The sequence below is a fragment of the Streptomyces sp. NPDC036815 genome (genome assembly GCF_055609205.1).
The window spans coordinates 339,119-395,244 of the sequence record NZ_JBVJPW010000002.1; the positions used below are offsets into that span (position 1 = coordinate 339,119).

The 56,126-nt window shown below is 72.6% G+C and carries 52 protein-coding genes and 1 riboswitch (2 of these 53 running past the window's edge); of the genes, 28 read left to right on the plus strand and 24 right to left on the minus strand.

What is annotated here, in order from left to right:
* Window positions 1-2,573: the 5' portion of a sacsin N-terminal ATP-binding-like domain-containing protein gene (locus tag ACZ69I_RS07750; RefSeq protein WP_470830932.1), read on the minus strand. 712 nt of this gene lie to the left of the window's left edge; 2,573 of the gene's 3,285 nt are visible here — the first part of the coding sequence; its start codon is at window positions 2,571-2,573; the stop codon falls past the left edge of the window.
* A 294-nt stretch (window positions 2,574-2,867) separates the two neighbouring features.
* Window positions 2,868-3,806, minus strand: coding sequence for a DUF3027 domain-containing protein (locus ACZ69I_RS07755; RefSeq protein ID WP_467672701.1), 939 nt, complete (start codon window positions 3,804-3,806; stop codon window positions 2,868-2,870).
* 678 nt (window positions 3,807-4,484) lie between these two features.
* On the opposite strand from ACZ69I_RS07755, the gene ACZ69I_RS07760 reads away from it, so the two are divergent.
* The 4 genes from ACZ69I_RS07760 (at window position 4,485) to ACZ69I_RS07775 (ending at window position 8,183) form a co-directional block, all read left to right on the plus strand.
* Window positions 4,485-5,936 carry an MFS transporter gene (locus ACZ69I_RS07760; RefSeq protein ID WP_470831067.1) on the plus strand — a complete coding sequence of 484 codons (1,452 nt, stop codon included), beginning with the start codon at window positions 4,485-4,487 and terminating at the stop codon, window positions 5,934-5,936.
* A 135-nt stretch (window positions 5,937-6,071) separates the two neighbouring features.
* On the plus strand, window positions 6,072-6,581 hold the full coding sequence (locus ACZ69I_RS07765) for a DUF2771 domain-containing protein (RefSeq protein WP_470830933.1): 510 nt from the start codon (window positions 6,072-6,074) through the stop codon (window positions 6,579-6,581).
* Window positions 6,551-7,270 carry a futalosine hydrolase gene (locus ACZ69I_RS07770; protein ID WP_470830934.1) on the plus strand — a complete coding sequence of 240 codons (720 nt, stop codon included), beginning with the start codon at window positions 6,551-6,553 and terminating at the stop codon, window positions 7,268-7,270. Before ACZ69I_RS07765 ends, ACZ69I_RS07770 begins: the two co-directional genes overlap by 31 nt.
* Entirely contained in the window at window positions 7,251-8,183 is a 933-nt protein-coding gene (locus ACZ69I_RS07775) for a 1,4-dihydroxy-6-naphthoate synthase (protein ID WP_470830935.1), read from the plus strand. The genes ACZ69I_RS07770 and ACZ69I_RS07775 overlap by 20 nt, the downstream gene beginning before the upstream one ends.
* 76 nt (window positions 8,184-8,259) lie before the next feature.
* Here the strand turns inward: ACZ69I_RS07775 and ACZ69I_RS07780 are convergent, their stop codons facing one another.
* The gene (locus ACZ69I_RS07780; RefSeq protein WP_076685560.1) at window positions 8,260-8,643 is read right to left on the minus strand and encodes a cold-shock protein; all 384 of its coding nucleotides are present in this window, start codon (window positions 8,641-8,643) and stop codon (window positions 8,260-8,262) included.
* Between the two features lie 183 nt (window positions 8,644-8,826).
* On the opposite strand from ACZ69I_RS07780, the gene ACZ69I_RS07785 reads away from it, so the two are divergent.
* Window positions 8,827-9,078 carry a hypothetical protein gene (locus tag ACZ69I_RS07785; RefSeq protein WP_389714219.1) on the plus strand — a complete coding sequence of 84 codons (252 nt, stop codon included), beginning with the start codon at window positions 8,827-8,829 and terminating at the stop codon, window positions 9,076-9,078.
* On the opposite strand, the gene ACZ69I_RS07790 is transcribed toward ACZ69I_RS07785, so the two are convergent.
* Entirely contained in the window at window positions 9,071-9,700 is a 630-nt protein-coding gene (locus ACZ69I_RS07790) for an HAD family hydrolase (protein WP_467672710.1), read from the minus strand. The two genes, ACZ69I_RS07785 and ACZ69I_RS07790, sit on opposite strands and share 8 nt — an antisense overlap.
* A 131-nt stretch (window positions 9,701-9,831) precedes the next feature.
* Between ACZ69I_RS07790 and ACZ69I_RS07795 the strand changes: the two genes are divergently transcribed.
* The 4 genes from ACZ69I_RS07795 to ACZ69I_RS07810 are packed head-to-tail and all read left to right on the plus strand — an operon-like array spanning window position 9,832 to window position 13,727.
* Entirely contained in the window at window positions 9,832-10,830 is a 999-nt protein-coding gene (locus ACZ69I_RS07795; RefSeq protein WP_470830936.1) for a FecCD family ABC transporter permease, read from the plus strand.
* Window positions 10,827-11,894, plus strand: coding sequence for a FecCD family ABC transporter permease (locus ACZ69I_RS07800; protein WP_470830937.1), 1,068 nt, complete (start codon window positions 10,827-10,829; stop codon window positions 11,892-11,894). Before ACZ69I_RS07795 ends, ACZ69I_RS07800 begins: the two co-directional genes overlap by 4 nt.
* Window positions 11,891-12,724: an ABC transporter ATP-binding protein gene (locus ACZ69I_RS07805; protein ID WP_470830938.1), complete on the plus strand. Its 834-nt coding sequence runs from the start codon at window positions 11,891-11,893 to the stop codon at window positions 12,722-12,724. The genes ACZ69I_RS07800 and ACZ69I_RS07805 overlap by 4 nt, the downstream gene beginning before the upstream one ends.
* A gap of 22 nt (window positions 12,725-12,746) precedes the next feature.
* Window positions 12,747-13,727, plus strand: coding sequence for an ABC transporter substrate-binding protein (locus ACZ69I_RS07810; RefSeq protein WP_470830939.1), 981 nt, complete (start codon window positions 12,747-12,749; stop codon window positions 13,725-13,727).
* A gap of 50 nt (window positions 13,728-13,777) precedes the next feature.
* Here ACZ69I_RS07810 and ACZ69I_RS07815 read toward each other — a convergent pair whose 3' ends face one another.
* A complete protein-coding gene (locus tag ACZ69I_RS07815) occupies window positions 13,778-14,965 on the minus strand; it encodes a hypothetical protein (protein ID WP_470830940.1) in 1,188 nt (395 codons plus the stop codon).
* A gap of 269 nt (window positions 14,966-15,234) precedes the next feature.
* Here ACZ69I_RS07815 and ACZ69I_RS07820 point away from each other — a divergent pair, with 269 nt between their 5' ends.
* From ACZ69I_RS07820 to ACZ69I_RS07830, 3 genes are all read left to right on the plus strand, one after another.
* Window positions 15,235-15,423 carry a hypothetical protein gene (locus ACZ69I_RS07820; protein WP_470830941.1) on the plus strand — a complete coding sequence of 63 codons (189 nt, stop codon included), beginning with the start codon at window positions 15,235-15,237 and terminating at the stop codon, window positions 15,421-15,423.
* A gap of 112 nt (window positions 15,424-15,535) precedes the next feature.
* Window positions 15,536-16,762 (plus strand): glycosyltransferase 87 family protein, encoded by a 1,227-nt coding sequence (locus ACZ69I_RS07825; RefSeq protein WP_470831068.1) that lies wholly within the window; start codon window positions 15,536-15,538, stop codon window positions 16,760-16,762.
* Entirely contained in the window at window positions 16,650-17,075 is a 426-nt protein-coding gene (locus ACZ69I_RS07830) for a hypothetical protein (RefSeq protein WP_470830942.1), read from the plus strand. Before ACZ69I_RS07825 ends, ACZ69I_RS07830 begins: the two co-directional genes overlap by 113 nt.
* Window positions 17,076-17,091: 16 nt before the next feature.
* On the opposite strand, the gene ACZ69I_RS07835 is transcribed toward ACZ69I_RS07830, so the two are convergent.
* The 3 genes from ACZ69I_RS07835 to ACZ69I_RS07845 are packed head-to-tail and all read right to left on the minus strand — an operon-like array spanning window position 17,092 to window position 23,000.
* A complete protein-coding gene (locus ACZ69I_RS07835; protein ID WP_467672728.1) occupies window positions 17,092-18,732 on the minus strand; it encodes a DNA repair helicase XPB in 1,641 nt (546 codons plus the stop codon).
* Window positions 18,733-18,784: 52 nt separating this feature from the next.
* The gene (locus ACZ69I_RS07840) at window positions 18,785-21,181 is read right to left on the minus strand and encodes a tetratricopeptide repeat protein (protein ID WP_470830943.1); all 2,397 of its coding nucleotides are present in this window, start codon (window positions 21,179-21,181) and stop codon (window positions 18,785-18,787) included.
* 1 nt (window position 21,182) lies between these two features.
* A complete protein-coding gene (locus tag ACZ69I_RS07845) occupies window positions 21,183-23,000 on the minus strand; it encodes a hypothetical protein (protein ID WP_470830944.1) in 1,818 nt (605 codons plus the stop codon).
* 73 nt (window positions 23,001-23,073) lie between these two features.
* Between ACZ69I_RS07845 and ACZ69I_RS07850 the strand changes: the two genes are divergently transcribed.
* Entirely contained in the window at window positions 23,074-25,632 is a 2,559-nt protein-coding gene (locus tag ACZ69I_RS07850) for a helicase-associated domain-containing protein (protein ID WP_470830945.1), read from the plus strand.
* A gap of 261 nt (window positions 25,633-25,893) precedes the next feature.
* Window positions 25,894-27,912, plus strand: a complete 2,019-nt coding sequence (locus ACZ69I_RS07855) for a HelD family protein (RefSeq protein WP_470831069.1) — start codon at window positions 25,894-25,896, stop codon at window positions 27,910-27,912.
* Here ACZ69I_RS07855 and ACZ69I_RS07860 read toward each other — a convergent pair.
* From ACZ69I_RS07860 to ACZ69I_RS07870, 3 genes are all read right to left on the minus strand, one after another.
* On the minus strand, window positions 27,909-28,508 hold the full coding sequence (locus ACZ69I_RS07860; protein ID WP_467672738.1) for a DUF2165 domain-containing protein: 600 nt from the start codon (window positions 28,506-28,508) through the stop codon (window positions 27,909-27,911). The genes ACZ69I_RS07855 and ACZ69I_RS07860 overlap by 4 nt on opposite strands.
* Before the next feature lie 50 nt (window positions 28,509-28,558).
* Window positions 28,559-29,248: a copper homeostasis protein CutC gene (locus ACZ69I_RS07865; protein WP_467672740.1), complete on the minus strand. Its 690-nt coding sequence runs from the start codon at window positions 29,246-29,248 to the stop codon at window positions 28,559-28,561.
* A 149-nt stretch (window positions 29,249-29,397) separates the two neighbouring features.
* On the minus strand, window positions 29,398-31,701 hold the full coding sequence (locus ACZ69I_RS07870; protein WP_470830946.1) for a heavy metal translocating P-type ATPase: 2,304 nt from the start codon (window positions 31,699-31,701) through the stop codon (window positions 29,398-29,400).
* 192 nt (window positions 31,702-31,893) lie between these two features.
* Here ACZ69I_RS07870 and ACZ69I_RS07875 point away from each other — a divergent pair, with 192 nt between their 5' ends.
* Window positions 31,894-32,829, plus strand: coding sequence for a hypothetical protein (locus ACZ69I_RS07875; protein WP_470830947.1), 936 nt, complete (start codon window positions 31,894-31,896; stop codon window positions 32,827-32,829).
* Window positions 32,830-32,832: 3 nt separating this feature from the next.
* Here the strand turns inward: ACZ69I_RS07875 and ACZ69I_RS07880 are convergent, their stop codons facing one another.
* Both ACZ69I_RS07880 and ACZ69I_RS07885 read right to left on the minus strand, forming a co-directional pair.
* Window positions 32,833-33,522: a CatB-related O-acetyltransferase gene (locus ACZ69I_RS07880; RefSeq protein ID WP_470830948.1), complete on the minus strand. Its 690-nt coding sequence runs from the start codon at window positions 33,520-33,522 to the stop codon at window positions 32,833-32,835.
* Window positions 33,523-33,538: 16 nt separating this feature from the next.
* Entirely contained in the window at window positions 33,539-34,213 is a 675-nt protein-coding gene (locus tag ACZ69I_RS07885; protein WP_470830949.1) for a maleylpyruvate isomerase family mycothiol-dependent enzyme, read from the minus strand.
* 117 nt (window positions 34,214-34,330) lie between these two features.
* Between ACZ69I_RS07885 and ACZ69I_RS07890 the strand changes: the two genes are divergently transcribed.
* From ACZ69I_RS07890 to ACZ69I_RS07900, 3 genes are all read left to right on the plus strand, one after another.
* Entirely contained in the window at window positions 34,331-35,020 is a 690-nt protein-coding gene (locus tag ACZ69I_RS07890) for an HD domain-containing protein (RefSeq protein WP_470830950.1), read from the plus strand.
* A 64-nt stretch (window positions 35,021-35,084) separates the two neighbouring features.
* Entirely contained in the window at window positions 35,085-36,161 is a 1,077-nt protein-coding gene (locus ACZ69I_RS07895) for a GNAT family N-acetyltransferase (protein ID WP_470830951.1), read from the plus strand.
* Window positions 36,162-36,376: 215 nt separating this feature from the next.
* A complete protein-coding gene (locus ACZ69I_RS07900; RefSeq protein ID WP_470831070.1) occupies window positions 36,377-37,612 on the plus strand; it encodes a Cmx/CmrA family chloramphenicol efflux MFS transporter in 1,236 nt (411 codons plus the stop codon).
* Here ACZ69I_RS07900 and ACZ69I_RS07905 read toward each other — a convergent pair.
* Both ACZ69I_RS07905 and ACZ69I_RS07910 read right to left on the minus strand, forming a co-directional pair.
* Entirely contained in the window at window positions 37,609-37,881 is a 273-nt protein-coding gene (locus ACZ69I_RS07905; protein WP_467672754.1) for a DUF4031 domain-containing protein, read from the minus strand. The genes ACZ69I_RS07900 and ACZ69I_RS07905 overlap by 4 nt on opposite strands.
* Entirely contained in the window at window positions 37,878-38,237 is a 360-nt protein-coding gene (locus ACZ69I_RS07910) for a hypothetical protein (protein WP_467672756.1), read from the minus strand. Before ACZ69I_RS07910 ends, ACZ69I_RS07905 begins: the two co-directional genes overlap by 4 nt.
* 114 nt (window positions 38,238-38,351) lie before the next feature.
* On the opposite strand from ACZ69I_RS07910, the gene ACZ69I_RS07915 reads away from it, so the two are divergent.
* From ACZ69I_RS07915 to ACZ69I_RS07925, 3 genes are all read left to right on the plus strand, one after another.
* Window positions 38,352-39,284: a MurR/RpiR family transcriptional regulator gene (locus ACZ69I_RS07915; protein WP_470830952.1), complete on the plus strand. Its 933-nt coding sequence runs from the start codon at window positions 38,352-38,354 to the stop codon at window positions 39,282-39,284.
* Window positions 39,285-39,349: 65 nt separating this feature from the next.
* Entirely contained in the window at window positions 39,350-40,321 is a 972-nt protein-coding gene (gene murQ / locus ACZ69I_RS07920) for an N-acetylmuramic acid 6-phosphate etherase (protein ID WP_470830953.1), read from the plus strand.
* Between the two features lie 19 nt (window positions 40,322-40,340).
* On the plus strand, window positions 40,341-41,009 hold the full coding sequence (locus ACZ69I_RS07925) for a class I SAM-dependent methyltransferase (RefSeq protein ID WP_470830954.1): 669 nt from the start codon (window positions 40,341-40,343) through the stop codon (window positions 41,007-41,009).
* 38 nt (window positions 41,010-41,047) lie between these two features.
* Here ACZ69I_RS07925 and ACZ69I_RS07930 read toward each other — a convergent pair whose 3' ends face one another.
* Both ACZ69I_RS07930 and ACZ69I_RS07935 read right to left on the minus strand, forming a co-directional pair.
* Complete coding sequence (locus ACZ69I_RS07930; protein ID WP_467672764.1) at window positions 41,048-41,272, minus strand: hypothetical protein; 225 nt, start codon at window positions 41,270-41,272, stop codon at window positions 41,048-41,050.
* Window positions 41,269-41,478 (minus strand): hypothetical protein, encoded by a 210-nt coding sequence (locus ACZ69I_RS07935; protein WP_361721906.1) that lies wholly within the window; start codon window positions 41,476-41,478, stop codon window positions 41,269-41,271. The genes ACZ69I_RS07930 and ACZ69I_RS07935 overlap by 4 nt, the downstream gene beginning before the upstream one ends.
* Window positions 41,479-41,594: 116 nt before the next feature.
* On the opposite strand from ACZ69I_RS07935, the gene ACZ69I_RS07940 reads away from it, so the two are divergent.
* From ACZ69I_RS07940 to ACZ69I_RS07950, 3 genes are all read left to right on the plus strand, one after another.
* Entirely contained in the window at window positions 41,595-42,437 is an 843-nt protein-coding gene (locus tag ACZ69I_RS07940; RefSeq protein WP_470830955.1) for a helix-turn-helix domain-containing protein, read from the plus strand.
* Window positions 42,418-42,690 (plus strand): DUF397 domain-containing protein, encoded by a 273-nt coding sequence (locus ACZ69I_RS07945; protein WP_470830956.1) that lies wholly within the window; start codon window positions 42,418-42,420, stop codon window positions 42,688-42,690. The genes ACZ69I_RS07940 and ACZ69I_RS07945 overlap by 20 nt, the downstream gene beginning before the upstream one ends.
* A gap of 1,473 nt (window positions 42,691-44,163) precedes the next feature.
* The gene (locus tag ACZ69I_RS07950; RefSeq protein WP_470830957.1) at window positions 44,164-45,447 is read left to right on the plus strand and encodes an esterase/lipase family protein; all 1,284 of its coding nucleotides are present in this window, start codon (window positions 44,164-44,166) and stop codon (window positions 45,445-45,447) included.
* A 104-nt stretch (window positions 45,448-45,551) separates the two neighbouring features.
* On the opposite strand, the gene groL is transcribed toward ACZ69I_RS07950, so the two are convergent.
* The 4 genes from groL to thrC all read right to left on the minus strand — a co-directional run bounded on the left by groL (window position 45,552) and on the right by thrC (window position 49,780).
* Window positions 45,552-47,177, minus strand: a complete 1,626-nt coding sequence (gene groL, locus ACZ69I_RS07955; RefSeq protein WP_355807995.1) for a chaperonin GroEL — start codon at window positions 47,175-47,177, stop codon at window positions 45,552-45,554.
* Window positions 47,178-47,499: 322 nt separating this feature from the next.
* Window positions 47,500-47,703 carry a cold-shock protein gene (locus ACZ69I_RS07960; RefSeq protein ID WP_005315736.1) on the minus strand — a complete coding sequence of 68 codons (204 nt, stop codon included), beginning with the start codon at window positions 47,701-47,703 and terminating at the stop codon, window positions 47,500-47,502.
* A 420-nt stretch (window positions 47,704-48,123) separates the two neighbouring features.
* Window positions 48,124-48,399: a MoaD/ThiS family protein gene (locus ACZ69I_RS07965; RefSeq protein ID WP_150184767.1), complete on the minus strand. Its 276-nt coding sequence runs from the start codon at window positions 48,397-48,399 to the stop codon at window positions 48,124-48,126.
* Between the two features lie 85 nt (window positions 48,400-48,484).
* Window positions 48,485-49,780 (minus strand): threonine synthase, encoded by a 1,296-nt coding sequence (thrC, locus tag ACZ69I_RS07970; RefSeq protein ID WP_470830958.1) that lies wholly within the window; start codon window positions 49,778-49,780, stop codon window positions 48,485-48,487.
* Between the two features lie 17 nt (window positions 49,781-49,797).
* Window positions 49,798-49,968, minus strand: a riboswitch (SAM riboswitch).
* A 137-nt stretch (window positions 49,969-50,105) separates the two neighbouring features.
* Here thrC and ACZ69I_RS07975 point away from each other — a divergent pair.
* The 3 genes from ACZ69I_RS07975 (at window position 50,106) to ACZ69I_RS07985 (ending at window position 52,799) form a co-directional block, all read left to right on the plus strand.
* On the plus strand, window positions 50,106-51,050 hold the full coding sequence (locus ACZ69I_RS07975; RefSeq protein ID WP_470830959.1) for a glucosyl-3-phosphoglycerate synthase: 945 nt from the start codon (window positions 50,106-50,108) through the stop codon (window positions 51,048-51,050).
* A 38-nt stretch (window positions 51,051-51,088) separates the two neighbouring features.
* Window positions 51,089-51,328 carry a hypothetical protein gene (locus ACZ69I_RS07980; protein WP_470830960.1) on the plus strand — a complete coding sequence of 80 codons (240 nt, stop codon included), beginning with the start codon at window positions 51,089-51,091 and terminating at the stop codon, window positions 51,326-51,328.
* A gap of 64 nt (window positions 51,329-51,392) precedes the next feature.
* Window positions 51,393-52,799, plus strand: coding sequence for an alpha,alpha-trehalose-phosphate synthase (UDP-forming) (locus tag ACZ69I_RS07985; RefSeq protein WP_470830961.1), 1,407 nt, complete (start codon window positions 51,393-51,395; stop codon window positions 52,797-52,799).
* Window positions 52,800-52,847: 48 nt separating this feature from the next.
* Here the strand turns inward: ACZ69I_RS07985 and otsB are convergent, their stop codons facing one another.
* Genes otsB through ACZ69I_RS08000 form a run of 3 tightly spaced genes read right to left on the minus strand, consistent with a single transcriptional unit; the run spans window position 52,848 to window position 55,286 of the window.
* Entirely contained in the window at window positions 52,848-53,720 is an 873-nt protein-coding gene (gene otsB, locus ACZ69I_RS07990; protein WP_467672782.1) for a trehalose-phosphatase, read from the minus strand.
* A gap of 19 nt (window positions 53,721-53,739) precedes the next feature.
* The gene (locus tag ACZ69I_RS07995; protein WP_470830962.1) at window positions 53,740-54,003 is read right to left on the minus strand and encodes a DUF3263 domain-containing protein; all 264 of its coding nucleotides are present in this window, start codon (window positions 54,001-54,003) and stop codon (window positions 53,740-53,742) included.
* A gap of 17 nt (window positions 54,004-54,020) precedes the next feature.
* Window positions 54,021-55,286 carry an ABC transporter substrate-binding protein gene (locus ACZ69I_RS08000; protein ID WP_467672786.1) on the minus strand — a complete coding sequence of 422 codons (1,266 nt, stop codon included), beginning with the start codon at window positions 55,284-55,286 and terminating at the stop codon, window positions 54,021-54,023.
* A gap of 242 nt (window positions 55,287-55,528) precedes the next feature.
* On the opposite strand from ACZ69I_RS08000, the gene ACZ69I_RS08005 reads away from it, so the two are divergent.
* Window positions 55,529-56,126 carry the 5' portion of an SIS domain-containing protein gene (locus ACZ69I_RS08005; RefSeq protein ID WP_470830963.1) on the plus strand. Its footprint extends 296 nt past the window's final position, so only the first 598 of its 894 coding nucleotides appear in the window; its start codon is at window positions 55,529-55,531; its stop codon lies beyond the right edge, outside the window.

Sequence of the window (56,126 nt, forward strand, 5' to 3'; positions counted from 1 at the left end):
CCCTCCGCCCGCAGCCCGGCGGGCCGGCGGCCGTCGAGCACCGGATGCCCGCGCAGCCACCACGCCGTGTACGAACGGACCGTCTCCGTCGTCCCGTCCGGAAGGAGCACTCGCAGCGGCTGCGTCAGCGCGTCCCGCAACGGCGGGCGCGACAGCATCGCCAGGGCCTGCGGCCAGCAGTCGTCGTCGACCAGGTCGAGATCCCGTACGGCGACGATCTCGGTCGCCACCGGCGGCACGGGGGTGTCGGGCAGCCGGTCGAGCACGTCCTCGCACCACACGTCCACCGCGTCGAGGAGGCCCGCGTCGTCCGGCTCGGCGAAGTCACCCTCGCGCGGCTCCAGTTCGTCGGGGTCGAGCACGACGTCGGAGGCCCGTACGAGGGCGAAGGTCGCGAGCACGCCACAGGCGGCGAGCGGCTGTTCGCCCCAGCGCTCCGCCAGCTCCTGGTCGACGTGGGCCAGCTCGTCCTCCCGCATGGCCCGGGCGAAGGCGCTGCCCGGCAGCACCAGCTCACCGGCCGGGGCGAGTTCGCCCTCCTCGTCGGGCAGCGCGAGCGCGGCCAGCCACGGCTCGTCGCCCGGCGCGAGGTTCGCGTCCCGCACGAGCGCGAGCACGACGTCCGCCAACTCCTCGGCGTCCAGCGCCTCCTCGTCCCACGTGTCGTCGTCGAGGGACGCGGCCACGGCGGCCCGGACCTGCGGCGTCGTGAGGACGGCCCGCGGCGTCGCGGGCAGCGCGCCGAGCTTCTCCAGGAGCGGGTGGGCGGCTTCGGGATGCGCGATCTTCAGCCCGAGACGGGCGAGGACGGCGGGGTCGGGGCCGCCCGCGTCCCCGCCACCGGGGGCGGGGAGCAGCACCTGCCGGGGCCCGATCGTCGTACGCCCGCTCCGGGCGCCGAAACCGGCGGCGCTCCCGGGCCCGAAGTCCGTGCCGCCTGCGAAGTCCGTGCCGCCTGCGGAGTCCATGCCGTCGGGACCGGCCGGGCCGCCCCCGGCGCCGAAGCCCGCGGGGGCCCCTCCGGCCAGCGGCACCGGCAGCCCCGAGAGGCGGTCCGGGTCCACCCCGGCCAGGGTGTCGTAGAGCCGCCGCCACCAGTCCGGCGCCCGGTCGATGCCCGCGAGCCGGTCGATCGCCTCGGTCAGCGGCACCCGGGCCACCCCGAGCGTGCGCAGCTCGGCGCGGCGCTCCAGGCCCGCGGGCAACAGGCTCGGCAGCACCTCGGCCAGGACCCGTACGGTATCGGCGCCCGCGCCCTCCACGACCTCCGCGTCACGCGGGCGCAGCGCCTCCGGCAACGCGTCCTCGTCGCCCTCGGCGCGGGGCAGCGCGGGCGGCAGGAAGGCGGTGCGGGGCAGCCGCGCCAGGATGCCCTGCCGCAGTGCGCCGTCCAGCTCGCTCCGGCCCAGCGGCCCCGGCACGAGACCGATGATGCCCTCGGTCACCGGCCGCCACCCGTCGAGGAGTTCGGCGTACGCGTCCGCCGCCCGCTCCACCAGGAAGTCGGTCAGCGGCCCCGGCGCGGCATGCCGCCGCGCGGTGTCCAGCGGGAACGACGCGATGAGCAGCGCCGGTACGCCCAACGGCTCGTCGCTCGGCGTCGGCGCGTGCACCACGGGGGTCGTGCGGGGCCGCTCCGGAGCGCCGTCGGGCCCCACGGGCACGGCCCAGGTCACCGACCAGTGCGGCCGCAGCCGTTCCTCGACGGGCCGGTCCTTCAGGAGCGCGGCGTCGAGCGGACCGCGCGCGGCGGCGGTGCGCCAGCGCGTCGTGCCGTCACGGCTGTCCTCGACCACGGTGTACGGGGCCTCGACGCGGCGGCGCAGCGTACGCGTCGCGCCGTCCGGGGTCTCGATGCGGACTTCCGCCAGGCCGGGCAGGGCCAGGAGCAGCGCGTCGTCGACGCCGTCGAGCAGCCGGGCCACCAGGTCCTCGGCGACGGCGTCGCGCAGCGGCAGGATGACGACGGTGTCGTAGCCCTCGGGGGCGCTGCCCTCGGCGGCCAGGGGCAGCCGCAGCAGCGGCACGTGCCCGTCCCTGCGCCGGATCTCGTCACCGAGGCCCGGGCTGAACCGGGCGGTCTCCGCGGCCAGTTCGCGCGCCTCGGACAGCGACCAGCGGATGCCGCCGGTGCGCCCGACGACGGCCGGCTCGTCGGTCACGGCGAGCACCGCGGCGAAGCCGACGCCGAACCGGCCGACGCTGCTCGGGGTGCCGGCCTGCGCGTCGGCCTCCTCGGGCTGCCGCTTGGCGGAGGCCCGGAGGGTGGAGAGGGACTCGACGCCGGTGGCGTCCAGGGGGGCGCCGCTGTTCGCGGCGGCGAGGACCCCGCCGCGCAGGGTCAGCGCGAGCCGGCCGGGCACGCCCGCGCGGGCGGCGGCGTCCGAGGCGTTCTGGGCGAGCTCCACGACGAGGCGGTCGCGGTAGCCGCCGAGGGCCAGGTCCTCCTCGGCGTTCGCGTCCTCACGGAACCGGGCCGGGGCCGCGGCCCACGCGTCGAGGACTCCGCGGCGGAGGCGGGCGGTGCCGAAGGGGTCGGTGCCCTCGGCCGCCGGCCGCACGGACTTGCTCACGGTCGTCTCTCTTCTCTGCGTCGGCACCCGTTACGGGGAGGCGTGCTTGTGCCCTGCGGCGAACGGTACCGCGCAGAGGTTGGGCGGGCGGGCGGGGAGAACGCCGCGCAGCGGCGACGCGTGGGGAATCCGGGGCAGGCCGCTCAGGGCACGCTTCCGCAGGTCCACACGGCGCGAAGGGCCCCGGCCGGGCGCAGCCCGGACCTACCGCGTGCCGCGGGCGCGGGGCGCCGGGTACCGGACGCCGCTCACGGGACGCCGGGCGCGCGAGGCACCCCGCCCCGCCGCCGGAACCTACGAGTGGCCGAGGTCCTCGCTCGGGCCCTCCACGCTCACCGAGCCCGAATCCGCCGCGGGCCGCAGCGGAAGCACGTCCACGCGCGTCTCGTCCAGGACGGGCGGCGCGGGCCGCGGCGGCTTCGGCATGACCGCGGCCTCCGAGTGCCCACCGCACCCGTACGACAGGGAGACCACCTGCCCGTCCGCGGGCCCGAACTCATTGGCGCAGACACCGAACGCCTGCCCGAGCGAGCCGCCGATCCGTACGAGGAAGCCACAGCTGACACACGCCGCGGGCGCCGCCTGCGCCATCGCGGTCTTCGCGCCGTGCGCCTCGTCCCAGCGGTCGGCGGCGACGTGCAGGCCGTACCGCGAAAGGACCCGCGCGCGCCGCATGCCCAGTTCGTCGGCGACCGCCGCGATCGAGCCGCGGGCCGGCGCGGCCGGCAGTTCGGCGGGCGGTACCGGGGTGACCTCGGCGTCCTCCGCCTCGACGAGCTCGGCCATCTCCTGGGACACGACGGAATTCGGCGGCGGCTCCTCCTCGCCCGAGTAGCCGGGCTCGAGGCGCAGATCCTCGGCGTCGGTCGGCAGCAGGTCGCCCGGGCCCATGTCGCCGGGGCGGAGCCGCTCGCTCCACGGCACCCACTCGGGGGCGAGGAGGGCGTCGGGGCCCGGCAGCAGCACGGTCTCGTCGAGCGTGACGACCTTCGCCCGCGAGGCGCGGGCGACCGTCACCGCCCAGCGCCAGCCGCGGTAGCCGAACTCCTTGCACTCGAAGAGGTGGGTGACGACCCGGTCGCCCTCCACCAGAACCTCGACGTGCTCACCGACCACACCGGGCGCGGCGGTCTCCTCCGCCGCGGCGCGTGCCAGGCCGACCGCCTCGGCGCACAGGCGGTCGGGGGTACGCGGGGTGCGCGGGGTACGGCTTCGCGTTGTCGCTGCGCTCACAAGTATCGCTTCTCTCCTACGCCGTCTCACGAGTGCGCCACCCTTACGCGGGGGTACGGACGGAGCGGACCAGAGGGCCGCGTCAACGTCCGCGCCCGACGTTCCGGGGCGCGCCTACGTCACCCATTCTGCGGGATGACCGAGAGGCGCGCGGCCAAGAACAACCGCCGCAGGCGCGCTACGCACGCTACCTTCTCCTGGCCCCTGGGCCTACACCGACGTACGCGGCGCCGCCCCGAGCCGTCCCCCGCGCCCACATTTCCACCCCCTGCGCGCCCCCTCCGCCCCCATGCCGCGCCGCCCCTCCCCGGCACTTCCCTCCCCGACACGCCGCCCCGCGCCCCGCCCGCCCCCGGCGACTCCGCCCCCAGCACGCCCTCCCCCCGCGCCCCCGCTCCGCGGTGTTTCCCCCACCCACCCGCCCTTTCCCCGGCAACCGGACGGGTGGCCAGAAATCGCGCCGCCGGGGGGGCGAGCAGGTCGGGTGGGAGGCACCCCGGCACTCGGACCGTCGGAAAACATCCCCAGGAAGAGCACGCCCCCGACCCCACGCGGGCCATGCGGCGCCCGGCAAACGGGCAGGCCCCCACTCCAACCCCACGGCGCGGGGCAAACGGGTGGGTGGGTGGGATACCCGCCGCGGAGCGGCGGAGAAAGCCCGCACGGCTCACAGCCAGTATTCGCACTAGCCGCCCCCCAAGAGGGCACTATGACGGAGTGGCCCCCACCAGGTCGATATCCGCAGGAACCGTCTCGCCGGGCCCGGCGAGACGGACCGCGCGTGCGTTGGGCCGCGCCCTGCACCTCCCGTTCACCGGCACCGCCCGCGGCATCCGCAAGGCCACCCACGCCCACGGAGCGGGCGAGTCGGGGCTCGGCAAACTCATCGAGCTGCACGCGGTGAACGGCGCGGGCGACGTGATGATCACGGTCGCCCTCGCGTCCACCGTGTTCTTCTCGGTGCCGACGGACGAGGCCCGCGGCCGCGTCGCGCTCTACCTCGCCATCACGATGGCCCCGTTCACGCTCCTCGCCCCGGTCATCGGCCCGCTCCTGGACCGCCTCCCGCACGGCCGCAGGGCCGCGATGGCGGGGGCGATGCTGGCGCGCGCCCTGCTCGCCCTCGTGCTGTCGGGCGCGGTCGTGACGGGCAGCGTGGAGCTCTATCCGGCCGCGCTGGGCGTCCTCGTCGCGTCCAAGGCGTACGGCGTGGTCAGAAGCGCCGTCGTACCGCGTCTCCTGCCGCTCGGGTTCTCCCTCGTCAAGGCGAACTCGCGGGTCACTCTCGGCGGCCTCCTCGCCACGGCCGTCGCGGCCCCCGCGGGGGCCGGACTACAGGCGCTCGGCGCGCGCTGGCCGCTCTACGGCGCCTTCGTGATCTTCGTCTCGGGCATGTTCCTGTCCTTCTCGCTGCCGCGGAAGGTCGACTCGTCGAAGGGCGAGAGCAAGGCGCTGCTCGCGGCCGACGAGGAGCACCTGCACCTGCACGCCCGCGCTCGGGCCGCGGACGACACCACCCGCAAGAAGCGCATGGGGCTGCGCACGGTCGGCCCGGCCGTGACCCACGCCCTCGGGGCGAACGCGGCGCTGCGCTGCCTCTCCGGCTTCCTCATCTTCTTCCTCGCGTTCCTGCTGCGCGAGCACCCGCTCGCGGGGCAGAGCGCGGCGGTCTCGCTCGGCATAGTGGGCGTCTCGGCGGGCGCGGGCAACGCGCTGGGCACGGCGGTCGGGGCCTGGCTGAAGTCGCGGGCGCCGGAGCTCATCATCGTGACGGTCGTCGCCGTGGTCCTTGGCGTGGCGGTCATGGCCACGCTGTTCTTCGGGGCGGTGGGGGTGGCCTGTCTCGGCGCGTGTGCGGGCTTCGCGCAGGCGCTGTCGAAGCTGTCCCTGGACGCGCTCCTGCAGCGGGACGTCCCCGAGCAGGTCCGCACGTCCGCGTTCGCCCGTTCCGAGACGCTGCTCCAGGTGGCCTGGGTGATCGGCGGCGGTGTCGGCATCGCCCTGCCGCTGGTGGGGACGCTCGGCATGTCGGTGGCGGCCGGGATCGTCGCGGTGGGCTGGCTCTCCACGGTCCGCGGGCTCCTCGCCTCGTCCCGGCGCGGCGGCTCGCGGCGCACCCGGGTGGTGTGAGGCGGGTACCGGCGGGTGTGGGACGGGTGCGGCACGCCTGTGCCCCGCCTGACGGCCCGCCCGCGACCCGCCGCAACGGCACGCCCGTGACCCCCGCGTAACGGCACCCCCCGGCGCGCCCGATAGCCTTCGCCCATGACCTCCCTGCTCCGCGGCGGAGCCGCGAATGTGTACCGCGCGGCACGCCGCCGCCGCACCGTGGCCGCGCTTGGCGCCGTCTCCGCCGGACTCCTCGTCCTCTCCGCCTGTGACAAGCCGACGCCGCTTGCCACCGTGACCGTCGGCAGCGACTCGGTGAACAGCGAAGCCTCCTGCTACAACGACGGCAAGGAGCTGGAGCAGTCGCAGCTGAAGTCCTGCCTGCAGGACAAGGACGTGAAGTCCATCAAGGTCGATCCCGACGAGAAGGTCCGCTTCGGCGTCGACCCGGAGATGGCCGACAAGGGCTGGACCCTGCTGATGAACGGTCAGCCGCTGACCGAGGCCAGCAAGAAGACGTACGTCGTCATCCCGGGCAGCGTCTTCTTCAACCAGCAGTACGGCGGTGGCGGCAACAAGTCGACCGTCAGCCTCCTCGAGGGCGGCAAGGGCTCCACGTCGAAGGCCACGGGTCTGTGGTCGTTCAAGTTCGAGAAGGACTCCTGACCCCGCGCGTCCTCGTGGCCACCGCGGTCCCCGCCGAACGGGACGCGGTGGCCGGGGCGCTGGCCGGGGCCGGCTCCGGCCCCGGCGCCCTCGACGCGGACGTCCTGGCCGTCGGCGTGGGTCCGGCCGCCGCCGCGGCGGGCACGGCGACCGCACTCGCCCGTGCCGCCGCCGACCGCCCCTACGGCCTGGTCGTCTCGGCCGGCATCGGCGGCGGCTTCCCGCCCCACACCCCCGTCGGCTCGCTCGTCGTCGCCGACGAGATCACCGTCGCCGACCTGGGCGCCGAGACCCCCGGGGGCTTCGCGCCCGTCACCGAGCTGGGTTTCGGCGCCGTCACCCACCGTCCGCCGCGTTCCCTCGTACGGGAAGCGGCAGACGCCTGCGGTGCCGCGACCGGCACCGTCCTCACCGTCTCCACCGTGACCGGCTCGGCCGAGCGCGCCGCCGAGCTGCGGCGGCGCCACCCGCGCGCCCTGGCCGAGGCGATGGAGGGTTTCGGGGTCGCCGAGGCGGCCGCCCTGCACGGGCTGCCCGTCCTGGAGATCCGCGCGGTCTCCAATCCCGTCGGCCCGCGCGACCGCGCCGCCTGGCGGATCGGCGAGGCGCTGACCGCACTGAGCGACGCGTTCGGGAAGTGCGCGCCCGTCCTGAGGAGTTGGAACACACATGGCATCCCACGAGACTGAGTCCCCGGCGGCCCCCCTCGACCGCCCCCTGCGCATCGCGTACTCGCCGTGCCCCAACGACACCTTCGTCTTCGACGCCTGGGCGCACGGCCGGGTGCCGGGCGCGCCCGCGCTCGACGTCACGTTCGCGGACATCGACATCACGAACGGCATCGCGGAACGCGCCGCGGCCCGGCACTCCTCGGCGCCCCCGGCCCCGCCCGCCACGGACCTGGACCTCGACGTCCTGAAGGTGTCCTACGCGGTGCTCCCGTACGTCCTGGACGAGTACGCGCTGCTGCCCTGCGGCGGCGCCCTCGGCCGGGGCTGCGGCCCGCTGGTGCTGACCCGGGAGCCGGGCGTCGACCTCACCGGGAAGACCGTCGCGGTGCCCAGCGAGAAGTCGACGGCGTACCTGCTCTTCCGGCTGTGGGCCGCGGACACGCTGTCCGACGGGGGCGTCGGCGAGATCGTGGTGCTGCCCTTCGACCAGATCATGCCCGCGGTGCGCGACGGCAAGGTCGACGCGGGCCTGGTGATCCACGAGGCCCGCTTCACGTACCGGAACTACGGCCTGCACCGCCTCGCCGACATGGGCGAGCACTGGGAGGCCACGACCGGGCTGCCGATCCCGCTCGGCGCGATCATCGCGAAGCGGTCACTCGGCACGCGGGTGCTGCGCTCCCTCGCGGACGTCACGCGCGCCTCGGTCCGCATGGCGTGGGACGACCCGGAGGCCTCCCGCCCGTACGTCCTGGAGCACGCCCAGGAGATGGACCCGGCGGTGGCGGACCAGCACATCGGTCTGTACGTCAACGAGTTCACGGCCGACCTCGGCGAGGACGGGTACGCGGCGGTCCGCGGTCTGCTGACCCGTGCCGCGGCCGAGGGACTCGTACCGCCCCTCGGCCCGGACGCCCTGTCGTTCCCGTAGGCGCCCCGTCGTTCCCGTAGGCGCCCCGTCGTTCCCCCAGCGGAATTCGAGCGGCTCTCCTCCGGGATGGGACCCGCTATACGTCGAGTTGGTCCGCGACCGCCCGCAGCAGCCCCGCGATCTTCGCTCCGGACGCCTTGTCGGGGTAGCGGCCCTTCTCCAGCATGGGCGTGATGTTTTCGAGCAGTGTCGTCAAGTCCTGGACGATCGACGCCAGTTCGTCGGGCTTGCGGCGCTGCGCGGCCGCCACCGACGGGGTCGGGTCGAGAATCGCCACCGAAAGGGCCTGGTCGCCGCGTTGTCCCGCGACCACGCCGAATTCCACGCGCTGGCCGGGCTTGAGTGTGTCGACGCCGGCGGGCAGTACTGAGGAGTGCACGAAGACGTCGCCGCCGTCGTCGCGGGAGAGAAAGCCGAAGCCCTTCTCGCTGTTGAACCACTTGACCTTGCCGGTAGGCACGTGAAGTCCTCGTCCTCGTACTCGTCTATGCCGTCTCCGCCCGTCCGGTGCGACGGGTCGAAAACGGCTCTGGATAGCACTACAGCGGGTCGCCCGACCCGCCGGCACCAAGACTATTGGTCCGGGGCCCGGTGACAAGACGTCCCCGGATTCTTCCTTCGCGCTGGGAACTACCCTGGTCGGGTGCGTGACAAAACCCAAGCGAATTCCGCCGGACCGGGCGATGGAATGGTCCGGACCGGAGCAATCGTCTTCTTCGTCGGAGCCGTGGCCACACTGGTCACGGTGGCCCCGCTCTTCCTGGGCACCGATCCCTTTCCGTCCATCGCCTACGCGGTGTGCATGCTGATGGGCGTCGGCTTCCTCATCGCCGCCGCCGGCGTGCTCCGCGGCATCGCCTTCCAGCGGCGCCGGGCCAGGTCGGGCACTAGCTAGCGGCGCCCCGCGCGACGTACCCGTCGAGCCAGGCGGGGAACTCCGCGAGCCCGCCGAGCACGACGTCCGCGCCCGCCGCGCGCAGTTCCGCTGCGTCGCACGGTCCGGTCGCCACCGCGACGGACAGCGCGCCCGCCGTACGCGCGCCGCGTACATCGCCGGTGTGGTCCCCGACGTACACCGCCGCGCCGTACTCGCGCAGCGCCTCGGCCTTCGCCTCCGCCCACAGCCAGCCGATGACGGCGTCGGCCTCGATGCCGAGGTGCGACAGGTGGAGCTTCGCGTTGGGCTCGTGCTTGGCGGTCACCACGATCGCGCGGCCGCCGTGCGCGCGGACCGCGGCGACGGCCTCGCGGGCACCGGCCATCGCGAGCGTCGGCTCGATGGCGTGTGTGGTGTAGATCTCACGGTAGAGGTCGCCCGTCTCCTGGATCTTCTCCTCCGGAAACCAGTTCCGCAGTTCATCCTCCAGCGGCGGGCCGAGCCGCGTGACCGCCAGGTCGGCGTCCACGTACGTCCCCGTCTCCGCGGAAAGCGCCTGATAGGCGGCCTTGATACCGGGCCGGGAGTCGATCAGGGTCATGTCGAGGTCGAAGCCGACGGTCAGCGCGTGTGAGCTCATGGGCCCATTCTGCCGAGGGCGGGTGCCCGGCCCGCACCTAGACTTAGCCTCGCCTTACCGAGCCACGTCATGCTCCACGAGTGCCTGCCCTCCCCGTGAAACGAGCTCTCGCCGTGAAACGAGCTCAGTCGATGCGTGTGCCCGTCCGGCGCGCGGCCGTGCTGACGGCGGCCGTCGTGGCCCTGCTGCTCGCCGTCCTGCTCAGCCTCGCCGTCGGCGCCCGCGCCCTCGCGCCTTCCGCCGTCCTCGACGCCCTGCTGCACGGCGGGCACGGCGACGCCGCCGAGGTGGTCCGCGAGATGCGGGTGCCGCGCACCGTGCTCGGCATCCTGGTCGGCGCCGCGCTCGCGCTGGCCGGCACCGTCCTGCAGGGCATGACCCGCAACCCGATCGCCGATCCCGGCATCCTCGGCATCAGCCAGGGCGCCTCCGTGGGCGTCGTCCTCGCCATCGCCTTCGCCGGGGTGCACACCCTGACCGGATACGTGTGGTGGGCGTTCACCGGCGCCGGACTCGCCGCCGTCGCCGTCCACGCCATCGCCGGCGGCGGCCGGGGCGGCGCGACCCCGGTGAAACTCGCGCTCGGCGGCGCGGCGGTCAACGCGCTCCTCGTCTCCGTGACGACCGCCGTCCTCACCACCCGGGCCGCCGCGCTCGACGAGTTCCGCTTCTGGCAGGTCGGCTCGCTCTCCGGCCGCGACGCCGCGATCGTCGGCCGGATCTGGCCGTTCCTCCTCGTCGGCGCGGTGCTCGTCGCCGCCGTCGCGCGCGGTCTGGACGCGCTCGCGCTCGGCGAGGACGTGGCGAAGGGGCTCGGCCAGAACGTCGCGACGGTACGGGTCGTCGGCGGCGTCGCCGCGACCGTCCTCACCGGAGCGGGCGTCGCCGCCGCCGGGCCCATCGCCTTCATCGGCCTGGCCGTTCCGCACATCGCCCGCGCGCTCGTCGGCGCCGACCACCGCTGGGTGCTGCCCCTTGCGGCGCTCCTCGGCCCGGTGATGCTGCTGGTCTCCGACACGGTCGGCCGGATCGTCTTCCCGCCCGGCGAAGTGCCCGCGGGCGTGCTGACCGCGCTCATCGGCGTGCCCTTCCTCGTGGCCCTCGTACGCCGGAAGGCGGTAGCCGCATGACCACGGCGTCGCCCGGCGTCCGCCCCGCCGGATACGCGGTGTTCCGCGTGCGCCGGGCCGCCTTCCTCGTGCACCGGCGGGCCGCCGCGGTGGCCGCCGCGCTCGCCCTGCTGCTCGCCGCGGGCTGCCTGGCCCACCTCTGCGTCGGCGAGTCCTTCGTGCCGCCCCACGAGGCCCTCAAGGTCGTCCTCGGGCAGCCCTCCCCCGACGAGCTGGTCGTCGGCACGCTGCGCGAACCCCGCCTGGTCGTGGGCCTGTTGACCGGCGCCGCGTTCGGCGTGGCCGGCGCGCTCATCCAGACCGTCGCCCGCAACCCCCTCGCCAGCCCCGACGTCATCGGCATCAGCCAGGGCGCGAGCGCCCTCACCGTCGGCGCGATGACCTACGGGGTCACCTCGTACACCGTCCTGCCCTACCTGTCCGTGCTCGGCGGCATCGCCGCCGCCGCCCTCGTCCACGTCTTCGCGTGGCGCGGCGGCCTGCACGCCACCCGCTTCGTCCTCATCGGCATCGGCTTCGCCGTCGCCCTGCGCTCGGTGACGACGCTCTTCATGACCAAGGGCGACTACCTCGTCGCCCAGCAGGCGCAGATCTGGATGACGGGCTCCCTCAACGGCCGCGGCTGGGCCGAGGCGAACCCGCTCGGCCTGACCCTCCTCGTCCTGCTCCCCTGCGTCCTGTGGGCGGCCCGCGCCCAGCGCGCGGTCACCCTGGACGACGCCACGGCGACGGCCCTCGGCACCCGCCTGGGACACGTACGCCTCGGCCTCGTCCTGCTCGGCGTCGTCCTCGCCTCGGTGGCCACCGGCGCCGCGGGCCCCGTCGACTTCGTGGCGCTCCTCGCCCCGCAGACCGCCCGCAGACTGACCCGCACCGCGCAGATCCCGCTCCTGTGCTCGGCGCTGCTCGGCGCGCTGATCGTGGTCCTCGCCGACCTGGCGGCCCGCCGCCTCCTCGCGCCCACCGAACTCCCGGTCGGCGTCCTGACGGCGGCGATCGGCGCCCCGTACCTGATCCGGCTCATCGTCAGCAGCCGTTCCGTCCGCAATGGAGGCACCTCGTGACCGCCGCCCGTCTCTCGGCCCGCGGGCTGACCCTCGCCTACGAGGACCACACCGTCGTCGACGGGCTCCACCTGACGGTCCCCGACGGCCGGGTCACCGTGATCGTCGGCCCCAACGCCTGCGGCAAGTCCACGACGCTGCGCGCCCTCGGCCGCCTCCTCAAGCCGCGGCGCGGCGCGGTCCTCCTCGACGGCGCGGCCCTGTCCGATCTCCCCACCAGGAAGATCGCCCAGCAGATCGGGCTGCTCCCGCAGACGCCCGTCGCCCCCGAGGCGATCACCGTCGCCGACCTCGTGGCCCGCGGCCGCCAGCCCCACCAGCGCTGGTGGCAGCAGTGGTCCGACGAGGACGAGAGGACGGTGACGGAGGCGATGGACCGCACCGACGTGACCGCTCTCGCCGAACGCCCCGTCGACGAGCTCTCCGGCGGCCAGCGCCAGCGCGTGTGGATCGCGATGGCCATCGCCCAGGACACGGACATCCTCCTCCTGGACGAGCCCACGACCTACCTGGACATCGCCCACCAGGTCGAAGTCCTCGACCTGGTACGACAGTTGGCCGCGACCACCCGCGACGGCGGCCGGGGCCGCACGGTCGTCCTCGTCCTGCACGACCTCAACCAGGCCGCGCGGTACGCCGATCACCTCGTCGCCATGAAGGGCGGCGCGGTCGTCGCCGAGGGAGCCCCCTCGCACGTCGTCACCGAGGACCTCGTACGCGAGGTGTTCGGCCTGGAGTGCGTCGTCGTACCCGACCCCGTGACCGGCTCCCCCCTGGTCGTCCCCGGGGCGCCCTGGACCGCGCCCGCCCGCACCACCACCCCCGCATGAGGCCCTCGTGAAAGGCGTCCCCGTGACCCGCTTCCGCTCTCCGCTGCACGGCCGCGCGCTCGCCGCCGGCGCCCTCGCCCTCACCGGCGCCCTGACCCTCGCCGCCTGCGGCTCGTCGGACTCCGACGGCTCCGGCACGTCCGGCAGGACCCGCACGGTCGGGACGGCCATGGGCGACGTGAAGGTGCCTGTGGCCCCGGAGCGTGTCGTCGTCCTCGACACCGCCGAACTGGACTCGGCGATCACGCTCGGCGTGCGGCCGGTCGGCGCCACGCACGTCGAGTCCTCCTCGGGCTTCCCGAGTTACCTGCCCAAGGACGACGTCGACGGCATCAAGGACGTCGGCGAGATGATGAACCCCAACATGGAGGCGATCGCCGCGCTGAAGCCGGACCTGATCCTCACCTCGAAGATCCGCCACGCCGCCAAGTACGACCAGCTCGAACGGATCGCGCCGACCGTCATGACGGAGTCGACCGGCTACCCCTGGAAGGAGAACTTCCAGGTGCACGCCGATGCGCTGGGCAAGCGGGCCGCGGCGGCGAGGACCGTCGCCGCCTACCGGTCCCACGCCAAGCAGGTCACCGAGGCCATCGGCGGCCGTGCGAAGGCCGGACGGACCGAGGTCAACGTGCTGCGCTTCATCGAGGGCGCCGACATCCGCCTCTACGGCGACCGGAGTTACATCGCCACCATCCTCAAGGACGTCGGCCTCGGCCGCGCGCCGATCTCCGCGAAGGCGAAGGACGGCTTCTCCTACGACCTGTCCCCCGAGAAGATCGACCTCGCGGACGCGGACGTCATCTTCCGCTCCACGTACGGCGATCCGAAGAAGGCCAAGGAGACCCGGACCGTGGGCAGCGGCCTGTGGAAGAACATGAAGGCGGTGAAGTCGGGCAACGTCCACACCGTCGACGACGAGCTGTGGATCCAGGGCATCGGCTACACCGCGGCGGACAAGATCCTCGACGAGCTGCGGGCGGATCTGACGAAGCGGATCTGACGAAGAAGAAGTAGCCGCCGCCCCAGCCGGGGGCGCAACTCCCCTTTTGTTCACGGCCTTTGCCGCTGCGACCTCCACAGCAGGAAGAGCGCGGAGGCGACGGCCGCGCCGCGCACCACCCACGGCCAGGTGTCGGCCATGGCGTCGCTCATGTGGCCGTCCCTGATCGGCGCGCCCCAGCGCCCCTCGCTGCGGCCCCACAGCCAGCCGATCCCGGCGGCCACCGCGAGCGCGGGGAGCCCCAGCGCGGCGAACTTCGCCTCGGCGCGGGAGAGCCTGCGGGAGGCGTAGGCGATGAGCCAGCCGACGCCGAGGGCGAGGAGGTTGCCGAGGATCGCGCCGACGGTGAGGAGGGCGGCGGCGAGCAGGAGCAGCGGGTTGCTGAACGTGGCGCCCGTGCCCGCGGCGACCGCCCGTCCCCGGGGCAGCCGCCACCGCCGTCGTCCGCTCCCCGCCGCCTCCTCTTCCTCCTCGTACTCCTCTTCCTCCTCCTCGTACTCCTCCCCGTACTCGTCCTCCTCCTCGTCCGCGTCTGCGCGGTTGCCCTTGGTCCTGGTCTTGTCCAGCGACGGCGGGGGCTTGAGCAGTTCGGGGATCTCCACGCCGCCGACGAAGCCGGGGACGCTGTCCGCGGCGCCGAACGGGCTGCTGTCCACCCGCCACCAGTCGGGTTCGGAGCCGCTGGGACCCAGTTCGTCGGAGCCCGCGAGGTGCGGCGGCGAGGGAGCGCTCGCGTCGAACTCCGTCGGGTCGGGGGGCGCAGGGCTGGTGCGGCGGGGGCGGGGGAGAGGTCGGGGCCGGGGGACGATGCGCCGCATCCGTCCGGGGGCGCCGCCTCCACCGTCCCTGCCCTTGGCCTTGCTCTGCCGGGGGGTGCCGCCTCCGCGCTCGACGCGCTCCCCCGGTTCCTCCCGGCTCTCCGCGGGTTCGCGGCGGGCCCGGGGCTTTCCCGTCCGCTGGACCGGCACCGAGGGGCGGGGTGCGCGCGGCTTCGCCGGTACGTCGCCGGGGGCGCCGGTCGCCGCGTCGACGACCTCTTCCGGGGTGCCGAGGCGGTCGAGGATGCGGCGGACGCCCGCGGGGCTGTCGCCGACGGCCCCGGCCCGGCCGCGGTCGATCGTGTTCCGCAGCTCGGCGACCAGTCTCATCCGCTCTCCGGACGGCAACTGCCGCTGCTGGGCCAGGTCTCCGACCCGGCTCAGGTAGTCGTAGACCAGCTGGTCGCTCTCGATCCCCACGAAGTCCCCTCCGGGGCGGCTGCGTTGACGCGCCGCCGTTGTGCACAGCGCACTCGACGGTACCGCCTCCGGGCGGAAGGGTGGGCGGGTCCCGGGCCATGGGTCCTGGGTCCCTGGTCCTGGGTCCCGGGTCCTGGGCACGGCCGCTCCCTAGGGGGCGGCCTCCCTCTCAAGGCGTACGGGGTCCACCGCAGGGTGCACCGCAGGCCGAGGGCGGGGTTGCACCACAGGCCGATGTGCGGGGGCCGCCGGGAAACGACCATGGAGACATGAGCACAGCAACCTTCACCTCAGCGTCCGCAGCGTCGTCCACCGGCTCCGCCGCCGCGCCCCACGGCGCCGCGCACCCGCACCGCAAGGGCGGCGCCCTGCGCGCCGCCAAGGCCTTCGTGAGCGCGGCGTTCGGTGTCGTCGTGCTCGGCGAGTACGCGGAGGAAGCGGGCGTGCGGCGCCGCTGACCGGCCCCGGCGACCCGCCGCGGAGACACCCGCCGCCGGACCCGCCGTCCACTAGGGTCACGCCGTGAAACCACGGACTGTGACGCTCCTGTCACCCGCAGCATCCGGCGCGCTGCTCGCGGTCTCCCTCACCGCGCTGGCCACCCTGTGCGCCGTCCAGCACATCCCGATGGCCGACACGCTGGTCTACCGGGCCGAGGGCGCAGCCGTCGCCGACGGCACCGATCTGTACGGGTTCACGGTCACCCGGTGGCAACTCCCCGCCACCTACCCGCCGTTCGCCGCGATCCTCTTCGTACCGACGACCTGGCTCCCCCTGGGAGCGCTGAAGGCCCTCTTCCTCACGGGCAACACCGTCCTCCTCGCGGTGCTGATCCGCCTCTCCTGCCGACTGGCGGGCCTCCCCGCCCGCACCGCGCCCCTGTGCGCCGCCACGGCCCTGGCCCTCTGGCTCGAACCCGTCTTCCAGACCGTCCTGTTCGGCCAGATCAACCTCGCGCTCGCCTGCCTGGTCCTGTGGGACCTGACCCGGCCGCCCGGCGCCGTCGGCAAGGGCTTCGCGCTCGGCGTCGCGGCGGGGATCAAGCTGACCCCGGCCGTCTTCATCGCGTACCTCTTCCTGCGCGGCCGCACCCGCGAGGCGGTCACCGCGCTCGCCTCGCTCACCGGCACGGTGCTGCTCGGCGCCCTGGTGCTGCCCGCCGCCAGCGTGGAGTTCTTCACGCGGCGCCTCTTCGAGACGGGCCGCGTGGGCAAGGCGTGGATCGTCGACAACCAGTCGCTCCAGGGCCTGGTCGCCCGCCTCCTGCACGAGGCGGAGCCGGGCGCCGCCTGGGCCGTACCGGCGGTTCTGACGGCGGTCTTCGGGCTCCGGCTGGCCCGCCGTGCCCCGAGCGAGGCCGGGGGGCTGCTCCTGACCGCGTTCACGGCCGTGCTGATCTCGCCGATCAGCTGGTCCCACCACTGGGTGTGGTGCGTGCCGCTGCTCGCCGTGCTGGTCGCCGGGGGCAGGCCGCGCCTCGCCGTCGCGGTGGCCGTGCTCTTCACGGCCCGCACGTTCTGGCTGCTCCCGCACCACGGCGACCTGGACCTGCGTCTGCCGTGGTGGCAGCAGCCGTTGGCGTCGCCGTACGCGCTGCTCGCGCTGGCGCTGCTGCCGATACTGAGTACGTACCTGAGTACGCGGACAGAGGCGCCGCTCCCGCGCGGGACGGTTGACTCACCCCATGACCACCGACCCGCCCACCGAGACGACGACGCCCGACACCGGGACGACGTCCCGCACCGAGCCGGAGGCCCGCACCGGACCGGAGTCGCGCGCCGACTGGGCCGCCCGTAACGCCGCCTACGCCGCCGCGCACCCGGTCCCGCGCCCCTCCCGCGTCGTCGCGCCGGCCCTGGCGACCCCGGCCGTCCTGCTGCTCCTCGTCATCGGCTGGTGGGTCGTCGCGCTCGACGCGGAGCTCGGCGACGCGGCGTCGTCGGAGCACCGGGACCTGGTGGCCCGCTACGTCCTCGCGGCCTTCGGGGGCCTCGGCTTCCTGACGGCGGGCTGGCTCACGCCGCGCGACTCGCGCGCGGCGTGGCTGCGGACGGCGTTCGCGCTGACCTCGCTCGTGGCGGTCCCCGCGGCGATGCTCGCGGGCGGCTGAGCGACGCCGCCGTGCGCTATCCGGCGAGCAGCTCGTCCGCGTCCACGATCCGGTACGCGTACCCCTGCTCGGCGAGGAACCGCTGGCGGTGGGCGGCGAAGTCCTGGTCGATGGTGTCGCGGGCGACGACGGAGTAGAAGCGCGCCTCGTGCCCGTCGGCCTTGGGCCGCAGGACCCGCCCGAGCCGCTGCGCCTCCTCCTGCCGCGACCCGAACGTGCCGGACACCTGGATGGCGACGGTCGCCTCGGGCAGGTCGATGGAGAAGTTCGCGACCTTCGACACGACGAGGACGGAGATCTCGCCCTGCCGGAACGCGTCGAAGAGCTTCTCGCGCTGCGCGTTCGTGGTCTCGCCCTTGATGACGGGCGCGTCCAGGTGTTCGCCGAGCTCGTCGAGCTGGTCGATGTACTGCCCGATGACGAGGGTCTGCTCCCCCGCGTGCTTCTTCACCAGCGCCTCGGTGACCTTCCGCTTGGTGGCGGTGGTCGCGCAGAACCGGTACTTCTCCTCGGCCTCCGCGGTGGCGTACGCGAGCCGCTCGCTGTCGGTCAGGTTGACCCGGACCTCCACGCAGTCGGCGGGCGCGATGTAGCCCTGCGCCTCGATCTCCTTCCACGGGGCGTCGAACCGCTTGGGCCCGATGAGCGAGAAGACGTCGGACTCGCGCCCGTCCTCCCGTACGAGGGTCGCGGTGAGCCCGAGGCGGCGGCGCGCCTGGAGGTCGGCGGTGAACTTGAAGACGGGCGCGGGCAGCAGGTGCACCTCGTCGTAGATGACGAGCCCCCAGTCGCGCGAGTCGAAGAGCTCCAGATGCGGATAGATGCCCTTCCGCTTCGTCGTGAGCACCTGGTACGTGGCGATGGTGACCGGCCGGATCTCCTTGCGGGTCCCGCTGTACTCACCGATCTCGTCCTCGGTGAGCGAGGTCCGCTTGACCAGCTCGTGCTTCCACTGGCGGGCGGAGACGGTGTTGGTGACGAGGATCAGCGTGGTCGCCTTGGCCTGCGCCATGGCCCCGGCGCCGACCAGGGTCTTCCCGGCCCCGCAGGGCAGCACGACGACACCGCTCCCGCCGTGCCAGAACCCCTCGACGGCCTGCTGCTGGTAGGGCCGCAGCGACCAGCCGCTCTCGTCGAGGTCGATCGTGTGCGCCTCGCCGTCGACGTACCCGGCGAGGTCCTCGGCGGGCCAGCCCAGCTTGAGCAGCGTCTGCTTGATCTGCCCGCGCTCGGAGGGGTGCACGGCGACGGTGTCCGGGTCGAGCCGGGCGCCGACGAGCGGCTGCACCTTCTTCGACCGCAGGATCTCCTCCAGGACGGGCCGGTCGGTGGTGGTGAGGACGAGCCCGTGGGTGGGGTGCTTGGAGAGCGTGAGGCGTCCGTACCGCGCCATCGTCTCGGCGACGTCGACGAGCAGGGCGTGCGGTACGGGGTACCGGGAGAACTCCACGAGCGCGTCCACGACCTGCTCCGCGTCGTGCCCCGCGGCCCGCGCGTTCCACAGCCCCAGCGGGGTGACGCGGTAGGTGTGGATGTGCTCGGGCGCCCGCTCCAGCTCGGCGAAGGGCGCGATGGCCCGGCGACAGGCGTCGGCCCGCTCGTGGTCGACCTCGAGCAGGAGGGTCTTGTCCGACTGGACGATGAGGGGACCGTTCACGCGAGCGCCTTTCGGTTAGGCCAAACGTCCAGTGTGCCGCATGCCCGGGTGATCACACCCGGCTCACTACGACCCGCATACCGCTTCCGACCCTCCTTCGTACCTGATCGAGGGCGTCCAGCGTGTCCACCGCCCTCTCCGCGTCGCCGGTCCGGTGGTACAGATCGGCGGCGAGCTCCAGGTTCTCCAGGGCCTCGGTATTGCAGCCCTGCCGGAGCAGCGCGTACGCGCTGCTCCTCAGCTCGTCGGCAAGGCCGTGATCGTCTCTGCCCTCGAGGAACGCTTCCAGGGCGAGGGTGTGCAGCCGTACAGCCTTGTTCCACTTGCCCTGCATCTGGCGTGCGAGGGCCATATTGCCCAGGACCGTCGCCTCACCGCGGCGGTCTCCCAGCTGCCGGAAGAGGTTCAGTGCTTCCTGGTGCGCGGTAAGGGCTGCGTCGACGTCTCCGGCGGCGATCAACGTTCCGGAGAAGTTGGCCAGCTCGACTGCCCTCTCATGAGGTGCGATCAGGCCGTCATCCATGTCAAGCACGCGCTTGTGCAGCTCCACGGCCTGTTCTGCCTTCCCGGCGTTGCGCGTCGCCGTGGCGATGCTCCCCAGAGTCTGGGCGTAACCGCGCAGGTCACCGTGTTTGCGGAAGATCTTCGCGGCCTCGCGGAGGACACGGGTCGCCTCCTTCCGGCGGCCCAGCTCAGTCAGCGTCTCGCCAGTGTTGCTCAGAGCGCGCGCCACCCCCACCCGGTCACGGGCACGCTCAAACAGCTGCGCCGACTCGGCGTGGGCCGCCACGGCCTGTTCGAATTTGCGCTGCTCGTGGAGCGAGAGCCCGAGGTTGTTCAGCGCACTGGCCAGAGCCTGGCGCTTCTTCAGCTTCCGGCAGATCTTGATGGCCTTGTGGTGCGCCCGAACGGACCTGCGCAACTTACGCATGTCCCGGAGCACCACACCGAGAGCGCTCAACAGAGACGCCTCGTGAAAGAGGTCCTTGCACCGTCGGCTCGACCGAATGCCTGCGGACAACACCCACCCGGCGTCCTCCAGGTAGCGCATCTCCATCAGGTATTGGGAAACGGGCACTGCTAGGGCGACGCACAGCCGGTCGTCGTCGGCATGGTGAGTCCAGAGAGCAGCCGCCACGAGAGAACGTCGCTCGGACTCCAGCCACTGCAGTGCCTCTACTCGAGTCGTGAAGGCCGCATCCGCCGCCGGAAGAGCCCCTGCAGGGTTGAAGAGCCTGTCGCACGCTGAGGTCGTCATCTTGTGGAAGTAGGCAAGCAGACGCATGAGGGCCTTTCCCCATGCGTCGGTGCCCGACATGAGTCGCTCGCGGGCGTAGAGGCGGACCAGAGCATGCTGCTGCCAGCGGCCGTACGGGTCCCGTGGCTCGACCAGGTGCCGGCGGGCCAGGCCCAGCAGCAGCTGTTCCGTCTCCTTGACGCTCTCCCCGTACAACTCGGCCGCAGCCTTTGCCGAGAAGTCGGCCCCGGGATGCAGGGACATCAACCGGAAGAGCTTGGCCTGGCCCTTGGTGAGCCTCCGGTAGGACAGTTCGAACGCCGCGGTCACGGCACGTTCCTCCCGGCTCAGCACATCGAGCCGGGAGTGCTCGTCCTCCAGGTCCCTGCGGAGGTGGGACAGCGGCCGAGTCGGCAAGTCCGCCAGCAGGGACGCCACAATGCGCAGGGCCAGTGGCAGACCGCCGCACAGCGCGACGAGGCGGTCGGCCTCGTCCGCCTCGACCACCACTCGCGATTCCTCGGGCAGAGCCAATCGAAGGACGTCGCCCAGCAGTTCCTGTCCCTCGTCGGCGGGCAGTTCCCGCAAGGTCATCGCCAGGGCGTCCAACTCCGTGAGGGAGTGCCGCGAAGAGATGAGGGTGGCCGTGCTCGCGTCGCTCGGCAGCAGATGGCGGATCTTGGGGGTGGCCGGTACGTCGTCCAAAACGACCAGGACTCGCCGTCCGGCAGCGGCGAGCGCGCCAAGCGCTGACCGGTAGACGATCGCGCGGTCCTCCATCCCGGAAGGGATGTGTTCCGGAGGGATGCCGAGCGCCCGCAGGAAGGTGCCGAGTGCTTGCTTCGGCGACACTTTGCGCGTCGCGTCATAGCTGTGCAGATCGGCGAAGAGGACGCCCCCAGGGAACCAGTCATCTTTCCGCAGCGCTCGGTGCGCGGCTTGGAGCACGAGTTCGGTCTTGCCCATCCCAGCGAGCCCGGTCACCACCACGGTGCCACCCGTCTCACCCCTCTCACCCCTCTCACCCGGCGCCAGGGCTGTGCAGATGCGCTCCAGCTCGGCACTCCGTCCGGCGAAGGTCTCGGATCGCCGGGGCAGTCCGGCGAGCGCGGGGTCCGGTCGAGCCGGGAGCGTCAGGTTGACGGTCTCTCCCTGCACTACGAGGCCGAAGAAGACTCCTCCGCTGATGTGGTTCTCGGCAGTGCCGGTCATGTCATTCCCGGTTCTGCTGGTGCCGGACGACAGCCCTGCTGAAGGCAAGGACCTCAGCTGTGGTGAACATGCTCCTGTTTTCCTCTGTGACCACGTACCCGACCTCACGCCAGGCGTGGACGAAGGCAGGGTCGATACCTATCTCGGCCGCGCGTTCTGCCATGTTCAGCAGCATGGTGTCGAAGTACTCCTTGCTGAGACGAGTGGGCTCGTCCGCGTCGGGGTCGAAGAAGAGCGGGTCGCCCGGCCCCGGCTCGCGCCCGAACTTCTCCCGGAAGGCGTTCAGTTGGCCTTCCAAGCCTTCCTTCAGCTCACTTCCATACCGAGTGCCGGAGGAGAATCGCACCACAGAGCTGCCGTCCGCGTTCCAAATGCGTTCGACGGGATGGTCCTGCCGGCGAGGCGACTGCTGCGTCCCGTCGGCCCCCTTGCGGGACTTCTTCAACACCGCCTCGCGTACAGCCTCACGCCGCTCGACCCATTCCGCGTCCGACTCGTCCTGAACTCCCTGCGCGGCCTCGTCGGCATCCGGGCCTTCGCGATCGGCGGAACTGCCGCGGGCCGTACTGCTCGAGCGCATCCTGGCGTGCATGCCCGCCCAGTCCAGCAGATCCGGGGTCACCTCCCCGGCCAGAGTGGACACCTTGGAGACTCCCCGCTCGAAGGCCAGACGCGGCAGGGCGAGACCAGGGCAGCTGGTCCACAGCAGGGCATCCGCGGGGATCGGTTCGGTGAAGGAGGGGGTAGCGAACAGACGCCCGAGCGCCTCGGCCACAGTCATCCCCAGCTCGGGGGCGAGAAGAAGGGTGTCAAGCACCGGTATAAGCGTTGATGCCTCGTCCAGGGCCAGCGCCCACACTGAGGCGTGTCCCCCCGAGTCCTCCAGCAGCTCGCCCGGCTTCGCCATCAGCGCCACGTACAACGCCGGGAGCAACAGCCGCGACTCCTTCTTCACCGGCAGCCCGGCCTCGTGGAACCGGCGCAGCCCGTCTCGGAGAATCGCCTGAGGCGTGTCTTCGCCCGCCAAGTCCTCGTCAGCGGCTTTCCAGAACCGTTTGACCCGTTCCCTCGCGTCCACCGGCGGCTCGGGGAGCCGCCGATCCAGAGAGGGGCCATGGATCGCACGGCAGCCGTCGAGAGCCGCTTCGGGCAGCAACCGACGGGGCAGACGGCGCTGGTCGAGCCCGGCCGCTTCCAATCGTCCGACGAGCGACAGCATCAGTGCGGTGTCGTCCACCGGGAGCTCGAGCTCCTCGCTGGCCGAGACCGCCTCGCAAATGAAGCGCTGAATGCCGTTTCCGTGCACAGTGCCGTGCAGTAGGCGCAGCCAGGCATCACGCGCATTGGCGAACTGGAACTCGTCGTGGAAGGTCCTGGGAAAGACCGTCCCCAAGAACAGTGCGTCCAACGGGTCGATGTCGGCGTACCAATGCGGGGCTGCCCCCTCCTGCTGAGCATGCCACAGCGCCATCAAACCGGCTGCGTAGGCAGCGGCGAGGCTGGGCTTCCCTGGAGAGTTCGAGCGCAACAGTCTCGCGATTGCGGCTTCGCCGATCGCTCGGGGATCACCACTGTCCACGACTTCGACCGAAGGGGCTTCTGCCGCCGCCTTCCGCTCCCGCTTCTTCCTCGATGCTTTGCCCACATCGCCCTCCCGGCCCAAGAATGCCGCATCGTGCAGAGGGCGTCCGGCACTCAGGTAAACAGGCGAGGTCCGGCCGACAGTCGAGGAGAGAACTGTCCACGCAAGCACCTTCCACACGCCACGAACGTGCGGTATGCCGCATTCGTGCGCCTGGCCCACGGTGACGCCGTCCACCAGCCCACGCGCAAGACTCGGCCACGAAGGTGACACCACCGGCAATCCCGCCCGACCCGCTACCGTGAACCGGATGAGCACCGACGAGTCGCAGCCCACGGACAGCGCCGACGCGAGCGGACACGTGCCCTCGCGTGCCGGGGACGTGCCGCGGTCGCTCGCGGAGGCGTTGCGGTCGCGGGCGGACGGGGCGCTGGCCGGGCTGCTCCGGGCGCGGCCGGATCTGCTCAGCCCCGTGCCCACGGATCTGACCCAGCTCGCCACCCGCGCGGGCACCCGCGCCTCCGTCGTGCGGGCCCTGGAGCGGCTCGACCGGTTCGCCCAGCAGGTCGCGGAGGCGCTGGCCGTGGCGGCGGAGCCCGCCTCGTACGACGATGTGCGCGCGCTGCTCGCGGGGGACGACGGGGACGCCGCCGTCGAGGAGGCGCTGCCCCGCGCCCTCGCCACCCTGCACGAGCAGGCCCTGGTATGGGGGCCCGACGACCGGCTCCGGCTCGTGCGTACCGCCCGGGAGCTGCTCGCCCCCACCCCGCAGCACCCGTCCCCGACCGGCCTCGGTCCGACCGTCGCCGAGGCCACGGCCGGGATGTCGCCGACCCGCGTGCAGGACATCGTCGCGGCGGCCGGGCTGCCGACGACCCACGATCCCGTGTCGGCGGTGCGGTCCCTGACGGCCCTCTTCACCGACCGCACCCGTATGTCGGCGCTGCTCGACGAGGCGCCCGCGGAGTCCGTGGAGGTGCTGTCCCGGCTGGTGTGGGGGCCGCCGTACGGGCAGGTCACCGCCGATCCCGCCCGGCACCTGCGCTGGCTCCTCGACCGGGGGCTGCTCCTGCCCACCGCGCCCGGCACGGTCGTACTGCCCCGCGAGGCCGCCCTGCACCTGCGGGCGGGCCGCGCCCACCGCACGACCGAGCCGACGCCGCCGCCCGTCGAGGCGGCCCGCGAGCACCGTCCACAGGTTGTGGACGCGACCGCCGCGGGCCAGGCCTACACCGCGCTCGCCACCGTCGAGGAGCTCCTGAAGGACTGGGACGAGGGCGGCCCCGCCGTGCTGCGCGCGGGCGGCCTCAGCGTGCGCGACCTGAAGCGGACCGCGGTGGCGCTCGACACGTCCGAGCCGATGGCCGCCTTCTGGGTCGAACTGGCCTACGCGGCGGGCCTGCTCGCCTCCGACGGCGAGGCCGACGAACGGTACGCGGCCACCCCCGCCTACGACGAGTGGCAGGAGCTGCCCGCCCCCGAGCGCTGGTCGGCCCTGGCCACGGCCTGGCTCGCCGCCACCCGCACGGCGGGCCTGGTCGGCGGCCGGGACGGCAAGGACCGCACGCTCTCCGCACTCGGCCCGCACCTGGACCGCTCGGCGGCCCCCGAGGTCCGCCTGCGCGTCCTCTCCCTCCTGGGCACGCTCCCCGAGGGCTCCGCCCCCGTCCCGGAGTCCCTCCTGGCCCGGCTCGGCTGGGAGCGCCCGGCTGCGGGGCGCCCGCGTCCCGCCCCCGCCAAGGACGGCGCCGCGAACCCCTCCGACTCCCCGACCCCGCAGGACCTGCGCTCCCGTATCGCCCGATGGACCCTGAGCGAGGCCGAGTTGCTGGGCGTCACGGGGCGGGGCGCGCTGTCGGCGCACGGCCGGGCGCTGCTGCCGGCGCCCACGGAGAACGCGGAAGGCGACGCCGACGGCCCCGCCGGACGCGCCGTCGCCGCCGCCCGCGCCGCCCGGCTCCTCGCCCCGCTCCTCCCCGAGCCCCTCGACCACGTCCTCCTGCAGGCCGACCTCACCGCCGTGGCCCCCGGCCCGCTGGAGCGGCCGCTCGCCGACGCCCTCGCCGTCCTCGCCGACGTCGAGTCGAAGGGCGGCGCCACCGTCTACCGCTTCACGCCCGGCTCCGTGCGCCGCGCGCTCGACGCCGGGCAGTCGGCGTCCGACCTGCACGCCTTCCTGGCCGCCCACTCCCGTACGCCGGTTCCGCAGCCCCTGGCCTATCTGATCGACGACGTGGCGCGGAAACACGGCCACCTGCGGATCGGCGCCGCCTCCGCGTACGTGCGCTGCGACGACGAGGCCCTGCTCAACGAGATCATGGCCGACAAGCGCGCCCAGAGCCTGCGCCTGCGCCGTCTCGCGCCCACCGTCCTCGCCGCCCAGGCGGACCCCGGCGCGCTGCTCGACGGGCTGCGCGCCATGGGGTTCGCGCCGGCCGCGGAGAGCGCGGAGGGCGACGTCCTCATCACCCGCGCCCACGCGCACCGCACGCCGCCCCGCTCGGCCCCCGAGCCGGTCCCGGACGGGCCGCCGCTGCCCGGGCCCACGCTCATCGACGCAGCGGTACGGGCGATCCGCGCGGGTGACCTGGCGTCGACGGCGCCCCGCAAGGAGGCGCCGGCGGCGGCGGACGGCAGGCTGCCCCGCACCACGGCCGCGGAGACCCTCGCGACGATGCAGGCCGCGGTGATGACGGGGGAGGCGGTGTGGATCGGGTACGTGAACGCGGAGGGCTCGGCCAGTCAGCGGGTGATCGCCCCGGTGCGGGTGGAGGGGGGCTTCGTCACGGCGTACGACCACACGGCGGATGAGGTCCGTACGTATCCCCTGCATCGCGTCACCGGGGTGGCGGAACTCGCCGACGAGTGAGCGGGTGCGGGCCCGCGGTGGCCGGGCGCGCAGTTCCCCGCGCCCCTCGAAGGCCCGCCGAAAACTCGTTGGCCTCACCACAGTTCCCCGTCCTAGGATGCCCCCTTCCCGCCTCCCCCGCGGAGCGCCACCGACCGGACGGAAACCGGCCGGTACAGACGACACCGCTGAACGGCCGGAGGCACTCCCGTGGACCCGCTCGACCCGCTCGAATCCCTCGCCCCTCTCGACCCCCTCGACCCCCTCGACTCCGAAGGGCCCCTGGCCAGAGAGCGCGCGCACCTCGCCGCGTCACGGGCCGCCCTGCGTGCCATGCGCGAGGACGCCGAGGCCCTGGACATCCGGGACGTCACCGCGAACTGGGTGAACGCCGCCGTTCTGGAGCGGCAGCTCGACGAGCGCATCAAGTCGCTCGCCGACCTCGCCCACACCCCCCTCTTCTTCGGGCGGCTCGACTACCTGCACGCGCCCGGCGCCGAGCGGGCGGAGGGCGCCGAGGGCGAGCAGTTCTACATCGGGCGGCGGCACGTGCACGACGCCGACGGGGACCCGATGGTCATCGACTGGCGGGCGCCGGTCTCCCAGCCGTTCTACCGGGCCTCGAAGAAGGACCCGATGGACATCGCGCTGCGCCGCCGCTTCGGCTACACGGGCGGCGGCCTCACCGCGTACGAGGACGAGCACCTCAGTGACGCGACGGAGGCGGAGCGGACCAGCAAGCTCCTGCAGCAGGAGATCGAGCGGCCGCGCGTGGGGCCGATGCGGGACATCGTCGCCACCATCCAGCCGGAGCAGGACGAGATCGTCCGCAGCGGGCTGAGCGGGAGTGTGTGCGTGCAGGGCGGGCCGGGGACCGGCAAGACCGCCGTCGGCCTGCACCGGGTCGCCTACCTGCTGTACGCGCACCGCGAGCGGCTCGCCCGCACCGGCACGCTCGTCATCGGCCCGAACTCCTCCTTCCTGCACTACATCGAGCAGGTGCTGCCCGCGCTCGGCGAGCTGGAGGTCAAGCAGGCCACCGTCGACGACCTCGTCGCCCACGTGGAGGTGCGCGGCACGGACGACCCCGCGGCCGCCCTCGTCAAGGGTGACGCCCGCATGGCCGAGGTGCTGCGCAAGGCGGTGCGCTCGCACGTCACGCCGCCCACCGAGCCCCTCGTGGTCGTCCGCGGTTCGCGCAGGTGGCGCATTCCCGCGTACGAACTGGAGGAGATCGTCCAGGAGTTGCTCGCGCGGGACATCCGGTACGGCGCCGCCCGGGACGCCCTGCCGCAGCGCATCGCCCACGCCGTGCTGGTCCGCATGGAGCAGTCGGGCGAGGCCCCGGACGACCGGGTGCAGGACGCCGTCGCCCGCAACGCGGCGGTCAAGGCGGCCGTGAAGGCGGTGTGGCCGCCCGTCGAGCCCGCGAAGCTCGTGCTGCGGCTGCTGTCCGACGCCGGTTTCCTCGCCGAGCACGCGGCGGGGATTCTGAGCGAGGAGGAGCAGCGGACCATCCTGTGGGCGAAGCCCGCGCGGAGCGTGAAGACGGCCAAGTGGTCGGCCGCGGACGCCGTGTTGATCGACGAGACGACCGATCTGGTCTCGCGCACGCACTCGCTGGGGCACGTCGTCCTCGACGAGGCGCAGGACCTCTCCCCCATGCAGTACCGCGCGGTGGGCCGGCGCTGCACGACCGGTTCGGCGACCGTGCTCGGCGATCTCGCGCAGGGCACCACCCCGTGGGCGACCCGGAGTTGGGCCGAGGCGCTCGGACATCTGGGCAAGGACGGTGCGGTCGTGGAGGAGCTGACGGCCGGTTTCCGCGTGCCGCGCGAGGTCATCGCGTACGCGTCCCGGCTGCTGCCGGACATCGCGCCGGGCCTCGCGGCGGTCGACTCGGTGCGCGAGTCGCCCGGTTCGCTCGCGGTGCGCCGCACGGACGATCTCGACGCGGGCTGCCTGGAGGCGTGCGCGCAGTCACTGCGGCAGGAGGGGTCGGTGGGCCTGATCGCGGCGGACGCCCGAATTCCGGCGCTCGCCGCGGCGCTGGGCGCGGCCGGTGTCACGTATCTCTCGCCCGGCGAGGAGACCACGCAGGAGACCCGGCTCACCCTGGTGCCCGCGTCCCTCGCCAAGGGCCTGGAGTACGACTACGTGGTGCTCGACGAGCCGGCCGCCGTCGTCGACGGCGAGCCCGACGAGCGGACGGGTCTGCGCCGGCTCTACGTGGCGCTGACCCGTGCCGTGTCGGGGCTGATCGTCGTGCACGCGGCCGAACTGCCCGCGCAGCTCCGCTAGCCGTCTTCTCCGGGGCCGTCCGCCGTGGTGGGGACCGGCGCCGCTCCGGCGGACGGCAGGTGTGTGACGACGAGGACGATGCCCGCGAGCGTCACGATGCGGATGGCGGCGTCCAGGCCGTTCCAGGCCTCCGACTGCCACATGGCGAACCACTCGCCGCCGATGCCGATGAAGCCGACCCCGAAGAGCAGGAGGATCATCAACAGGCCGATGGTTCCGGCCTGTTGGGCCCGGTACTGGATGCGGGGCCGCGGCAGGCCCTGGGGGCGGCGCAGGGCTCGGGCCCACAGGACCGTCGCCGCGCCGAGTATCAGGGCGGCCAGGGCCTCCCAGGCGATGATCCCGACGTAGGCCGCGTCCTGCAGGGCGGTGGAGTCCACCGCGCGCCATCTCAGTCCGTTGTCCTTGAACGTGGTGTCCATCGACAGGACGTGGCGTACGAACTGCTGGTTGGTGCCGAAGTCGGTGATGTTCCCGAACGCGACGAGCGCGATGTGGAGCGCGACCGTCCCGGTGAGCAGCATCGCTGCGACGGGCAGCGTCCCGGCTGCGAGGATGCGGTCCGCGGGACGCGGTTGATGTGCTGGTGTCGGCATGAGATCCCCTCCGTGTCGACCCAGTTCTATCGCGTCCCGCGGGGAAATGATCAACCGTCGAGTGCGGCCCGCCACTGGGCGACGGCCGCGGCGGAGACCGGGGCGGACCAGCCGTCGGGGCGGGCGGCCCCGCCGATGTGGAACGCGTCGACGCCCGCTTCCCGCAGCCGGGGCAGGTGGTCCAGGCGCAGCCCGCCACCGATGAGGAGCCGCGGTTCGTACCCCGGTTCGCCGCTCCGCGCCGCCTCGGCGAGCAGCGTGGGCAGGCCGTCGTCGACACCGGCCGCGGAGCCCGCGGTGAGGTAGGTGTCCAGGCCCGGCAGGTCCGCGAGCTGCTTGCGCAGGGCGTCGCGGTCGGCGGCGCGGTCGATCGCCCGGTGGAAGGTCCAGCGGCAGCCGTCGAGTGCGCCGCACAGCGTCTCGACCGCGGCCATGTCGGCGCCGCCGGACTCGTCGAGGAAGCCGAGCACGAACTCGTCGGCGCCCTCACCGCGGAGCTCGTGGGCGCGTCGCACCAGCTCGTCGACGTCGCCCGCGGCGAAGCCGTCCGCGAGCCTGAGCATCACGCGCAGCGAGATGTCGACGGAGGAGCGGATCTCGGCGAAGGTCTCGCGGGACGGGGTGAGGCCGTCCGCGGCCATGTCGGTCACCAACTCGAGGCGGTCCGCTCCGCCTGCCTGGGCGGCGACGGCGTCCTCGGCATCGAGGGCGATCACCTCCAGGACTGCACGCTTGCTCATGGATGTCTCTTCCTTCTGGTCGCGATACCAGTCACACAGGTCTAGTCCAATTACCAGCCTACGCGCAGAACACCCCGGCGCGAGCCGAGTCGCTCGCACCGGGGCGGGGAAACGCGCGGGAGAACGGACGTGGCCGGAGGGCGAACATCTCAGGCGAGCGGCTTGAACCCGCGCAGCCGCAGACTGTTGCCGACCACGAAGACCGAGGAGAACGCCATCGCCGCGCCCGCGATCATCGGGTTGAGCAGACCGGCTGCGGCCAGCGGCAGGGCGCCCACGTTGTAGGCGAAGGCCCAGAACAGGTTCGACCTGATCGTGCCGAGCGTGCGGCGGGAGAGCCGGATCGCGTCCGCCGCGGCGCGCAGGTCACCCCGTACGAGCGTCAGGTCGCCCGCCTCGATCGCGGCGTCCGTGCCCGTGCCCATCGCCAGGCCCAGATCGGCCCGGGCCAGCGCCGCCGCGTCGTTGACGCCGTCGCCGACCATCGCCACGACGCGCCCCTCGGCCTGCAGCCGCTCGACCACGTCGACCTTGTCCTGCGGCATGACCTCGGCGATCACGTCCTCGGCCCGGATGCCGACCTCCGCGGCCACCGACGCGGCGACGGCCTTGTTGTCGCCGGTCAGCAGGATGGGGGTCAGGCCGAGCGCGCGCAGCCGCTCGATGGCCTCGGCGCTGGTGGCCTTGACCGCGTCGGCGACCTCCAGGACCGCGCGGGCCTCGCCGTCCCAGGCGACCACGACGGCCGTGCGGCCGGCCGCCTCCGCCGCCGCCTTCGCGCGCTCGAGGTCGACGGGCAGGCGCATCGCCCACTCGGCGAGGAGCCGCTCGCGGCCGACCAGGACCGCGTGGCCCTCGACGACGCCCTGCACGCCGAGGCCCGCGACGTTGGCGAAGTCCTCGGGGGCCGGCAGCTCGCCCACCTCGGCGGCGGCGCCGGCGGCGACGGCCTGCGCGATGGGGTGCTCCGAGGCGTGCTCCAGGGCGCCGGCCAGGCGCAGGACGTCGGATACGGAGGTGCCGGGCGCGGTGTGGGTGGCGAGCAGCGTCATCCTGCCGGTGGTGACGGTGCCGGTCTTGTCCAGGACGACGGTGTCGGCCTTGCGGGTGTTCTCCAGGACCTCCGGGCCCTTGATCAGGATGCCGAGCTGGGCGCCGCGGCCGGTGCCGACCATGAGGGCGGTCGGGGTGGCGAGGCCCAGGGCGCACGGGCAGGCGATGATCAGTACGGCGACCGCGGCGGTGAAGGCGGCGGTCAGTCCGGCGCCGTTGCCGAGCCAGAAGCCGAGGGTGGCGAGCGCGAGGCCGATGACGACCGGCACGAACACCGCGGAGATCCGGTCGGCGAGGCGCTGGGCGGCCGCCTTGCCGTTCTGCGCGTCCTCGACGAGCTTGGCCATGCGGGCGAGCTGCGTGTCGGCGCCGACGCGGGTGGCCTCGACGACGAGACGCCCGCCGACGTTGAGGGTGGCGCCGGTGACCGGGTCGCCCTCCGCGACCTCGACGGGCACGGACTCGCCGGTGAGCATGGCGGCGTCCACGGCCGATGAGCCCTCGACGACCCTGCCGTCCGTGGCGATCTTCTCGCCCGGCCGTACGAGGAAACGGTCGCCGACCGCCAACTCCCCCACCGGCACGGTCTCTTCGCGCCCGTCCTCGCGCAGCACGGTGACGTCCTTGGCGCCGAGCTGGAGCAGCGCCTTGAGCGCGGCGCCCGCCTTCCTCTTGGACCGGGCCTCGAAGTACCGCCCGGCGAGGATGAAGGCGGTGACACCGGCCGCGGCCTCCAGGTAGATGTTCCCCGCGCCGTCGCTCCTTGCGATGGTCAGCTCGAAGGGGTGGGTCATGCCGGGCGTGCCCGCGGTGCCGAAGAACAGCGCCCACAGGGACCAGAGGAACGCCGCCGACGTTCCGACCGAGATCAGGGTGTCCATGGTGGCCGCGCCGTGCCGGGCGTTGGTGACGGCGGCCTTGTGGAAGGGCCAGGCCGCGTACGTGACGACGGGCGCGGCCAGCGTCAGCGACAGCCACTGCCAGTACTCGAACTGCAGGGCCGGGGCCATCGCCATCGCGATCACCGGCACGGAGAGCAGGGCGGCGGTGATCAGCCGCTGGCGCAGCGGCCGCAGTTCATCGCTTTCGGGCGGCTCCTCGCCGCTCCCGCCCCCGCCCCCGGCGCCCGGCGCGGCGCGCACGGGGGCGGGCTCCCTGGCGGTGTACCCGGTGGCCTCGACGGTGGCGATCAGGTCCCCCACCGAGACGTCCGCGCCGCGGTAGCTGACCTTGGCCTTCTCGGTGGCGTAGTTGACGGTCGCCTCGACGCCGTCCATGCGGTTGAGCTTCTTCTCGATCCGGGCCGCGCAGGACGCGCAGGTCATGCCGCCGATGGCGAGCTCGACCTCGGCGGCGGGCGTGGTTCCGGTGGTGCCGGGAGTGGTGGTGGGCGCGGCCATGGGGCACTCCTGTACGGAAGATCTCCGATACCCGGGGTGGGTACCGCTGACGAGATCCATGTATACCCCTGGGGGGTATCGAATGCAACACCTTGACTTCATACCCCCTGGGGGTATCTTCAGAACCCATCGAGGCCACTCGGGGCCACTCGGGGCCACTCGGGGCCACTCGAAACCCATCAAGGAGCTGTCATGAACACCGGCCTGAAGATCACCGCATTCGCCGCCGCCGTCGCCGCGACCTTCGGCACCGCGTACGGAGTGGGCCAGGGCATCGACCCCGTCACGGACAAGCCGCCGACCGCCCGGCACGGCGAACACGACGGCGACCGGCGCGACGACCCGCGCGAAGAGCGGGGGCACGGCGCGAGCACCCCCGGCGGCCTGCAGATCTCCGACCGCGGCTACACCCTGGACCTCACGACGCCCCGCATCGAGGCGGACAAGAAGCAGCAGCTCCGCTTCGCCGTCGTCGACGACTCCTCGGGCCGCAACGTCACCGCGTACCGCGCGGAGCACGACAAGGAGCTCCACCTCGTCGTCGCCTCACGCGACCTGACCGCCTACCGCCACCTGCACCCGGCCCGCGCGGCGGACGGCACCTGGTCGGTCCCGGTCGAGCTGCCCGAGGCGGGCGGCTACCGCGTCTTCGCCGACTTCCGCCCCGAGGGCGCGAAGGAGGGCCTGACGCTCGGCGCGGACCTCGCGGTCGCGGGCACGTACGCGCCCCGGAAGCTGCCGAAGCCCGCCACCACCGCCCAGGTCGACGGCTACGACGTGACGCTCGATGGAGACCTGCGGACGGGCGCGGGCGGCGACCTCACGCTGAACGTGGCGCGCGACGGCGAACCCGTCACCGACCTGCAGCCCTACCTGGGCGCGTACGGACACCTGGTGGCTCTGCGCGCGGGCGACCTCGCCCACCTCCACGTACACCCCAACGGCTCGCCCGGCGACGGCAGGACGAAGGCGGGCCCCGGCATCTCGTTCGCCGCGGCGGCACCGAGCAAGGGCGCGTACCGCCTGTTCCTGGACTTCAAGCACGAGGGAACGGTCCACACGGCGGCGTTCACGGTGCACGCGGGCGGGGCCGCCGCTCCCGAGCGGAGCGACGGCCACCGGCACTGACGCTCAGCCCCGTCCAGGGCCCTCCGGGGCGGGTGCGGCGGCGGCCAGCTCCTCCACCGAGCCCGACATGACGGCCCGGATGTGCCGCGTCAGATGCTCGACGGGCCAGTCCCACCAGGCGAGTTCGAGCAGGCGGGCGATGTCCTCGTCGCCGAAGCGGCGCCGGATCAGCTTCGCCGGGTTGCCGCCCACGATGCCGTAGTCCGGCACGTCGTCGACGACGACGGCGCCCGACGCGATGACGGCGCCGTGCCCGATGCGGACGCCCGGCATGACGGTCGAGCGGTAGCCGAACCAGACGTCGTTGCCGACGACGGTGTCGCCGCGCCCCGGCAACCCGCTGATCAGGTCGAAGTGGTCGCTCCAGGACCCGCCCATGATCGGGAAGGGGAACGTCGAGGGGCCGTCCATCCGGTGGTTGGCGCCGTTCATGATGAACCGCACGCCTTCGCCCAGCGCACAGAACTTCCCGATGACCAGCCGCTCGGGCCCGTAGTGGTAGAGCACGTTGCGCGTCTCGAAGGCGGTCGGGTCATCGGGGTCGTCGTAGTACGAGAAGTCCCCCGCCTCGATCAGCGGCGAGGTCACGAGCGGCTTGAGCAGGACCACGCGCGGCTGGCCGGGCATCGGGTGCACCACGTCGGGATCGGCGGGTACGAGGGGTCCGGCGGAGGCAGCGGGTTCGGAGGACATCCCCCCATGATCCACGTCACCCGAACAATGCCAACTCCTTTTCCACGGCGCCCGCGAGTTCGTACCGCGTACCCGTCAGCGGGCGGCCCGTGCAGAGCCTGATCAGGGTCGGCGCGTCGCCGATGTAGCGGGCCGGCGGCCGCTTGCCGTCGGGGGCGCCGAGGACGAGGGGCTCGTCCCTGCCGTCGACGTCCGCGTGCAGCGGCGGCGCGGCGGCGGCATGGTCCGACCTGCTGAACCAGGCGAGCAGGGCCAGCGCGTCCCCCAGGCCCTCCCCGCCGTACGCACCCGGCTTCCCCCACGCCTCCCGTACGTCTCCGGCGTGCACCCACTCCCCCAGCGCCACGCCGTCGAGCCGCCCCTTCGCCGCAAGCAGCGCGGGACCGGCCTCGGTCATGCCGCGCTCCAGCTCGTCCACGACGCGGGAGTTCGACCAGTCGGCGCGCTCGGCGATGTCGCGGTCGTTGGCCTCCGGGCTGTAGACACCCTCCTCGAACCGGCTCTCCACGACGCGGGTCAGCGCGGAGCCGCAGTGCGCGAGCATGTGCCGCACGGTCCAGCCGGGACAGCAGGTGCGGATCGCGTACGCCTCGTCGGGCGCGGCCCGCAGCAGCGGGATCAGGGCGTCGCGCTCCGTGCGCAGGAGGCGCGCGGCGCGTTCGGGTTCGTAGCTCTCGTCGTCATGAGTCATGGCCCGAAGCCAACCGTGCGTGACGGCCCGTGGCAACGCCCCGGCGCGGGGAACCGGCCACGGCACCCCCTCCTTCACCCATACCCCCGCCCCGTACCCAGCGGTTACAGTCGCCGCATGGCCGACCACGACGACGAGCTGCACGCCGCGCTCCGCACCCGCTGGCACGCGACCCTGCTCCGGGCGGGCGAGGCCGCCCCGGACCTCACCCCTGACCTCGCCCCCCACCTCGTCCCCGACCCCGCGCCCTATGCCGACCGCCTCCTCGCCCGCTGGTCCGAGCCACAGCGCAAGTACCACACCACCGCCCACCTGGCGGCGGTCCTCGACCACCTCGACGTCCTCACGGACCACGCCGACGACCCGGAACTCGTACGGCTGGCCGCGTGGTTCCACGACGCGGTGTACGCGCCCGACCGCTCCGAGAACGAGGAACGCTCCGCCCGCCTGGCCGAACGCGCCCTCGCCGAGGCGGGGTTGGCGCGGGCGCAGATCGCCGAGGTCGCCCGCCTCGTCCGCCTCACCGTCACGCACGACCCCGCCGACGACGACCACAACGGCGAGGCGCTGTGCGACGCCGACCTGGCGATCCTGGCCGCCCCCTCGGACGCCTACGCCGCTTACGCCGCCGCCGTCCGCGAGGAGTACTCCTTCGTGCCGGACGAGGCCTTCCGCCGGGGCCGGGCGGACGTGCTGCGCCAACTCGTCGCGCTGCCCCGCCTGTTCAGGACGCCGTACGGAGCGGCCCACTGGGAGGCGCCCGCCCGCGAGAACCTGGCCACGGAACTGGCCCTGCTCGATCCCTGAGCATCCGGGCCCGGTCCCCGAAAATCCAGCGGCCCGGCGAGCCCCGCTCCCGTACCCTCTCCGCATGCTTCTCATGGGCGGGGACCGAATCGACGAGGCCGTGGCACACGCGGCGAAGGTGCTGCGCGGGGTGGCGGAGCGCGACTGGAGCGTCCCGGCGGGCGGGCTCGACTGGACCTGCCTGAAGACGGCCGAGCACATCGTGGGCGACTTCGTCGCGTACGCGGGCCAGCTGACCGGCCGGGCCCCCGACGCCTACGTCCCCTTCGAGACCGTGCTCGACGAGGGCACGGGCCCCGACGGCGCGATCCGGGCGATCGAGGCGGCGGGCCGCATCCTGGCGGCGGTGGTCCGCACGACGCCCCGCGGGGTGCGCGCGTACCACCCCTACCCCTGCGGCAGCGCGGACGCGTCCGGCTTCGCCGCCATGGGCGTCGCGGAGGTCCTGCTCCACACCTACGACATCGCCCGCGCGCTCGACGCCGACGCGGAGCCGCCCGCCTCCCTCTGCGAGGCCGTCCTCGCCCACCTCTTCCCGCACGTGCCGCCCGCCCCCTCCGGCGGCACCCCCTGGACGACGCTGCTCTGGGCCACGGGCCGCGGCACCCTGCCCGGCCGCCCCCGCCTCACCCGCTGGCGCTGGCACAACGCCGACTCCCTGCCGGCCGGCCCCCTCGCCCTGCGCCAGGTGACCCCCGCGGCCGCGGCGGACCTCGCGGCGGGCGGCACGGGGGGTCTCGACTGGCTCGGCGGCAGCCCCTTCGAGGGGACGCGGACGGCCGCGGACATGGTCATGAAGGCGTACGTCGCCGGGGTCCACCGCCCCGAGTGGGGCATGTACGCGCTGGTCCGTACCGCCGACGAGCTGACCGTCGGCGGCATGGGCTTCCACGGGCCGCCCGACGACGACGGCCGCGTGGAGGTCGGCTACGACCTGGTCGAGGGGGCGCGGGGCCACGGTTACGCCACTCAGGCGCTGCGCTCGCTCTCCCGGTGGGCCCTCGCGCAGCCCGGCGCGACGTCGGTCCTCGCCGTGGTCGATCCCGCGAACGTCGCGTCGCAGGCGGTCGCCACGCGGGCGGGCTTCACCCGCCTCCCGGATCGGGCTCCCAACCTCGCGTACGGGGTGTTCCGCGCCTGAGCCGGGGGGTGGGCGCGGAACCCTGAGCCGGGGGGTGGGCGCGGAACAGGGCCGCCGCTCCGCGGCGGATGCCTCCCACCCGCCCACCCGTTTGCCCCGCGACGTGCAGCGGGAGTAGGAGCGCGAACACCACCCCATCAGGAATGTCAGGGCCCACCTTGACGTTCACCCCTGTTATGCCGACCTCCGTCCCCGCGCCCGGCGCCCGCACCCGTATGCCCATAGCCGTCTACATGCTCGGCCTCGCCGTCTTCGCCCTCGGTACCAGCGAGTTCATGCTCTCCGGGCTCCTTCCGCCGATCGCCGACGACATGAACGTCTCCATCCCCCGCGCGGGCCTCCTCATCTCCGCCTTCGCGATCGGCATGGTCATCGGCGCCCCGCTCCTCGCCGTGGCGACGCTGCGCCTGCCCCGCCGCACCACCCTCATCACCCTCATCACCGTCTTCGGCCTCGGCCAAGTCAACGGCGCCCTCGCGCCCACGTACGAGGTCCTCTTCGCGTCCCGCGTCGTCAGCGCGCTCGCCTGCGCCGGGTTCTGGGCGGTGGGCGCCGCCGTGGCCATCGCGATGGTGGAGTTCAACCAGCGGGCCCGCGCCATGGCCGTGATGATCGGCGGCCTCTCGATCGCCAACGTGCTCGGCGTCCCCGCGGGCGCGTTCCTCGGCGAGAACCTCGGCTGGCGCTCGGCCTTCTGGGCCGTCGGCGCCGCCTCCGCCGTCGCCCTCGTCGGCGTCCTCACGCTCATCCCCCGCATCCCGCTCCCCGCGGAGAAGCCCCGCCTGAAGAAGGAACTGTCGATCTATGGGGACCGGCAGGTCTGGCTGTCGATCGCCGTGACGGCGCTCGCCGCGGGCGGCGTGTTCTGCGCGTTCTCGTACCTCTCCCCGCTCCTCACGGACGTGGCGGGCCTCTCCGAAGGCTGGGTGCCGAGCGTCCTCGGCCTCTTCGGCGCGGGCGCTCTCGTCGGCACGACGATCGGCGGCCGCGTGGCCGACGCCCACCTCTTCGGCGTCCTCCTGAGCGGCATCGCGGCGTCCACGGTGTTCCTGGTCGCGCTGGCCCTGTTCGCCGCGACACCCGCCGCCGCGATCACCCTGTCCTTCCTCCTCGGCCTCTCCGCCTTCTACACGGCCCCGGCCCTGAACGCCCGCATGTTCAACGTCGCGGGCGCCGCCCCCACCCTCGCGGGCGGGACGACGACGGCGGCGTTCAACCTCGGCAACACCGGTGGCCCCTGGCTGGGCGGCACGGTGATCGACCTGAAGCTCGGGTACGAGGCGACGGCGTGGGCGGGGGCGGCGATGACGTCGGTGGCGATCGTGGCGGTGGCGCTCTCCCTGCGCCTGCACCGCACGACCACGTCCCCGACCCGCCTGGTCACGGCGTCCTCCGCGACCCCCGCCGCCGACCCGGCCGAGGACACCGCCAAAAGCCCCTCCTGGAACTAGGTTTGCGCAGGCCGCCCCTTCGGCCTCCGCAGCCCCGCCGCCGTGATCCGCCGCACCAGCTCCTTCGAGCCGATCTCCACCGCGCCCGCCCGCACCGCGTCCTCGTAGCGCTCCGAGGGCACGTCGTAGTGGTCCCGCTCGAAGGCGCGGCGGGGGCAGCCGACCGACTCCGCGAACGCGTGGAGCTCCTCGAACGAGACGTCGCTGACCAGGTGGGACCACATGCGGCCGTGGCCGGGCCAGGTCGGGGGGTCTATGTAGACCGTCATGCCGTCAGGCTCCCCACCGGCGCCACCACCACGCCCGCCTTGCCGCAGACCCAGTGCGGGTCGGGGCCCAACTCCGGTTCCACGTCCAGCGCGTGGGGGTCACCGGAACCGCAGACGGAGCACAGCGGCCACCGCCCGTACCGCTCCAGGAGCGAGTCCTGCACGTCCTGCGCGACGAGCCCCGCCACGTACTCGATGCCTTCCGGCCACTGCTCGACCCACCAGCGGCGGTGCGCCACCGCCTCCTCGACCATCGAGACGACCTCCGCCTCGGCGACCTCACGGGCGACGAGATCGGCGAGGACGAGTGCGCGGGCGGCGTGCAACGCCTGCTCCAAGGGGTCGATCGTGTCCATGCACCCCATTGTCACCCCGTGCGCGACAACCGCGAACAGACCCGTCCCCGGCCCGGCCCCGGCCCCGGACGCAGGGGCCTTGACCGGCCACCGGTCCGAAAATATCTTTCAGATGTGACCAACAGCGTGAAGGAAATTTTCGCGGGCGCCGCTCCCCCCGCCCCCGCGGCCCTCGCGGCCAAGGTGCGGACCCTGGCGCCGTCGATGACCCGCTCCATGCAGCGCGTCGCCGAGGCCGTCGCGGGCGACCCCGCCGGCTGCGCCGCCCTCACGGTCACCGGCCTCGCCGAGCTCACCGGCACCAGCGAGGCGACGGTCGTGCGGACCGCCCGCCTCCTCGGCTATCCCGGCTACCGCGACCTGCGCCTGGCCCTCGCCGGGCTCGCCGCCCAGCAGCAGTCGGGGCGCGCACCGGCCGTGACCGCGGACATAGCGGTCGACGACCCCCTCTCCGACGTCGTGGCGAAGCTTGCGTACGACGAGCAGCAGACCCTCGCCGACACCGCCGCCGGTCTCGACACCGTGCAGCTCGGCGCCGCCGTCGCCGCGCTCGCCACCGCCCGCCGCGTGGAGATCTACGGCGTCGCCGCCTCGGGACTCGTCGCCCAGGACCTCGCACAGAAGCTGCTCCGCATCGGGCACATCGCGCACGCGCACTCCGACCCGCACCTGGCCGTCACCAACGCGGTGACGCTGCGCGCCAAGGACGTGGCGATCGCGATCACCCACTCCGGTTCGACGGGCGACGTGATCGAACCCCTGCGGGTCGCCTTCGAGCACGGCGCCACCACGATCGCGATCACCGGGCGGCCCGGCGCGGCCGTCTCCCAGTACGCGGACCACATCCTGACCACCTCCACGGCCCGCGAGAGCGAGCTGAGGCCGGCCGCGATGTCGTCCCGTACGAGTCAACTCCTCGTCGTGGACTGCCTGTTCGTGGGCGTCGCACAGCGGACGTACGAGACGGCGGCACCCGCACTCGCCGCGTCCTACGAGGCCCTCGCGCACCGCCACCGCCCACGCGGCAGCAACAACAGCAGCCGCTGAGTCGACCCCGGCCGCACCCCCTCGCCACCCCTCACCGCACCGGACACGAAAGAGCCGCAGACGCCATGACCTCCACCACGGACGCCCCCGACTCCTCCTCCCAGGGCGACGCCTACGGCGAGCTCCGCGCCCAGCTCGCCACCCTCACCACCGAGGCGTTCAGGCCCGAGCTCTCCGAGATCGACCGGCTGCCCACGGCGGAGATCGCGCGGATCATGAACGGCGAGGACGCCACCGTCCCCGCGGCCGTCGCCGAGCAGCTCCCCGCCATCGCCGCCGCCATCGACGCCACCGCCGAGCGCATGGCCCGCGGCGGCCGGCTGATCTACGCGGGCGCGGGCACCGCCGGGCGGCTCGGCGTGCTCGACGCCTCCGAGTGCCCGCCCACCTTCAACACCGACCCGAGCGAGGTCGTCGGTCTCATCGCGGGCGGCCCGAGCGCCCTGGTCACGGCGGTCGAGGGCGCGGAGGACAGCAAGGTGCTCGCCGCCGAGGACCTGGACGCCCTGAACCTCACGGCGGACGACGTCGTCGTCGGCGTCTCCGCCTCCGGCCGCACCCCGTACGCGATCGGCGCCGTCGAGCACGCGAGGGCACGCCACGGCGCGCTCACCATCGGCCTCTCCTGCAACGCGGACAGCGCGCTCGCGGCCGCCGCCGAGCACGGCATCGAGGTCGTCGTCGGCCCCGAGCTCCTCACCGGCTCCACCCGCCTCAAGGCGGGCACGGCCCAGAAGCTCGTCCTCAACATGCTGTCGACGATCACGATGATCCGCCTCGGCAAGACGTACGGAAACCTGATGGTGGACGTGCGCGCGTCCAACGAGAAGCTGCGCGCCCGCTCCCGCCGCATCGTCGCCCTCGCCACCGGCGCCGGGGACGACGAGATCGAGGCCGCCCTCGCCGCGACCGACGGGGAGGTGAAGAACGCCATCCTCACGATCCTCGGCCGGGTCGACGGCCCCACCGCCGCCGACCTGCTCGCCTCCTCCGACGGCCATCTCCGCGCCGCCCTCGACAATGCCCGCACCAGCTGACCGGCCCTAGGGTTGGCGGATGCGCGCACACCCCATCGACCGCCCGGCCGATCTCGACGACGTCCGCCAGTCCTACGACCGCGTTGCCGACACCTACGTCCACATGATGCAGACGACGGGAATGGCCGACATCCGCCGCCATCCGTGGCTCAAGGCGTCGATAGACGCCTTCGCCGACACGGTGAGCGGGCACGGGCCCGTCCTCGACGTCGGCTGCGGCCCCGGCCAGGTCACCGCCTACCTCGCCGAGCGCGGCCTCGACGTCTCCGGCGTGGACCTCTCCCCCCGCATGATCGAGAACGCCCGCCGCCTGCACCCGCAGTGCCGCTTCGGCGTCGCCTCCGCCACCGAGCTCGACCTCGAGGAGGCGTCCCTCGGCGGTGTCCTCGGCTGGTGGTCCCTCTTCAACCTCCCCCGCGCCGTACTCCCGCAGGTCCTCGCCATGTTCGCCCGCGCGCTGAAGCCCGGCGGCCACCTCATCGCCGCGACCCACGTCGGCGACGAGGACTTCCGGCGCACCGAGGCGTACGGGGACGTACCCGTCCGCTGGACCACGCACAAGTGGCAGCCGGAACAGCTCACCGCCCTCATCGAACAGGCCGGCCTGCGCCCCGTCGCCGAGCTCCGGCTCCCCCCTGGCGAGCAGACCGGGCCCGGCGTGGTCATCATGGCCGAGCGGCCCGCCTGACCCCGCCCCTTCGGCTGCCGTAGCCGTCTACGACGAGCTCACGGCAGCCGCCCCTCCCGGTTCACCTGCCTCACCCGCTCCCGCAGCACCTCCACCGGCGGCGCCTCCCCCACCGACGCCGGCGGGCAGTCCCACTCCCGCCCGCCCCCGATCGGCCTCAGCTGCACAAGGCCGCCCTCGCAGCCCATCACCTGCCCGACACTCCCGTCCCTGAAGTCGACCGCGAATGTCCCCGTCTCCGGCACGCAGGGGTCCTCGTTCACCGCGCCTCCTCCAGTACCGCCGCCAGCCGCAGCGCCGTGTCGAGATTGCAGCGCCCCAACTCCACGAGCGGCAACGCACCCTCCGTCACGCTCAGCGGGTCCACCCGCAGCGACGGCAACGTGATCCCCACGCCCGTCAGTGCCGCCCTCACCTGCCGTACGGCTTCCTCCGCCGCCCGCATCCGTTCCTCCGCCGTCAGCGCCATCGCCCCTGCCTCTCCTACCGAGTGTTGCCTTTTCCTCACCCAGCGTGTCCGAGTCTGCGTACGCTGAACAACGCAGAAAACTCAACAACCCCCCGTGTTCGTGGAGGAGTTGTCCCATGACCCGCCCCAAAGACCTCGACCCCTCCTCCAACCCCCGAGCCCTCCTCGGCGCGGAGCTGCGCCACGCCCGCGAACGGGTCGGGCTCAGCCAGGAGGCGCTGGGCTCGCCGCTCTTCGTGAGCGGTTCGTTCATCGGACAGCTGGAGGCCGGGACGCGTCGCATGCACTTGGAGTACGCGCGGCACTTCGACTCCGTCCTGGAGATGGGGGGCTTCTTCGCGCGCAATTGCGGTGCCCTGGCCAAGTCCAAGTACCCGGATCACTTCGCGGAGGCGGCGGAGGCGGAGGCGGTTGCTACGGCGATCAGGGAGTACGCGCCTCAGCTGATCCCGGGGTTGCTGCAGACCCCCGGCTACGCCCGAGCCGTCTTCTGCGACGGACGCCCCTCAGCGACTGACGATGAGATCGACGAGTTGGTGGCCGCCCGATTGGAACGAGCCCATCTGCTCGACGACCCAACAACGCCGTTGGTGTGGGCAGTGCTTGACGAGTCTGTACTGCGAAGAAGGGTGGGTGGGCCTGCGGTGATGGCGGAGTCCCTGCAACACGTCGCGACGCTTGGGCGCAAGCGCCGACTCATCGTGCAGGTACTCCCGTTCGCGGCAGGAGGGCACATGGCCATGGGCGGCTCGCTCAAGCTGATGTCTTTCGCGGACGCGGCGCCCCTGGCCTACCTGGAAGGCTTCAGGACCGGGCGACTTGAGGACGATCCTGCGAGCGTGGCCCAATACGAACTCGCTTACGATCTGCTTGGGGCCAGCGCACTCTCACCCCGGGAATCCCTGGCTCTGATCGAATCAGTGGCGGAGGATTACGCGCATGAAGAGCAGCAGCCCTGAGTACGACTTCCGAACCGCCGTCTGGCAGAAGTCGACGTACAGCGACGCCAGTGGCGGCAACTGTGTCGAGGTCGCCCGGTGGCGCAAGTCCACGCACAGCGCAGGAGATGGCGGCGACTGCCTCGAAGTAGGCGACGGGCACTCGAACCCAAACGTCATCCCGGTCCGGGACTCCAAGAACCCCACGGGCCCGAAACTCATGTTCCAAGGCACTGCCTGGTCCGCCTTCGTCACGAACATCAAGCGCGCCTGACGGGCCCGGCAACGACTGGTACCGGGGCCGCCCGGTTTTTTGCGGAGTGTGGCGCCTCCGGGCCGGCAGTAAAGGGCGCTCCTACGTCGCGTCGGCTGCGCCGATTCCGCTGCGCTCCACCCTTGACTCCCGCCCCTCCACCGCACGTTGACTATGACCCGGACGGCCAGGGGTGGGACCCACGGGACTGCCTACGGGGTCATCACCATTCATCGCCGGGTGCGGACCGGCCCATCGTGAGCGCAGGCCACGGAAGGCGCTCGGCCAGCCGCCCGGCCACGCCGCTCGGGCCACCACCTCTCGCTGCCGGGTGCGGACCGGCCCATCGTGCCCGGACGCCACACGCGGAGGCGCCGCCCGACAGGCGATTCGCCTCTCTCGGGAACCTACTTTGGGAAAGTTGCGAATGAAGACGCCGCGCGCCCCCCTCGATGGCGAATGCGCCGTGCACCGCCGGAAGGAATTGGCTCCGGCCCGGCGAACCGGCACCGGCACCGGCCCTCCGGGGTATCAACTTTGGGAAAGTTGCGAAGCAGACTGCCGCGCGCCCCCCGTCACGCGCACTGCGCCCCCAGTCACGTGAACTCTCGACCGCAACACCCCCTGATGGGCGGTCTTGGGGAGGGCGCGTGGGGTGTGGCCGGGGGGCGCGCGCCGACCTGCTTCGCAACTTTCCCAAAGTAGGTTCCCGGGAGCGCCCGACCGAGCCGCGACGGTGACGGCCACCGACGATGGGCCGGTCCGCACCCGGCCGCGAGAGCCGATGACCCGAGCGGCGGAGCCGGGCGGCTGACCGAGCGCGCACCGAGGCCCCCGCCCACGATGGGCCGGACCGCACCCGGCCGCGAGAGCCGATGACCCGAACGGCGAAGCCGGACGGCTGGCCGAGCACGCACCGAGGCCCTCACCCACGATGGGCCGGACCGCACCCGGCGATGAAAGGGAATGACCCCCTAGGCAGTCCCGTGGGTCCCACCCCTGGCCGTCCGGGTCAAGGTCAACGTGCGGTGGAGGGGCGGGAGTCAAGGGTGGAGCGCAGCGGAATCGGCGCAGCCGACGCGTAGCGCAGCGGAGCGCCCTTTACTCCCGGCCCGGAACCGCCACACTCCGCAAAAAGCCGGGCGGCCCCGGCAACCATCAAAGACACCGCCCCACCGAAGTCCCCGCCCCCCAGGCCCGCTTCACGACATACTTCCGCCCCCCACCCCGGCGCCCACACCCCCCACCCCCCACCCGACTTGGCCGACGCGCCGCCACCCGTACCCGAACTCCCCGCACCCCCACCACACCGCCCCCTGGCCAGACGCCCGTCCCCCCTCACGTCCCACCCGTAAACGGCCGAACCCACCCTGTCCGAAAGGCCCCACACCCCCGCCCGGATCGAGCGCTCCCCCTACCCGGCGACTACCGGACGTACCAAAGATGGCACCGCACGTGACCGGCAAGCCCGCGTATCCGTCCGAGGGGACCCTCATGCCCAAGCCCAATGATCCGCACGCGTCCAACGAACCCCACGAGCCCGCCGATTCACAGATCTCCGCCGCCTTCGGGGCCGCCGCCCGCGTGACCCTGGCGCCCGGTTCCAAGGAGGCCAGGGAGCACCCGACCGAGGCGCCGGAGCCGGACGACGAGTGGGCGCTGCCGAGCGGCAGGGCCTGGGTGTACCTCGCCGACACCGGGCGGGGCCTGACCCGGCCGGTGATCCTCGCCGACGGGTTCAGCAGCGGGCCCAGCGAGCTGGACTTCTCGTGGGAGATCCTGGAGTGCGGCCCGTACCCGTTCATCAGCGCGCTGCGCCGGCGCGGCTACGACGTCATCCTGATCGGCTACGACGAGCGCAGCGCCTCGATCCTGGACAACGCGCAGGTAGTACGGGCCGCGATCCTGGAGGCGACGGCGCGGCGCAGGGGCGAGCACCCGCTGACCGTCGGCGGCTTCAGCATGGGCGGTCTCGTCGCCCGCTACGCGCTGGCCAGGATGGAGCACGACGGCGGCGCGGAGAACGACCACCAGACCGCGCTGTACTTCTCCTTCGACAGCCCGCACCGCGGCGCGTGGGTGCCCCTCGCGCTGCAGTCGTTCGCGCACTACATCCGGCGGCTCAACGCGGCGTTCTCGAACCAGATGAACAGTCCGGCCACCCGGCAGCTGCTGTGGCAGCACATCGCCGAGTGGGACGACAGCCCGGAGACGGACAAGGAGCGGGTGGAGTTCCTCGCCGAGCTGGAGCGGGTCGGCGGCTGGCCGAGCCGGCCCCGCAAGATCGGCGTCGCCAACGGCGTGCGCACGGGTGAGGGGAACGGCATCCGGGGCGGCGAGCGGGCCTTCCACGGCAAAGGGCTGGCCATCACCGGCACCCGGCTGCACGCGCAGCCCGCGGGGCAGCAGCAACTCATCGCACAGCTACGGGTGGTGACGTTGCGCAAGCCGCAGATCCACACGTCGGGCATCCCGGAGATGGACGGCGCTCCCGGCGGCACCCTGGAGGGCTTCGGCATCCTCGCCGACGAGCTGGACAAGATCCCCGCGATCATCGGTCTCGGCTCCGAGGCGGACATCCGCGAGCACTGCTTCGTGCCGGTCGTCAGCGCGATCGCACTGCGCGACATCGACACCCACGAGAAGCTGTACGGGCCGGTCACGGCCTCGGCGGAGGAGGAGAGCGAACTGGACGAGTTCCTCTGCGCCTCCCGGAACGAGGGCCACACCTCGGTCACCGAGGAGCTCTGCACCTGGATCATGGACCGCCTGCCGTAGTAGCTCCGGCGGGGCCGAGAACGCCGCAGGGGCGGCACCCTCCCGAAAGAGAGTGCCGCCCCTGCGTACGAGCTACGCGCTCAGGACGATCGATCCGCGAGGGATCAGAAGTCCATGTCACCGCCCGGCATGCCGCCGCCGGCCGGGGCAGCGCCCGCCTTCTCCGGCTTGTCGGCGATGACGGCCTCGGTGGTGAGGAACAGCGCGGCGATGGACGCGGCGTTCTGCAGAGCGGAACGCGTGACCTTCGCCGGGTCGAGGATGCCCTCGGCGATCATGTCGACGTACTCACCGGTCGCGGCGTTCAGGCCGTGGCCGACGGTCAGGTTGCGCACCTTCTCGACGACGACGCCACCCTCGAGACCACCGTTGACGGCGATCTGCTTGAGCGGGGCCTCCAGGGCGAGCTTCACGGCGTTGGCGCCGGTCGCCTCGTCACCCTGCAGGTCGAGCTTCTCGAAGACCGAGGCGGCCTGGAGGAGGGCCACGCCACCACCGGCGACGATGCCCTCTTCGACGGCGGCCTTCGCGTTGCGAACGGCGTCCTCGATGCGGTGCTTGCGCTCCTTGAGCTCGACCTCGGTCGCGGCACCGGCCTTGATGACGGCCACGCCGCCCGCGAGCTTCGCCAGGCGCTCCTGGAGCTTCTCGCGGTCGTAGTCCGAGTCGCTGTTCTCGATCTCGGCGCGGATCTGGTTGACGCGACCCTGGACCTGGTCGCTCTCACCGGAGCCGTCGACGATCGTCGTCTCGTCCTTGGTGATGACGACCTTGCGGGCGCGGCCGAGCAGGTCGAGACCGGCGTTCTCCAGCTTGAGGCCGACCTCCTCGGAGATGACGGTGCCACCGGTGAGGATGGCGATGTCGCCGAGCATGGCCTTGCGGCGGTCACCGAAGCCCGGGGCCTTGACGGCGACGGACTTGAAGGTGCCACGGATCTTGTTGACGACCAGGGTCGACAGGGCCTCGCCCTCGACGTCCTCGGCGATGATCAGCAGCGGCTTGCCGGACTGCATGACCTTCTCGAGGAGCGGAAGGAGGTCCTTCACGTTCGAGATCTTCGAGTTGACGATCAGGATGTACGGGTCGTCGAGCGACGCCTCCATACGCTCCATGTCGGTGGCGAAGTACGCCGAGATGTAGCCCTTGTCGAAGCGCATGCCCTCGGTGAGCTCGAGCTCAAGACCGAAGGTCTGCGACTCCTCGACGGTGATGACGCCTTCCTTGCCGACCTTGTCCATCGCCTCGGCGATGAGCTCGCCGATCTGGGTGTCGGCGGCGGAGATGGAGGCCGTCGAAGCGATCTGCTCCTTGGTCTCCACGTCCTTGGCCTGCTCGAGGAGGGCACCGGAGACGGCCTCGACGGCCTTCTCGATGCCGCGCTTGAGGGCCATCGGGTTGGCACCGGCGGCCACGTTGCGCAGGCCCTCGCGGACCAGCGCCTGGGCCAGGACGGTCGCGGTCGTCGTGCCGTCACCGGCGACGTCGTCCGTCTTCTTCGCGACCTCCTTGACCAGCTCGGCGCCGATCTTCTCGTACGGGTCCTCGAGCTCGATCTCCTTGGCGATGGAGACACCGTCGTTGGTGATCGTGGGGGCGCCCCACTTCTTCTCGAGGACGACGTTGCGACCCTTGGGGCCCAGGGTCACCTTGACGGCGTCGGCGAGCTGGTTCATGCCGCGCTCGAGGCCGCGCCGTGCCTCCTCGTCGAACGCGATGATCTTGGCCATGTGAAGTGGTCCTCCCGGACGGGGTGGAAAAGCAAGCAAACGGACCGTGCTGGTGCCCGCGACGGACGGCCTGCAGCCCTTGTGGTTCCTTGCCCCACCCGGTCTGCGGGCCTCACCGACCCGATCCAAGTTCTGTCACTCTCACTCGGAGAGTGCTAAGCCCAATGATTAGCACTCGACCCCTGCGAGTGCAAGCGCCTCTCGAGGATCCCGCACAGCTCGCGGGCGCGCGCCGCGCGTACCCCGCGCACACGAGGGGCCCGTACCCCTGACGGGATACGAGCCCCTCGCGATGCTTGCTTCGGTGGTCGGTCGCGCCGAGCTAGACGGCGAGCTTGACCATGTCCGCCTGCGGACCCTTCTGGCCCTGCGAGATCTCGAATTCGACTCGCTGACCTTCTTCAAGGGTGCGGTACCCGTCCATCTGGATCGCGCTGTAGTGGACGAAAACATCCGCACCACCGTCGACCGCGATGAAGCCGTACCCCTTCTCCGCGTTGAACCACTTGACGGTGCCCTGAGCCATGCCTAACTCCCCTATTACTGGCCCTTGCACAGGACCGCACTTCGCGGACCCGGGTCAGACCTCACCGCCCACTGCTGGGGGTGTGCGCCGGAACGCGTCGACCGCCGCTGAATGTATCTGTCCAACTGCCGTCTGCAACAGGTCAATCGGACGAGAATTCTGGGCACGCCCGATCGGTAATATGCGGAGAATTCGCCACGATTCAGGGCAAGACGGGCCAGGCAAAAGCCACATAAGGTTCAAATGGGCAGCGCGCTTTGGCTACTTCTTGTCGACTCCGGGCCGACTTCGTATATGCGCTCGGCATTAACGGCGAAGCACTCTTCCCAACTGTACCGCGCTCAACCATGCAGAATTGCCCCCTCCGTTTCGCGAACGGAGAGGGCAATTCGGGTTAAGCAGGGTTCTTGCGGAAAAGGATCAGCCGCCGGCGACGGCCGGAATGATCGAGACACCCGCGCCGTCCGGGGTCGCCGTCTCCAGGCCCTGCTCGAAGCGGACGTCGTCGTCGTTGACGTACACGTTCACGAAGCGGCGCAGCTTGCCCTGGTCGTCCAGGACGCGGGCGGCGATGCCCGTGTGGTTCTTCTCCAGATCGGCGATGACCTCACCGAGGTTCGCCCCCTCGGCGACGACCTCGGCCTTGCCGCCGGTGTAGGTGCGGAGAATGGTGGGGATGCGGACGTTGACACTCATGGGTTCACCTCGGGGGTACGGGCCCCGGCAGGGGCGCGGGGAACTGCGCGACCAGCCACGGCCGGTCCGCAGCGGAACAAGAAGCTCAGCCGGCCAGACCCGCGGAGCGGAACGCGTCGAGGCTCGGCTTGATCGTCGCCGTCGCCTGAGACCTCTCGGCAACCGCGTCAAGCGTCTTGAGCCCGTCCCCGGTGTTCAACACCACCGTGGTGAGCGAGGGATCGATGAGCCCCGCCTCGACCAGCTTCCGCGTGACGCCCACCGTCACACCGCCGGCGGTCTCCGCGAAGATCCCCTCACTCCGAGCGAGCAGCTCGATCGCGTCGACGACCTGCTCGTCGTTCACGTCCTCCACCGCACCGCCCGTGCGACGCGCGATGTCCAGGACGTACGGCCCGTCGGCCGGGTTGCCGATGGCCAGCGACTTGGCGATCGTGTTCGGCTTCTGGGGGCGTACGACGTCGTGCCCGGCCTTGAAGGCCGCAGACACCGGGGAGCACCCCTCCGCCTGGGCGCCGAAGATCTTGTACGGCTTGTCCTCGACGAGGCCCAGCGCGATGAGCTCCTTCAGCCCCTTGTCGATCTTCGTGAGCTGCGATCCGGAGGCGATCGGGATGACCAGCTGGTCGGGGAGGACCCACCCCAACTGCTCGCAGATCTCGTACGCGAGGGTCTTGGAGCCCTCGCCGTAGTACGGCCGCAGGTTGACGTTGACGAAGCCCCAGCCCTCGCCCAGCGGGTCGCCGATGAGCTCGGAGCAGAAGCGGTTCACGTCGTCGTAGTTGCCCTCGATGCCGACGAGCTCGCCGCCGTACACCGCGGCCATGACGACCTTGCCCTGCTCCAGGTCGTGCGGGATGAACACGCAGGAGCGGAAGCCGGCGCGGGCCGCGGCGGCGCCGACGGCGCCCGCGAGGTTGCCGGTGGAGGAGCAGGAGAGGGTGGTGAAGCCGAAGGCGCGCGCGGCTTCGAGCGCCTGCGCGACGACCCGGTCCTTGAAGGAGTGCGTGGGGTTGCCGGAGTCGTCCTTGACGAACAACTTGCCCTGTTGGACGCCGATTTCCCTGGCGAGGTTGTCGGCCTTGACGAGCTGGGTCCAGCCGGGGTTCAGGTTCGGCTTGTCGGCGACGTCGGCGGGGACGGGCAGGAGCGGGGCGTAACGCCAGATGTTGGCGGGGCCGGCCTCGATCTGCTTGCGCAGGGATTCCGGGTCGCCGAGCGGCAGGTCGTACGCGACTTCGAGGGGGCCGAAACACTCGACGCACGCGAAGATCGGACCGAGCGGGAACTTCGTGCCGCACTCTCGGCAGGAGAGACCCGATGCGGGGCCGAGGTCTACGGAAGAGGTGGTGCTTTCGGTGGCGACAGTCTGCACAGCCATGGAGGCGAGGCCCTTTCTCCTCATCTTCCTCGCGACGCATCTCGCCGCGAGACGGAATTGGCACCTTCCCGGGCCCGGAGCCTCGCGGCGCTGATCGCGCACACGGTGACACTCGCGTCTCGCGACGCGCGGCTGGGTGGTTGCCGGGGCTTCAACGGGCCGTATCCCTCTGCCCCTCTGGATGAGCGGTATTCGATTGTGTGACGCCCGGGGACCCCCGACATGCGTGGGTCACCGGCGTTGTTCAAGACTGTAACCGAAGCCCCGGACCCTTGAGATAGTCGTCCGAACCGCGAGATGGATCACATATGGGAGGACCGCGACCGTGCTGGAAGAGGCCGAGCACTGGCTGAGCAGGCGTTCCTGGTCCGTCGCCGACCGCCCGCTGGACCTTCTGGCCGCCGCCAAACGCGCGTCCGGCACCTCGGTGAGCGTCGTACTGCCCGCGCTCGACGAGGAGGGGACGGTCGGCGACATCGTCGCCGAGATACGCCGCGCGCTGATGGAGGAGGTCCCGCTGGTCGACGAGCTGGTGGTGATCGACTCCGGCTCCACGGACCGTACGGCCGAGGTCGCGGCGGCGGCGGGCGCCAAGGTCGTCCACCGGGACGAGATCCTGCCGCGCCTGGCGCCGGTGCCCGGCAAGGGCGAGGTGCTGTGGCGGTCGCTGCTGGTGACGGGCGGGGACATCGTCGCGTTCGTCGACGCGGACCTGCGGGAGTTCTCCGCGGACTTCGTCTCGGGCATCGTGGGCCCGCTGCTCACCGACCCGGACGTGGCCTTCGTGAAGGCGATGTACGACCGGCCGCTCGGTGCGGCGGCGGGCCAGGGCGGCCGGGTGACGGAGCTGATGGCGCGCCCGCTCCTGAACATGCACTGGCCGCGCCTCGCGGGGTTCGTCCAGCCGCTGGGCGGCGAGTACGCGGCGCGCAGGTCGCTCCTCGAACGGCTGCCGTTCCCCGTCGGGTACGGCGTGGAGCTCGGACTGCTCGTCGACGCGCTGCACACCGTGGGCCTGGACGCGCTCGCGCAGGTCGACGTGGGGGTGCGCAGGCACCGGCACCAGGACGGGCAGGCCCTCGGGCGGATGGCGGCGGCGATCTACCGGACGGCGCAGCTGCGGCTCGCGCGCGGCCATCTCCTGCGGCCCGAACTGACGCAGTTCGAGCGGGGCGGGCAGGGGTTCGTGCCGCGGACGTACGCGGTCGACACGGAGGAGCGGCCGCCGATGACGGATATCGCCGAGTATGCGCGCCGTCGCGTGGCGTAACCTCCGCCGATGATGTGCTTTGCCTACATTGCCCCACTATGTGGATCGGAACGGTGTGGCGCAGAACTGTGCGGGTCGGCGGGGCCGGGCAGGCCAGGAGATTCCTACGGCGGGCCGGTGCGGTGAGCCTCGTCCCCGCCACGCTCGCGGCGGGCGCGCCCGCCGGACGGCTCGCCACGACCGGCGACTCCCGGGCCCTGCTGTACGGCGGGATCGCGGTCGCGCTGTGCGTCGTGGGCGTGCTGCTGCTGGCCGCGGGGCGCGGGCGCGGGGACTGAGCGGCCGGGGACCGAACAGGGGTCGTACGTTTGCCCGTACCCGGGACGGGCTACGTTCTGCCACATGGTCTCCGAGTCCGCATCGTCAGCAGCGCAGGTACTGGTCGCCTCCAACCGCGGCCCCGTCTCGTACACCGTGGGAGAGGACGGGGAGCTGACCGCCAGGCGCGGCGGCGGCGGCCTGGTCTCCGGGCTCAGCGCCATCGGTGACGAGGCGGACGCCCTGTGGGTGTGCGCGGCGCTCGGCGACGGGGACCGCGAGGCGGTGCGGCGCGGCGTCGGCGAGGACGGCGTCCGGATGCTGGACATCGACGCGGACGTCCACGCGGACGCGTACAACGGCATCGCGAACTCGGTGCTGTGGTTCGTCCACCACATGCTCTACCAGACCCCCCTCGAACCGGCCTTCGGACCGGAGTTCCGCGCACAGTGGGCGGCGTACGAGACGTACAACCGCGCCTTCGCCGAGGCCCTGGCGGCGGAGGCGGCGCCGGGCGCCGCGGTCCTCGTGCAGGACTACCACCTGGCGCTGGTGCCCGGCATGCTCCGCGAGCTGCGCGAGGACGTGCGCATCGGCCACTTCTCGCACACCCCCTGGGCGCCCGCCGACTACTTCCGGATGCTGCCGGACGACGTCGCCGAGCAGCTGCTGCGCGGGATGCTCGGCGCCGACCGGCTCGGCTTCCTCACCGGGCGGTGGGCGGACGCGTTCACCGAGTGCTGCGTACGGGTCGTCGGCGGGACCACGGGCACCCGGATCGGGGTGCACGGGCTCGGCGCCGACGCGGACTTCCTGCGGGAGCGGTCACGGCGGGACGACGTCGAGGACCGGATGCGGTCGCTGCGGGAGCAGGCGGGCGAGCAGGACGGGGAGGCCCGCAAGCTGATCGTCCGGGTGGACCGCACCGAGCTCTCCAAGAACATCGTGCGGGGCATGCTGGCCTACCGCGAGCTCCTCGACACCCACCCCGAGTGGCACGAGCGCGTCGTGCACGTCGCGTTCGCCTACCCCTCGCGGCAGGACCTGGCGGTCTACCGCACCTACACGGACGAGGTCTCCCGGGTCGCCGCCGACATCAACTCCCGCTACGGCACGCCCGGCTGGACCCCCGTCGTGCTGCACGTCAAGGACGACTTCGCGCGCTCGCTCGCCGCTTACCGCATGGCGGACGTGGCGCTGGTCAACCCCATCCGCGACGGCATGAACCTCGTCGCCAAGGAGGTCCCGGTCGTCTCCGACGAGGGCTGCGCGCTGGTCCTCTCGCGGGAGGCGGGGGCGTACGAGGAACTCGCCGAGGACGCGCTCGGCGTGAACCCGTACGACGTGTCGGCCACCGCGCGGGCCCTGCACGCGGGCCTCGTGATGCCCGCGGAGGAGCGCGCCGAGCGCACCAAGCGCCTCGCGGCGGCGGCGACGGCGCTGCCCCCCGCGCAGTGGTTCCTGGACCAGCTGCACGCGCTCACCGGCTGAGCACGGCGGCCGGTGGCCCGGAGACCGGCGCCGTCCCAGGACAGGCTCTCAGGGCAGTTGGGCCGCGATCGCCGACAGCAGCCCCACGACCCCGAGCGGTCCGTCCACCACCAGGTCGGCCCGCCCGGCGAGGTCCGTGACCTCCGTGCTGCCGCTGCACACCAGGAGGCCCGCGACCCCGTCCGAGCGGAGCTTCTCCACCGCGCCGAAGGCGGGCAGGTCGCCGAGGTCGTCGCCCGCGTAGAGGACGGACTCGGCGCCCACCTCGCGCAGGTACTCCTCGAGGGCCACGCCCTTGTCCATGCCGGGCGGCCGCAGCTCGAGGACCATGCGGCCCGGTTCGACGATCAGTCCGTGCCGGGCCGCCAGCTCGGCGAGCGGCTCGCGCAGCGCGTCGAAGGCGGCCCGCGGGTCCTCCGCGCGGCGCGTGTGGACCGCGACGGCCCGGCCCTTCTCCTCTATCCAGGTGCCGCGCCAGGCGTCGATCGCGTCGAGGAACCCGGGCAGCTCGGCGCGGACGGCCGCGACGCCGGGGTGCGGCTCGGCCGCGTGCACCGTGCCGGTGACGGCGTCCCAGCGCTCGGCGCCGTAGTGCCCGAGGACCACGAGGTGCTCCAGGCCCGCCACGCCCGCGAAGCCGCCGTAGCGGACGGCGACGCCCGCGGGGCGGCCCGTGACCACGGCGACCGACCGCAGGCGCGGCGCCAGCGCGGCGAGCGCGGGCACGGCGTCGGGGTGGGCGCGGGCCTGCTCGGGGTCGGCCACGATCGGGGCGAGCGTGCCGTCGAAGTCCAGTGCCACGACGGCGCGTTCGGGCCGTGCGAGGAGTGCGGAGAGCCCGTCCCGCCCGGCGGGCGTCACGGGCTCGGGCAGGCCGGGGCGTCCGGGCCTCTCGGGCTGCGCGTACGTAGGGTCACCCATGGGCCCGACCTTAACCGCGTCAGCGCTCGTCGCGCCGCGACTCCCGCACCCGGCGCAGCCGATTGACCGTAATCGGGTCGTGGGCGAGCGCCCGGGCGTCGTCCAGGAGGGCGTTCAGAACCTGGTAGTAGCGCACCGGCACCATGCCGAGCTCCTCGCGGATGGCGCGTTCCTTCGCCCCGGGGCCCGGCCACGAGCGCCGCTCCAGGGCGAGGACGGCGCGGTCGCGCGCGGAGAGCGCACCCGGCCCCTGCCGGTTCTCGCCGGCTTCCTCACGGTCCATGCCCGACACGCTATGCCCTACTCGGCGTTCTCCTCGGCGACCGCACGGTTCTGGATGCCCTGCAGCACCGAGCCGGGGTTGCCGCCCGGCGTGACGGTCTTGCCGATGTCCTTCTTGATCTGCGCCGAGACCTCGGCCCAGGACGTCTTGCCGACGGGGTAGAGCTGCGACGTGGGGAGCTCGTCGAGGAACTTGCCGAGCGCCGTGTGGCCGCGGTCCTTGGCCATCGCCTGCGACGCGGACGTCGTCACCGGCAGGATGTCGTACTCGTTCGAGAAGTCGAGCACGTTCTTCTTGCTGTACACGTAGTCGAGGAACTTGCCGGCCTCCTTGCGGTGGCCGTTCTGCTTGAACGCCATCATCCAGTCGGCGACGCCCATGGTGGCCTGCGCCTTGCCGTTGACGCCGGGCGCCGGCACCATGCCGAACTTCACGCCCTTCTTCGCGGCCATCTTCATCAGCGTCGGGTGGCCGTTGAGCATGCCGACCTCGCCGCGCGAGAACGCCGCGAACGCCTCGGCGCGGTTCATCTCGCCGGGCGCCGTCGGGCCGGTCAGGCCCTCGCCGACGAGGTTGTCCCTGAGCCAGCCGAACGTCTTCGCGTTCTGCTTGGAGTCGATGTCGTACGAGCCGACGTTGTCGGTGTAACCGCCGCCGCCGCTGAGCATCCACATCAGCGTCTCGGCGGGGGCCTCCTCGGGGCCGAGCGGCAGCGCGTACGGGATCTTCACGCCGCGCGCCTTGAGCGCCTTGGCGTCCGCCTTCAGCTCGCTCCAGCTCTGCGGCGGGGTGAGGTGGGCGTCCTTGAAGAGCTTGGTGTTGTAGAAGAGCAGCCGGGTCGAGGAGGCGAACGGCATGCCGTACTGGATGCGGTTGACCTCGCCGGCCCGGGAGAGCGGGGCGAGGAAGTCCGCCTGGGTGGCGATCGAGAGGAGCTCGTCGGCCTCGTAGAGCTTGTCCTGCGCGGCGTAGTCCGCGTACGCGCCGATCTGCGCCAGGTCGGGGGCCTCGCCCTTCTTGACCATCTCCTTGACCTCGCGGTCCACGTCGTTCCAGGAGTGGACGGTCACGTCGACCTTGATGCCGGGGTTGTCCTTCTCGAACCCCTTGGCCAGCTTGTCCCAGTACTTCTTGGAACTGTTCGCCGCGGAGTCGCCGTAGTCCGCGGCCACCAGCTTGAGGGTGACGTCGCCCGAGTCGCCGGGACCACCGCAGCCGGCGAGAACGCCCGCCATGCCCAGTACGGCCACCGCCGCGGTCAGTCCTGTCACGCGCCGCTGCACAGCTGTCCCACCCTCATTTTTGCTTCCGCGTCCCGGGGCTTCGCGCCCCCATGCCCTTGAACTGCGAGTTTCCCCCGAGTCCGGACACAAGGTCTACACCACCCGCATATCACTTGTGCAACGGCCTCCACAGCCGCCCCGCCGGACGGCCCGCCATTGCCGCGCCCGCCCGGCGGCTGCTATGCACGTCACGTCCATGCACAGCACGCCGGAAACCCCGCACCGACGAGGAGCCTTGCCGCATGTCGCGTACCGCAGCAGAGATAGCCACCCAGCCCGCCTGCTGGCGACGGGCGGTGGAGGCGGCCGCCTCCTTCGCCGGGCTGCCGCAGCCCGGCGAGCGGGTCGCCGTCACGGGATGCGGGACGTCGTGGTTCATGGCCATCGCGTACGCGGCGCTGCGCGAGGCCGCCGGGCTCGGCGAGACGGACGCCTTCGCGTCCTCCGAGTTCCCCGCGGGGCGGCGCTACGACCGGGTCGTCGCGATCACCCGCTCCGGCACGACGACGGAGGTCCTCGACCTCCTCACGCGGCTCAAGGGCACCGTCCCGACCCTCGCGCTGACCGCCGACCCCAAGACCCCCGTCATGGACGCGGCGGACGCCGTCGCGGTCCTCGACTGGGCCGACGAGGAGTCGGTGGTCCAGACCCGCTTCGCGACCACGGCCCTCGCGTTCCTGCGGGCCGGGCTCGGCGCCGTCCCCGGCCTGAAGTCGATGGCCGACGCGGCCGTCGACGCGGAGCTCGCCGTCACCGAGCCGCTGCCCGCGGCGGTCGTCGGCGCCGAGCAGTGGACGTTCCTCGGCCGGGGCTGGACGTACGGGCTCGCGCTGGAGGCGG

Bases quoted from the DNA above. Each gene is read 5' to 3' on its own strand.
- ACZ69I_RS07765 (WP_470830933.1), top strand. From the start codon at position 6,072: ATGACCTCCCTGCTCCGCGGCGGAGCCGCGAATGTGTACCGCGCGGCA.
- ACZ69I_RS07775 (WP_470830935.1), top strand. From the start codon at position 7,251: ATGGCATCCCACGAGACTGAGTCCCCGGCGGCCCCCCTCGACCGCCCC.
- ACZ69I_RS07790 (WP_467672710.1), bottom strand. From the start codon at position 9,700: ATGAGCTCACACGCGCTGACCGTCGGCTTCGACCTCGACATGACCCTG.
- ACZ69I_RS07795 (WP_470830936.1), top strand. From the start codon at position 9,832: ATGCGTGTGCCCGTCCGGCGCGCGGCCGTGCTGACGGCGGCCGTCGTG.
- ACZ69I_RS07800 (WP_470830937.1), top strand. From the start codon at position 10,827: ATGACCACGGCGTCGCCCGGCGTCCGCCCCGCCGGATACGCGGTGTTC.
- ACZ69I_RS07820 (WP_470830941.1), top strand. From the start codon at position 15,235: ATGAGCACAGCAACCTTCACCTCAGCGTCCGCAGCGTCGTCCACCGGC.
- ACZ69I_RS07830 (WP_470830942.1), top strand. From the start codon at position 16,650: ATGACCACCGACCCGCCCACCGAGACGACGACGCCCGACACCGGGACG.
- ACZ69I_RS07840 (WP_470830943.1), bottom strand. From the start codon at position 21,181: ATGACCGGCACTGCCGAGAACCACATCAGCGGAGGAGTCTTCTTCGGC.
- ACZ69I_RS07850 (WP_470830945.1), top strand. From the start codon at position 23,074: ATGAGCACCGACGAGTCGCAGCCCACGGACAGCGCCGACGCGAGCGGA.
- ACZ69I_RS07860 (WP_467672738.1), bottom strand. From the start codon at position 28,508: ATGCCGACACCAGCACATCAACCGCGTCCCGCGGACCGCATCCTCGCA.
- ACZ69I_RS07865 (WP_467672740.1), bottom strand. From the start codon at position 29,248: ATGAGCAAGCGTGCAGTCCTGGAGGTGATCGCCCTCGATGCCGAGGAC.
- ACZ69I_RS07870 (WP_470830946.1), bottom strand. From the start codon at position 31,701: ATGGCCGCGCCCACCACCACTCCCGGCACCACCGGAACCACGCCCGCC.
- ACZ69I_RS07875 (WP_470830947.1), top strand. From the start codon at position 31,894: ATGAACACCGGCCTGAAGATCACCGCATTCGCCGCCGCCGTCGCCGCG.
- ACZ69I_RS07880 (WP_470830948.1), bottom strand. From the start codon at position 33,522: ATGTCCTCCGAACCCGCTGCCTCCGCCGGACCCCTCGTACCCGCCGAT.
- ACZ69I_RS07885 (WP_470830949.1), bottom strand. From the start codon at position 34,213: ATGACTCATGACGACGAGAGCTACGAACCCGAACGCGCCGCGCGCCTC.
- ACZ69I_RS07890 (WP_470830950.1), top strand. From the start codon at position 34,331: ATGGCCGACCACGACGACGAGCTGCACGCCGCGCTCCGCACCCGCTGG.
- ACZ69I_RS07895 (WP_470830951.1), top strand. From the start codon at position 35,085: ATGCTTCTCATGGGCGGGGACCGAATCGACGAGGCCGTGGCACACGCG.
- ACZ69I_RS07900 (WP_470831070.1), top strand. From the start codon at position 36,377: ATGCCCATAGCCGTCTACATGCTCGGCCTCGCCGTCTTCGCCCTCGGT.
- ACZ69I_RS07905 (WP_467672754.1), bottom strand. From the start codon at position 37,881: ATGACGGTCTACATAGACCCCCCGACCTGGCCCGGCCACGGCCGCATG.
- ACZ69I_RS07910 (WP_467672756.1), bottom strand. From the start codon at position 38,237: ATGGACACGATCGACCCCTTGGAGCAGGCGTTGCACGCCGCCCGCGCA.
- murQ (WP_470830953.1), top strand. From the start codon at position 39,350: ATGACCTCCACCACGGACGCCCCCGACTCCTCCTCCCAGGGCGACGCC.
- ACZ69I_RS07925 (WP_470830954.1), top strand. From the start codon at position 40,341: ATGCGCGCACACCCCATCGACCGCCCGGCCGATCTCGACGACGTCCGC.
- ACZ69I_RS07935 (WP_361721906.1), bottom strand. From the start codon at position 41,478: ATGGCGCTGACGGCGGAGGAACGGATGCGGGCGGCGGAGGAAGCCGTA.
- ACZ69I_RS07940 (WP_470830955.1), top strand. From the start codon at position 41,595: ATGACCCGCCCCAAAGACCTCGACCCCTCCTCCAACCCCCGAGCCCTC.
- ACZ69I_RS07945 (WP_470830956.1), top strand. From the start codon at position 42,418: ATGAAGAGCAGCAGCCCTGAGTACGACTTCCGAACCGCCGTCTGGCAG.
- ACZ69I_RS07950 (WP_470830957.1), top strand. From the start codon at position 44,164: ATGCCCAAGCCCAATGATCCGCACGCGTCCAACGAACCCCACGAGCCC.
- groL (WP_355807995.1), bottom strand. From the start codon at position 47,177: ATGGCCAAGATCATCGCGTTCGACGAGGAGGCACGGCGCGGCCTCGAG.
- ACZ69I_RS07960 (WP_005315736.1), bottom strand. From the start codon at position 47,703: ATGGCTCAGGGCACCGTCAAGTGGTTCAACGCGGAGAAGGGGTACGGC.
- ACZ69I_RS07965 (WP_150184767.1), bottom strand. From the start codon at position 48,399: ATGAGTGTCAACGTCCGCATCCCCACCATTCTCCGCACCTACACCGGC.
- thrC (WP_470830958.1), bottom strand. From the start codon at position 49,780: ATGGCTGTGCAGACTGTCGCCACCGAAAGCACCACCTCTTCCGTAGAC.
- ACZ69I_RS07980 (WP_470830960.1), top strand. From the start codon at position 51,089: ATGTGGATCGGAACGGTGTGGCGCAGAACTGTGCGGGTCGGCGGGGCC.
- ACZ69I_RS07985 (WP_470830961.1), top strand. From the start codon at position 51,393: ATGGTCTCCGAGTCCGCATCGTCAGCAGCGCAGGTACTGGTCGCCTCC.
- otsB (WP_467672782.1), bottom strand. From the start codon at position 53,720: ATGGGTGACCCTACGTACGCGCAGCCCGAGAGGCCCGGACGCCCCGGC.
- ACZ69I_RS07995 (WP_470830962.1), bottom strand. From the start codon at position 54,003: ATGGACCGTGAGGAAGCCGGCGAGAACCGGCAGGGGCCGGGTGCGCTC.